Genomic DNA, 57671 nt, shown 5'->3' with positions numbered 1-57671 from the left:
ACATGATCTGGAGCAAACGCATGTTCAATAAATCCTGCCGCAACCGCAAACCCTGGGCTCATCATGGCATGCATGCGATGCGCTCCAGCGGCAACAGCGCCTTTGACGCCTACAAGGCCGACACCCTGCGCCGCCTGGAACAGGAACAGGACGACTTCAACGCCTTCCTGGAGCGCCTGCGCGAAGCCAAGGACAAGGCCGAGTTCGACCAGTTCATGGCGCAACGTGCAGCTGCGGCGGCCGAGGAAGCGAGCGACGGCGACGAGAAAACCGCCTGATCCCTGCCACACCGCCAAAGCCCCGCCTGTCTAGGGCGGGGCATTCCTGCTACACCGCCCGCTCAACACCACAGGATCCCGAGATGCCCGCCCTGCCCGACCCCGACTACCAGGCCGAGTTCTACGAAATGGTCACCGCCAAGCGCCTCTTTGCCTGGCTGATCGACAGCGTCATCATTATGGGTCTTGCCGCCGTGGCGGTTGTGCTGACAGCCTTTGTCGGACTGTTTATCTGGCCGCTGCTCTATCTGACCATCGGCTTTGCCTATCGCACCCTCACCATTGCAAGTGGCTCCGCAACCCTTGGCATGCGCTTTGCCGGGATCGAGCTGCGCGACCTGTCCGGGCACCGCCTGGATCTGCAGATGGCGGCCCTGCACTCGGGCGCCTATACGGTTGCGCTGATCGTTCCCATCCTGCAGATCGTCTCGATCCTGATGATGCTGACATCCGCACGCGGCCAGGGCCTGGGCGATGCCTTTCTCGGCACGGTCATGTTGAACAGGCGCCACCGCAGCGGCTGAACGCGGTGCTCCGGCCGCAAAGAAACCAGTGTGAAACCATTTTGCCCATCCACCCTTGGCGCGCGGGTTGGTCGTTGTTATCCTGATAGGTAACACTTTGCCGTTTCGTACATCCGTTCTGGACCTTATCCCGCCCCCATGCGTCACACCCTCCCGATAGCACCGCAGTTCTATGTGACGGCGCCTCAGCCCTGCCCCTATCTGGACGGGCTGATGGAGCGCAAGCTCTTCACGGCCTTGCAAGGCGACGGGGTGGAGCAGTTGAACAACAGCCTGTCGCAACAGGGGTTCCGGCGTTCTCAGAACGTGCTTTATCGCCCGTCCTGCTCGGACTGTTCCGCCTGCCTGTCGGCCCGGATCAACGTGGCGGAGTTCACGCCCAGCCGCGGTCAGAAGCGGACGATGCGGCGCAACCAGCATCTGATGCGGCGTGCGACCTCCCCCTGGGCGACCGAAGATCAATACCAGCTGTTCCGCCACTATCTGGACAGCCGTCATTCCGATGGCGGCATGGCCGATATGGATGTCTTCGAATATGCCGCCATGATCGAGGAAACGCCGATCCGCAGCCGGGTTGTCGAATATACCGACCGCGGCAGCAACGCCCTGACCGCCGTGTCCCTGACCGATGTTCTGGAAGACGGGTTGAGCATGGTCTACTCCTTCTATGATCCGGATCAGCCGCAGAACTCCATCGGCACCTACATGATCCTGGATCACATCGAGATCGCCCGCGAGGCCGGGCTGCCCTATGTGTATCTGGGCTATTGGGTCAAAGGCAGCCCGAAGATGGGATACAAGATGAAGTTCTCCGGGCTGGAGCTTTATCACGGCGGCGCCTGGAAGCCGCTGCGGGAAATCGAGGAGGAGAGCGAGGCGGCCACCGGCCCGGCGCCCCGCACGATTTCCGAACAGGTCGCCAATATCCAGCTGCCGCAGCAACCGGCGCACAAGCCCGGCTGAACCAGGCGCGCGCCCGGTGACGGGCCTTGCTTGAGCGCCCCCTTTCGCTTTGACGCAGCGTCCCGGCTTCATGCGGTGCTTTCGTTTGTCCCCGCGCGCCGCATAGGCTTGGGACAAAGGGAGACCATGAGACATGATACCGGACGCTTCACAGACGCAGACCTTCGAAGTCTGCAAGACCGACCTGGCGCAGCATCGCCTCACCGCTTGCGCGACAGCCACGCCCGCAGCTGGAGAGATCACCGTACGCATTGAGCGATTTGGCCTGACCGCCAACAATATCACCTATGGCGTGGTCGGGGAGCGGATCGGATATTGGAAATTCTTCCCCACAAAAGACAGCAATTGGGGCGTTCTTCCGGTCTGGGGCATCGGCATCGTCGAAGACAGTTCGGTAACGGGCATCACCGCCGGGGAAAGGCTGTTTGGCTACTGGCCCATGGCGTCGCAGGTGACCCTGCAACCGCAGAAGGTCACCGCAGAGCGCTTCTTCGATGGCGCGGCGCACCGGCAGGAGCTGCCCGCCGTCTACAATTGCTATCTTCGCCTGTCCAACGACCCGGCCTATGACCCGGATCTCGACGATCTGCGCATGGTCCTGTGGCCGCTCTATGCGACCTCCTACTGCCTGTATGATTTTGCCAAGGACAATGACTGGTTCGGCGCCCAGCAGGTGCTGATCGTCTCCGCCTCCTCCAAGACCGGGATCGGCACCGCCTATGCCCTTAAGGAAGACCCGGAGGCCCCGCCGGTGCTGGCGCTGACCTCGGCCGGAAATGCAGACAAGGTTCGCGCGCTCGACCTATATGATCAGGTCATGACCTATGACGACATCGAAACGGCCCTCTCGGCGGAGCGCCCGACCCTGATCATCGACATGTCCGGATCCGGCCCGGTGATCAACCGCCTGCACCGGCACCTGGGGGCGGCGATGCGCTACACCAGCCACGTGGGGCTGACCCATTACGACGATGCCGGGATGGGGGCCGATTACATCCGCGACCGCAGCGCCATGTTCTTTGCTCCCGGCCATATTGCGAAACGTGGAAAGGACTGGGGAGCAGGCGAATTCGATCGCCGCTCGGCGGCCTTCTGGGAACGGGCCGCCAAAGCCAGCACCCAGTGGTTGACCCTCTCCCACGGCAGCGGAGCCGAGGCTGTCACCTCTGCCTATCAAGAGGTCCTGGAGGGACGCACCCCTGCCGACAGGGCCTGGACCCTGTCGATGGGCTGAAGGCCAGCGCAACGAACGGAACAAAAAAGGGGCCCACGCAGGGCCCCTTCGTTTTCTCGCAGGCTGATCTGATCAGCTTGGCATCAGGGCCGGTACGATGGTCACGATCGAGGGGAACAGCCACAGGATCGCCAGACCCGCCACCTGGATCAGCACGAAGGGCAGAACCCCGCGATAGATATGACCCGTTGTCACCTCTTTCGGTGCAACCCCGCGCAGGTAGAACAGCGCAAAGCCGAAGGGCGGTGTCAGGAACGAGGTCTGCAGGTTCACCGCAACCATGATGGTCACCCATTTCGGATCGAAGGACCCGCCATAGATCACCGGTCCGACGATCGGGATCACGATGTAGATGATCTCGAGGAAGTCCAGAACGAAGCCCAGGAAGAACAGCACCAGCATCACGATCAGGAAGACCGTCATCTCGTTGTCAAAGCTCTTCAGGAACTGCTGGATATAGTGTTCCCCGCCAAAGGAGATCACCACCAGGTTCAGGAGCTGCGAGCCGATCAGGATGGTGAAGACCATCGAGGTCACCTTGGCCGTCTCCCGCACGATGGGTGTCAGCACCCCGCCACGGAACAGGACCCAGCAGCCGAACAACAGGCCAAACAGCGCATAGAGATAGGCCGCATAGGCAAAGAAGAAGGCCACCCAGCTTTCGAAGGAAACATTGTCCTGGTTGATCCGCAGGTCGAAGTTCACCCCGATCAGGATGCAGATGATCACCGCGAAGGTAGACCCGATGATGATCTTGCCCGAGCGTCCCTCGTCCTGCAGACGGCGATAGGCCGCCAGCATGATGGCACCACCGGCCCCCAGCGCCGCCGCCGGCGTCGGGTTGGTGATCCCGCCCAGGATCGACCCCAGCACTGCCACGATCAGAACCAGCGGCGGGAAGACCACCCGGATCAGATCGTTGCGCGCGCAGCGGATCGCCGCCTCCTTGCAGCCATAAAGCGCAATCGCCAAAGGCAGCAGGATCAGCAGCACGGTCGCCCCGGCAGAGGTCGTCGGTGCAATCAGCAGGATGTCGACGAGCGCCAGCAGCAACAGGCCAATGGCCCCCAGGATCAGCGGCTTGCCATCGCGCGACGGGGCAACCCCGCGACCAACGGCCAGAACCAGACCCAGAAGCACCATGATCACGGTGATGCCGGTGCCGATCGGCGCCGCATTGGCGATCTTGGCAGCCTTGGCTTCGGCGATCTGCTCTTCGGTCAGACGCTCGGCCGAAGCAACACCACCTGCGGCATCAATGGCTTCCTGTTCCGCCACCGCGGCATCCCAGGCCTCCTGACCGTGCAGGTCGATCATCGACGCCTTGCACTCTTCTCCGACCGAGGTGCGCAGCGATGCGGTCTGACCGGCATCGGAGAAGCTGGAGACGCTGATGTTCTGCGACCCGATGATGCCAAGGGATCCCAGCAGCAGCGCACCACCGATGATGGCCGCGGGCGCGCCCAGGAACCAGGTCAGGGCCTCGTTGCGGGTGATCGGCTCATCGCTGGCACTGCCCATTTCCACGGCAGGCGCCTTTTCCGGGTTCAGCAGGGCAAAGCCGAAGGCATAAAGCGCATAGAGCAACGCCAGCATGATGCCCGGCAACAGGGCGGCCTGGAACAGGGTGCCAACCGACACCACGGCAGGTTCACCGAGGAAGGTCAGCGCATCGGTACAGCCTGCTTCCTGCGCACGGGTTTCCTGTGCGGTGGAGTAGAGGTCGCCCGCCAGGGTGCCCAGCAGAACGATCACGATGGAGGGCGGAATGATCTGCCCCAGCGTGCCCGAGGCCGCGATCACACCGGTGGCCAGTTCCGGGCTGTAGTTGTTGCGCAGCATGGTCGGCAGGGCCAGCAGGCCCATGGTCACCACGGTTGCGCCCACGATCCCGGTGGAGGCCGCCAGGAAGGCGCCCACAACCACGATGGAGACCGCAAGACCGCCCGGCAGCGGGCCAAAGACGCGCGCCATGGTGGTCAGCAGATCGTTGGCGATCTTCGAACGCTCCAGCGTGATGCCCATCAGGACGAACATCAGCACCGCCAGCAGCGTCTCGATCGACGCCCCGGCCAGAACCCGCTCGTTCATACGGTTCACGATGAAGGAGACGTTGCGATCGAGCGCGGTTTCCCAGCCCTGCACGAACACATGTTCGGCAACGCGTGGAAGATCCGGATATCGGAAGATCGAGATCGTATCGGGTTTGACGCCCGAGTTCACCAGATCCCGATAGACCTGCGACGAGGTATCGATCGCCTGGTGGACAAGAAGGCCGGCACTGTCGAGTGCGGCGATGATCCCGAAGGAGATGATGCCGGCACCGCCGATGGCAAAGGCCACCGGGAAGCCGGAGAGAATGCCTCCGAAAAGGCAGAGAAATACGATGATCAGGCCGATTTCGACGCCATCAAGACCGAATAGCATGTCAGCTGTCCCTTAGGTTAATGCGCGCCTTCATAGGCTTCTTCACCCTCTCCAAGGCTATCCTTGTCGAGGTATTTGTTTTCACTTGCCGGGCCTTCGATGAACTCCAGCAGGGAGCGGTAGAAGAAGGCAATGGCATGCAGGAAGACGATGCCGGCAAAGGTGACCAGCAGGATCTTGAACAGGAAGTACCCGTTGAACCCGTTGGGGCTGAAGCCGATGGTTTCCACGTTCCAGCGCAGGGCACGGGCTTTCATCACCAGGCGATCCAGCGCGTCCGACGCCGAGGGTTTCGGGACGATCAGGTGGCGCCACAGGAAGAACCAGCCATACATCCAGGTCAGCACGGCGGCGGGCATCATGAAGATCAGCGATCCGACCATATCGACCACGCGCTTGGCCCGGAAGCTGATGCCGGAATAGATCAGGTCGACGCGCACGTGACCGCCCTGCACGAATGTGTAGGCAACGCACATGCAGACGACGAGCGCATTATAGAGCTTCAGCTCCTCGGCGAACCAGGAGATGTCCATCTGCAATTCGATCCCAAGGCCGAAGCTCATGTCCGGACGGGCAAAAACCCGCTGCATGAACACGATGATGATCTGCTGGATCACCATCAACAAGCCTGCCCAGGCGAACAGACGCCCGGTGCCATTGGCAAAGCCTTCAAGACCACGCACCACGGCCCACATCACCTGACGCCGGTACAGACCGACCCCGGTCAGCACCAGGAAGGCGGTGAACACCACGAAGAAGAACTCGACCGAGCCGCCGTAGTAGACAAAGCGCATCAGCGACTGCTTGTCCTCGACGGAGTTCAGCCCATCGGTCCAGGCCAGCCAGCTGTTGGTATTGGAGAGCGCATAGCCGAGATTGTAAAAGGCGCCGGCGATGTTCTGGCCTAGCCAGAGCAGACCACCCCCTATGGCGCCGAAAGCGGAAATGCCAGTTTCTTCCTGCATTTTTCCCCCGGGATCATTGATTGCCACGGGTCAGACGGCATCACGCGTTCCTTACAGCGTTTTGCTCTTCACCCGGATGCAACGGAAAAGGGATCCCCCGCACGGGTGGCGGAGGATCCGATGAATGCGATTGAGGCGCTTTAGCCCAGAACGCGATCGCGCTGCGCGGTGTAGGAACCCGAAGACAGGTTCAGCCACGCCGAGGAGGACTTCATGGAAGCCATTGCGCTGTCGTGGATCTTCTTGAACAGGTCGTCGCCCATGTTCTCTTCCATGACCTCTTTGGAGGCCTGGCCGAAGGCATCCCAGACGCTGTCGGGGAATTCCATGACCTTGACGCCGCCGGCCTGCAGACGCTGCAGAGCTGCACCGTTGTTGGCCAGGAACTGGCTCAGGTTCCACTGGTGGCATTCACCCGAGGCGATTTCGATGATCTTCTGATGCGCGGGGCTCAGGCTCTCGAAGACGTCACGGTTGGTTGCGACCGACAGACCTGCGCCCGGCTCGTGGAAACCAGCGGTGTAGTAGGTCTTGGTGATTTCCTGGAAGCCGGCTTTTTCGTCCGCCCAGGGACCGATCCACTCGGTGCCATCGATGGCGCCGGAGGACAGGGCCTGATACACTTCGGAGCCCGGAATGTTCTGGACGGAAGCGCCCAGTTTGCCCAGAGCCTTGCCGCCCAGGCCCGGCATACGGAACTTCAGACCGTTGAAGTCGTCGGGGCTGTTGATCTCTTTGGAGAACCAGCCGCCTGCCTGTGCACCGGTGTTACCGGCCAGGAAGGATTTCAGACCGAAGATCTGACCCAGCTCGTCATGCAGCTCCATACCGCCGTCCTGGTAGTACCAGTTGGCCAGTTCCTGCGCGGTCATGCCGAAGGGAACCGCGGTGAAGAAGGCATAGCCCGGGTGCTGACCCACGAAGTAGTAGTCGGCACCGTGGTACATGTCGGCCTGACCCGAGGAAACGGCGTCAAACACTTCAAAGGCGCCAACCAGTTCGCCGGCCGCTTTGATGTCGACGGTCAGGTTGCCGTCGGACATTGCGGTGATGTTGTCGGCAACGCGCTGTGCAGCGTCAAACACGCCAGCCAGGCCACGACCCCAGGTGGTCACCATGGTCAGGGTGCGCTTGCCCTGGGCATAGGCCGGGGCTGCCAGGGTGGATGCTGCAGCGGCGGTACCGCCCAGCGCAGAGGTTTTCAGAAAGGAACGACGATCCATGTTTTTTTCCTCCCAAAGTATATGGATTGCCCACGGACATGCCGCAGGCGGATCGGTTCGAGTGGAGCTACCCTAGCCAGACCACCGGCCTTGTGAATACCTAGTACTGCGTAGTTCCGGACCTTTTTTGGTGTTTTCAGATCCATATGTTGCACAAAATTCCGGCTGAGACTTCTTTTGTTACGCAAGCAAGCGCGTTTTCCGGCACTCTCTGCCCTTGCTTTCGGTTTTTGATTGCATAACGATTCGCATCTCATCACGTTGCAACGCCCGGACAGCCTCATGCCCCTGCTTCACCGCCTCTTTCGGCCAAACTACGCGCAAAAACTGTCCCTGCTGGCCGCGATACCGCTGGTTCTCGCCGTGGCGGCGATCGCCCTGCTGGTCGCCCATCAGTCGCGGGCCCTGGCCGAGCGGGAGATCAAGGCGCTGGAACAGCAGTTGATCGAGGCCAAGAAAGCCGAGTTGCGCAACTATGTGACCCAGGCGCGCAACGGCTTTTCCTATATCTACGGTCTGGCCAGCCCGGACGACGAAGAGGCCAAGGAACAGGTGACCCAGATCCTCAGCGCGATGATCTACGGGCAGGACGGGTTCTTCTTTGTCTATGACTACGACGGCAACAACCTGGTCAGCCCGCGCCAGACCGATTTCATCAACCAGAACTGGCGCGGATTGACCGACAGCCAGGGCACGCCGGTGGTGGATACTTTCATTGATCAGGCCCGCCAGGGCGCCGGGTGGCACAGTTTCATGTGGGAAAAACCCTCGACCGGCAAAGAGGCGCAGATGATCACCTATGTGGTCGGCCTGCAGGACTGGCAATGGGCCGTGGGCACCGGCGTCTTCATCGACGATATCCTCGCTTCGGTCGCCGCCGCCCGTGCCGAGGTGGAAAGCAGGGTCCAGCGCACCTTCCTCTATATCGGCGGCATTACCCTGGTGGCGCTGCTCTTTGTCTTTGCCTCCGGCATGGGGCTGAACATTCGCGAGCGCCGCCTGGCAGATGCCAAGCTGAAGGAACTCACCCAGCGGGTCTTTGACGCCCAGGAAGAAGAGCGCGGCCGCGTCGCGCGAGAACTCCATGACGGGATCAGCCAGATCCTGGTCGGCGTGCGCTATGCGCTGGACAACGCCCGCCGCCGCCTGATGCGCGGCGATCACGATGGCGCCTCCGATCCGCTGGACAAGGGGATCGAACACCTTGGCACCGCCATCGCCGAGGTGCGACGGATCAGCCGCGATCTGCGCCCCGGCGTGCTGGATGATCTCGGCCTTGGCCCGGCGCTGAAGGCGCTCACGGATGATTTTGCAACCCGGACCGGGATAGAAACCGAATTCACCACCGTGGTCTTCCGCAACCGGCTGGATCAGGACGCCAAGATCGCCCTTTATCGCATCGCGCAGGAAGCGCTGACCAATATCGAACGCCATGCCGAGGCCACCCGGGTCAGCATTGACCTGCGCGGCCATGCCCGCGGCGCCACCATGCGGATCAGCGACAATGGCCGTGGCCTGCCCCTCAAGAAACCGTCATCGGGGCCGGGAATCGGGCTCCGCAACATGCAGGAACGGATCGATCAGCTTGACGGCAGCTTGCGGATTCTGTCATCAGGGGGAACCCAAAGCGGCACGGTGATCGAGGCCACACTGCCTTTGAGCCACCTGCTGCCGCCGGGCAACGAGGCATCGTCGAAACGGGTATCGTAACGGTGTCGCGGGGGATCCGATCCGTCGGGCGTCTCTGATCGACAAACAGGCTGTTAGGGGATGGCTTTTGCTGCAAGACATGCATGACAAACCGGTCCGGGTGCTGATCGTCGATGACCACCCGATGGTCGCCGAAGGCATTCAGTCGATCCTGGAAAGCTATGACGACATCCAGGTGGTTGGCTCCCTGACCGACGGCGAAGAGGCCGTCGCCCGTATCACCGATCTGACACCGGATGTGATCCTGATGGATCTGAACATGCCGCGCCTGGGCGGGCTCAGCGCCACCGAGATCATTCTGGAACGCAGCCCCGGCACCCGCATCCTGATCCTGTCGATGCATGACAGCCCCGAGTATATCTCGACCGCGCTCAGCCATGGGGCCATGGGCTATGTGCTGAAAGATGTCCCCACCGAAGCCATCAAGGACGCCATCGATGCGGTGATGCGCGGGGAGCGCTATCTCTGCACCGGCGCCGAAGGCTCGCTTAAACCCAAGGACAACGAGGCCCGCGAGGCACTGACCGGGCGCGAACAGACCATCCTGCTGGAACTTGCCCAGGGCAAATCCAACAAGGAGGTCGCCCTGACGCTGGATATCTCGGTGCGCACGGTTGAAACCCACCGCAAGAACATCAAGCGCAAGCTGGGGATCTCCAGCACCGCCGGGCTGACCCGCTACGCCCTGCAACATGGCGTTCTTCAGGGTACTGGGGTGGGGCTCTGACCCACTGGCCCTAAGCGCCTGTGCCTGCCCGCCCCCCTGCCCGCCATCTGCGCCGCTGTTGCACTGCAGCATGGCTATCCGCCCTGCCACCCGCCCCGATGTTTACGGAAATGTCGCCACTCCCCCGGTTTGGCGCAAGAAAATGTCTCCGGATGGGCATTTTTGATGGGTTTGCCTGTTGACGCCCCGTACTGCCGGTCCTAGTCTGCGCTGCAACGCAAAAGAGGAGCCTCACGGCAAATGACTTCCCTAGTCGTCATTGTAGGAACCAAGCGCATGGGCCGGTAACGGTAGACCATAATCTGACCCATGCGCCTCCGACCAGAAAATCGGGGGCTTTTTTTATGCGGAATGGACGTTGCCGCCAACTGGAGCAAAAGCAGATGAAACGTGAAATGACCGGCGCAAAAATGGTTGTCCAGGCTCTGAAGGATCAGGGTGTGGACACGGTATTCGGATACCCCGGTGGCGCCGTGCTTCCGATCTATGACGAAATCTTCCTGCAGAACGATATTCGGCACATTCTGGTCCGCCACGAGCAAGGCGCGGTACATGCCGCCGAAGGCTATGCGCGTTCGACCGGGAAGCCCGGCGTTGTGCTGGTGACCTCGGGCCCCGGCGCCACCAATGCGGTGACCGGCCTGACGGATGCGCTGCTCGATTCCATTCCGCTGGTGGTTCTGACCGGCCAGGTACCCACCTTCATGATCGGCTCGGACGCCTTTCAGGAGGCAGATACCGTCGGCATCACCCGCCCCTGCACCAAGCATAACTGGCTGGTGAAAGACACCGACAAGCTCGCGGGGACCCTGCATGAAGCCTTCCACGTGGCAACCTCCGGCCGCCCCGGCCCGGTTCTGATCGACATCCCCAAGGACGTGCAGTTTGCAACCGGCCCCTATAGCGGGCCGAAGCCTGCCGCCTCGCACTACCAGCCGCCCGTGAAGGGCGACATGGAGGAGATCACCGAGCTGGTCGCCGCCATGGAAACCGCCAAACGCCCGGTGTTTTATACTGGTGGCGGCGTCATCAACTCCGGCCCCGGCGCCAGCCAGCTGCTGCGCGAACTCGTGGATGCAACCGGCTTCCCGGTGACCTCCACCTTGATGGGGCTGGGCGCCTATCCGGCCTCGGGCGAAAACTGGCTGGGCATGCTGGGCATGCATGGTCTTTACGAGGCCAATATGGCGATGCACGACTGCGATCTGATGATCAACATCGGCGCGCGGTTCGATGACCGGATCACCGGCCGCATCGATGCCTTCAGCCCCAAATCCCTGAAGGCGCACATCGATATCGACCCCTCCTCGATCAACAAGGTGATCCGCGTGGACATCCCGATCGTGGGTGATGTGGGCCATGTGCTGGAAGACCTTCTGAAGGTCTGGAAGGCGCGCGGCCGCAAGACCAACAAGGAAGCGCTGGCCAAATGGCAGGCCAAGATCGCCGATTGGCGCAAGGTGAACTGCCTTGCCTACAAACCCTCCGAAGGCACCATCAAGCCGCAATATGCCCTGCAGCGCCTCGAAGAGCTGACCAAGGGCCACGACCGCTATGTCTGCACCGAGGTGGGCCAGCACCAGATGTGGGCCGCGCAGTTCCTCGGCTTTGAGGATCCCAACCGCTGGATGACCTCGGGCGGGCTTGGCACCATGGGCTATGGCTTCCCGGCCTCCATCGGCGTTCAGATGGCACATCCGGATGCGCTGGTGATCAACGTCGCCGGCGAGGCGTCATGGCTGATGAACATGCAGGAGCTGGGCACCGCAGCACAATACCGCCTGCCGGTGAAACAGTTCATCCTCAACAACGAACGCCTGGGCATGGTACGCCAGTGGCAGGAGCTGCTGCATGGCGAACGCTACAGTCATTCGTGGTCCGAAGCGCTGCCCGATTTCGTGAAGCTCGCCGAGGCCTTTGGCGCCAAGGGCATCCTCTGCACCGATCCCAAGGATCTGGACGATGCCATCATGGAGATGATCAACCACGACGGTCCGGTGGTCTTTGACTGCCTGGTTGAGAAGCACGAGAACTGCTTCCCGATGATCCCCTCGGGCAAACCCCATAACGAAATGCTGCTGGGCGACGCCGAGACCCAGGGCGCCATTCAGGCTGGTGGCGCGGTGCTGGTCTGATCCACACTGCCCCCTTTCACGAAATTGACGGGTTCGACGACTGAGCCGCGGACCGATAGGAAAAAGGACAATCCCATGTCTGCCCTACACATCAAAAAAGGCGCCTCCAAACATTCGGCGTATAACCTGCGCCCCACGTTTTCCGACGTGCAGGAACGCCACACCCTGGCGCTACTGGTTGAAAACGAACCGGGCGTTCTGGCCCGTGTCATCGGCCTGTTCTCGGGGCGTGGCTACAATATCGAAAGCCTGACCGTGGCCGAGGTGGATCACACCGGTCACCTCAGCCGCATCACCGTTGTCACCACCGGCACGCCACAGGTGATCGAACAGATCAAGGCGCAGCTGGGCCGTATCATTTCCGTGCGCGAGGTCCACGATCTGACCGTCGAAGGCCCCTCGGTCGAACGCGAACTGGCCATCCTCAAGGTGGTGAGCGACGGCGACAAGCGGGTCGAGGCGCTGCGCCTGGCGGATATCTTCCGCGCCAATGTGGTGGATAGCACCCTGGAAAGCTTCATCTTCGAGATCACCGGCGCGCCGGAAAAAATCGATGCCTTTGCCGAGCTGATGCGTCCGCTTGGGCTGGCAGAGATTGCACGCACGGGCGTTGCAGCTCTGCTGCGGGGCAGCTGACCGCCGGTCCCATGCAGCCTGCAGTGCTGAGCGGGCAAGCAAAACAGACAAGAACACAAAAAGGGCCGCCCACCCGGGTCGGCCCTTTTTCTAGACTGCATCACCCGTGGCCTGGTATCACCCCTGCCTCAGTGTCACTCCGGGTGCGACGCCCCCCGGGCCAAACACGCCATAGACCCCAGTGCGCGGCCCATCAGCCGTAACGGATCGTCTTGCTCCTGTTTGCCGGAAGGGGGAAGGGAATCACATTGCTGCCCATGGCAGTACTGCCCGTACCATCGACCTGCCGCGCCCCCGACGACACCGCCTTGATCAACTCCTCGGCAAGATCCGGGACGCCTTCGCCATCCAGCACACGCGCATTGGCCGCCAGGCGCATGTTTCCCTTTTGGGTCAGATCGAACTGGATCCAGTCTCCCTTGCAGACAGCAGCCTGCGAAGCTTCAGGTTTTCCATGAAAATAAGCGAGATCGCCCTGATCTTCGCACCAGATGATGGCCTTGTCTCCACTGACATCGCTCCAAAGTACATATCCAATCATCGTGCAGGCCTCGTTCGTTTATCGCTCAATTTTGCGGCAATTGACGGTGTGCCAACATGGCAAATACTGCGTCGACCTCTTGCAATTTGTGTCAGTTAGCGTGATCATCTGACGTCATATCGAACCACACTTGACGCGAAACAGCAGCAAGCATCCAAAAGCTATTTAGAAGACAGGTCATTTCTGTCGTCAGAGGATCGAGCAATGGCAACATCTGCCACCGGAAACACGCGGAACGGGACACGACAATCCCGGTCACCCGCCGAATTGCGCGATATGTTTGGCGCCAACCTGCGTCATCTGGCGCTGCAATACCCCTCGATCTCGGAACTGTCGCGGCGCCTTGGCATCAATCGGACGCAGTTCAATCGCTACATGTCCGGCGAAAGTTTCCCGCGTCCGGACGTCCTGGATCGGATCTGCTGCTTCTTTGACGTGGATGCGCGCATTCTGCTGGAGCCTGTCGACACACTTGGCAAGCAAGGCAAGATCCTCACCGGACCGTTTCTGGCAGACTTCCTCGGCCATGGGTTCCAGAACCTCAGCGAACAGCTTTTTGCCTCCGGCTTCTATCGGTTCACCCGCCGCAGCTTTATCAATGCCGACAGTTTCGTGGTCGGTCTGGTGCAGGTCTTCCGCGGGGAAAGCGGCGAAACCTATATCAAGGGGTTCGAAGCCAAGGAGGCCATGCGCCATCAGGGGCTGCCGGAAGATCCCGCCTCGCGCGAGTTCCGCGGTGTCGTCAGCTGCCACGAGGATGGCGTCGCCTTCCTGATTTCGCGGCGCCGGTCGATGGCCTACTCCTTCAACTACCTGGCCCGGGTGGCCTCGTTGGAGAACAATTTCTGGGTCGGCTACGTCGCCCGCACCGTGCGCGAAGGCGGCGACGAACGCGTCACCCGCATGGTCTATGAATACCTTGGGCGGGATCTGGCTCCGGCCATCTCAGCGGCACGCGGCACCGGCTTTGTGAGCGAAGACCAGCTGCTGCCCTATCACCGCAGGCTGTTGCGGACCAAGGAGCGGTTCAACTGATCGCCCGAGAACCTGCCCCGTTAATGATGGGCGATCAAGCGGTAGATATGCCAGGTCGCATGTCCCAATAGCGGCAGCACCAGCAGCAGCCCGAGGAAACCGGGCAGCATCGCCGCAAAGGTGAGAATGGCGATCACCGCCGCCCAGATCATCATCGCAACGAAGTTCTGCTGCACATAGGTGAAGCTGGTGATCATCGCGGTGACAAAATCCACCTCGCGATCCAGCAGCAGGGGCAGCGCAATCACGGTGATCATGTAAAGAAGCAGCGCAAACAGCGCCCCCACCACGGTGCCGACACCCAGCATGCTGAGCCCTTGAACCGTCAGGAAGACATCCAGCGAGCTGGAGATATTGGTCATGGTGGAAAGCCCCAGGAACAGGGCAAAGATCATGTGCCCCAGAAAGAACCAGAACAGGAAGACCACGATAATGATGGCGCAGATCGAGGGCAGCTGACGGCGGCTTTGCTGCAGGACCACGCCCAGAATGGCGCGCGCGTCCATCTCCTCGCCCTGCTCGAGCCGATGCGACACCTCGTAAAGACCCACGGCGGCAAAGGGACCGATCAGCGGGAACCCAATGGCGGCCAGAACCATCCAGAAGGTGGTGCCGGTCGCAAGCGTGATCCAGGTCATCGCCCAGCCCGCCACAACGTAAAAGCCGGCAAAGAACAGCCCGTAGCCGGGACGCGCCAGGAAATCCTTCCAGCCGCATTTCAGCGCATCGCGCAGGATCTCTGCGCGCATGGGTTGCAGCTCCGGTACGCCAAAGGCCTTTTCTGTCATGGATCCGTTCCCTCCCCGAAACGTCTCTCCTCCTCCCGGGTCTCTCCTCACCCCGGCGGAGGCGCTTTCTGAGGCCAATGCGTGGCCCCGTGATACTGTTGCCCCAGGGCCAGAAGGGTCTGGTCCTGTCCCTGGGCGCCAAAGATCTGCAGGCCCATGGGCAGGCCCGCCTCCCCGAACCCTGCCGGTACGGCCAGGCAGGGCAGCCCCAACAGGCTGACCGGCAGCACGACCTGCATCCAGCGATGATAGGTATCCATCTGCACCCCTGCGATCTCGCGCGGGTAATCGATCTCGACGGGGAAGGGCCAGCACTGTGCCGTGGGCAGGATCAGCGCGTCATAGTCCGAAAACAGCCGTATCGCCGCGCGCTGCCAGTCCGAGCGCAGATCCGACGCCTCCTGCACCTGCTGCGCGGTCATGGCAAACCCGCGCTCCAGCTCCCAGATGGCGGTGTCCTTCAGATGCTCCTTGCGGCCTTCAAACACGCGCAGGCCCGCAGCCACCGCAAAGGACCGCAGGGTGATCCAGGACTCCCAGATCTTTTCGGCCGGAAACGGCGGCGCCACGGCTTCGACGCTATGGCCGAGATCCGCGAAGGTCTTCAGCGCAGCTTCGCAGGTGTCCAGAATGCCGTCCTCCATCGGGAAAGCGCCGCCCCAATCGCCAAGCCAACCGATCCGCATTGGGTCCGGTTCCGGCAGCGGCATAACCGGCGCCCCGCCCGAGGCCAATGGCTGGCGCGGATCCGGCCCGGCCATCACGTCAAGGAGCAGCCCGATATCCTCGGGGCTGCGCGCCATGGGGCCAAGGGTCGATAGCGGATGCATAAACAGATCGCCCTTGGGGTCAGAGGGCACCCAGCCCCAGGTGGGGCGAAAACCGTAGACATTGTTCCAGCCCGCCGGGTTGCGCAGCGATCCCATCATGTCGGAGCCATCGGCCAGCGCCACCATATCGGCAGCCAGGGCAACGGCCGCCCCGCCAGAAGAGCCGCCACAGGTGCGCCCCCCGTCAAAGGGATTGCGCGTCGCGCCATAGACCGGGTTGAAGGTGTGCGAGCCCAGCCCGAATTCCGGCGTATTGGTCTTGCCGATCAGGATCGCCCCCGCCGCCCGCAGGCGGGAGACGAACAGCTCATCCTCTGTCGGGACAAAATCCTTCATGAGCGGCGAGCCCTGGGTCGAGGCGATGCCTTTCACGTTGGCCAGATCCTTCACCGCCATCGGCAGACCATGCAGCGGGCCCAGCGGCACATGGGCCGCGCGCATGGCATCGGCCTTGCGGGCCTCCTCCATCAGCTCTTCAGCGGGCCTGAGCGCCACGATGGCATTGAGATCCGGGTTCACCGCCGCGATACGCGCCAGGGTGCGCTCCATCAGCGCCTCAGCCGTCAGGCTGCCCTCGCGCAATTGCGCCAGAAGATCACTGGCCGAACAGTATTGAAGGCTGTCTTGGGGCATGGCGGCAAGGCTCCGTTCCTGGTTAGAACAGAGCCTAGCGGCAGAGTTTTGCAAAAGAAAGCCGAGACTTGCCCCGGCCTCATGTCGCCCGCAAGCGCGGCCGCATTACTCGGCTTGCGCGTCCGCGCGGCTCTTGCCGGAGACATCCATGGCCAGGGTCGCCGCCATGAAGCCATCGAGATCCCCGTCCAACACGCCCTTGGTGTCAGAGGTCTCATGGCCGGTGCGCAGATCCTTCACCATCTGATAGGGCTGCAGGACGTAGGAGCGGATCTGGTTGCCCCAGCCCGCGTCGCCCTTGTTCTCATGCGCCTCGTTGATGGCCGCGTTGCGGCGGTCCAGCTCCAGCTGGTAGAGGCGCGATTTCAGCGCTTTCATGGCAATGTCGCGGTTCTGGTGCTGGGACTTCTCCGAGCTGGTCACCACGATACCGGTGGGATGGTGGGTGATTCGCACCGCCGAGTCGGTGGTGTTGACGTGCTGACCGCCCGCGCCCGAGGAGCGATAGGTATCGATACGGATATCCGCCGGGTTCACCTCGATATAGATATTGTCGTCCACCACCGGGTAGACCCAGACCGAACTGAACGAGGTGTGGCGTTTCGCTGCCGAGTCATAGGGCGAGATCCGCACCAGCCGGTGCACGCCGCTTTCGGATTTCAGCCAGCCATAGGCATTGGGACCGGAGATCTTGTAGGAGGCGGATTTGATGCCTGCCTCTTCGCCCGCGCTTTCAGACTGCAGTTCGACCTTGTAGCCCTTCTTTTCCGCCCAGCGCACATACATGCGCGCCAGCATCGACGCCCAGTCGCAGCTTTCGGTGCCGCCCGCACCTGCGTTGATCTCAAGGAAGGTATCGTTGCCGTCCGCCTCGCCATCCAGAAGCGCTTCCAGCTCCTTCTCGGCGGCGGTGACCTTCAGCGCCTTCAGCGCCTCTTCGGCGTCGGCGACGACCTCGGCATCCTCTTCCATCTCGCCAAGTTCGATCAGCTCGATATTGTCGGCCAGATCCTGCTTGATACCCTTGTAGGTATTGATCGCATCAACCAGCATCTGCCGTTCGCGCATCAGCTTCTGCGCCGCTTCGGGATCATCCCAGAGGGTCGGATCCTCCACGCGGGCATTGAATTCCTCCAGGCGGAACTCGGCGGTTTCCCAATTCAGCCGCTGCGCGAGAAGCTCCAGGGACTTCTCGATCTCAGTCACGATATTCTGGGTTTCAGCGCGCATCTTGGGATCATCCTGTCATCACGTTCAGAGCTGGGTGATAGCTCACTGCCAAAGGCAGAACAAGGGCTTGCAGGGCCGCCCCTGCTGGCTGAGGCTGCCCTCTCTGGTCTTGGTCCTGTTGTCAGTAAAGACCACCGGAACTGATGGTGCCGAAACTGGCCTTGGGCCCAAGAACCGCAGTCCCACCGCTGGAGGTGGTCACCTGCCGCCCGGATTGCTGCACCTCTTCCAGCAAAGGCAGGTTCGATCCCATGGCAAAGCCGCCGTCGAAGGTCATGCCGAAGATCGGCTCGGCGCCATCGCGGAAATACTCGGCCACCACATGCGCACCCGAGGCATCATTGGGCAGCGGCGCGCCGGTGTAGCGGTCGATCTTGATGAAATGACCGCCCTCGGGCACGGTGAAGGGCCCGCCGCCGAATTTCTCGACCGCCTTCGTCATGAACTGCTGAAACACAGGCCCGCACATGGTGCCGCCATAGGCACCGCGCCCCATCGGGCGGGGCTGGTCAAAGCCCATGTAACAGCCAGCGACTATATTGGAGGTGAAGCCCACGAACCAGACATCGCGGGAATCATTGGTGGTGCCTGTCTTGCCCGCCGCGGGGACCGGCAGCTTGATCACGCTGGAGGCGGTGCCGCGATCCACCACACCCTTCATCATCGAGGTCAGCTGATAGGCAGTGATCGGATCCATCACCTGATCGCGATCGGCCACGATGCGGGGGCTGCGCCCTTCGGGCAGGTTGGCCACGGAACAATCCACGCAATCGCGGTCATCGTGGCGGTAGATCGTCTTGCCAAAGCGGTCTTGAACCCGGTCCACCAGGGTCGGCTGAACCCGCTGGCCGCCATTGGCGAACATCGCATAGGCCGCGACCATCTTGTAAAGCGTGGTCTCCTCGGCACCCAGGGAGTTTGCCAGGAAGGTGCCCATATTGTCATAGACGCCGAACCGTTCCGCATAGCCCGCCACCACCGGCATCCCCACTTCCTGTGCCAGGCGGATGGTCATCAGGTTCCGGCTCATCTCGATGCCGGTGCGCAGCGGGGTGGGCCCGTAGAACTTATTGGTGGAGTTCTTGGGCCGCCACAGCCCCTGCGGCGTGTCGATCTCGATCGGGGCGTCCACGACGATGGTTGCCGGACTATAGCCGCTGTCCAGCGCCGCGGCATAGACGAAGGGCTTGAAACTAGACCCCGGCTGACGTTGTGCCTGGGTGGCGCGGTTGAACACAGAATGCTGGTAGGAGAAGCCCCCCTGCATGGCCAGAACCCGGCCGGTGTTCACATCCATGGCGACAAACCCGCCCTGTACCTCGGGCACCTGGCGCAAAGACCAGTGGCTGAAGGCGTCATCCTTCATCTCGGCGCGCACCAGAACCACATCGCCGCGGGTCAGGTTGTCCTTGAAGCTGCCCTTCATCCATTTGATGTCGGCGCGCGGCACGCGGCCCAGATCGGCACCCCCCTCGACCCCGACGGTCAGCGACTGATCGGCGATCTCCAACACCACGGCAGGCAGCCATTTGCCGCCAAGGTCGATATCGCGGGGCACCTCGGCATTCTCGAGGGCCGCACGCCAGGCCGCCTCCGAGGCCAGATCCTCTTCGGACAGGGTCACCCCTGTGCCCTGCCAGATCCCGCGCGAACGGTCGTATTTCTCCAGCCCCAGCCGCATGGCGAGGGCCGCTTCGGTCTGCATCTCTTCGTCGATGGTGGCGCGCACGGTGAAACCGCCGGTAAAGAACTCGCCCTCGCCAAAGTCCTGGCTCAGCTGACGGCGGATTTCATCGGTGAAGTAATCGCGCGGCGGCAGAGCGGTGCGGAAACTCTCGAAATCACCGTTCTGCACCGAGCGCAGCGGCTGCGCCTCTTCCAGCTTGTAGACATCCTCCGAGATATAGCCGTTCTCGAACATCTCCCGCAGCACATAGTTACGCCGTGCCAGCAGGCGGTCCTTGCGCCGCACCGGGTGATAATCCGACGGTGCCTTGGGCATGGAGGCCAATGTGGCCGCCTCATGCGGGGCCAATTCACCCAGGGTCTTGTTGAAATAGGTCTGCGCCGCCGCCGTCACCCCATAGGAGTTCTGGCCCAGGAAGATCTCGTTCAGGTACAGCTCCAGGATCTTGTCCTTGGAGAGCGTCTCCTCCAGGCGGGTGGCAAGGATGATCTCCTTGATCTTGCGCGCGGCCTTGCGGTCGCCGGACAGCAGGAAGTTCTTCATCACCTGCTGGGTGATGGTGGAGGCGCCGCGCACGTTGGAGCCGCGCGAGCGCACCGCCTCATAGGCGGCGGCGGCGATACCACGGGCATCATATCCCTTGTGGGAATAGAAATTCTTGTCCTCGGCGGAGATAAACGCCTGTTTCACCAGCACCGGGATTTCATCCGATGGCGTGAACAGGCGGCGCTCCTGGGCGAATTCGTCGATCAGCTGCCCCTCGCCCGAATAGATCCGGCTGATGGTCGGCGGCTGGTACTGCGCCAGCGATTCATGGCTTGGCAGGTCCTGGCCGTAGATCCAGAACACTCCGCCAATCGTCAGCGCCACCATGGCAATACCCAGGGTGATGGTGCTGAAGATGGAGCCAAAGAAGGATAGAATGAACCTGAGCACGGATAGGGCCTCTTTCGCGGGGTTCCGCCTATATAGGCAGCCTTGGCTTCGGGGTCAAAACGGGAAGCGGAAAACCACCACTGCCCCCTTGGCGCAATGATAGCGGATTCGCGATCCGGGAAACAGGCGAACCGAGAGCAGGAGCGCCGATCAGCCCAATCTGGCCGATCCCTTGCTTCCCGGGGTCGCCGTCTCCCTGTTTTTGGCGCCTGTGCAGGCTACTGACGGACCAGCGGCCTTTGTGCCTCATCCCGGATCCGCCATTCGATCAGCCCGGCCAGAATGCCTCGCGCGGCCTTGGTTCGCCAGGCCGGATCCAGCAGGTTCTTCAGATCCCGCTGACTGGACAGAAAGCCGATTTCGACCAGCACGGAGGGGGTATCCGCCGATTTCAGCACCGAAAACCCGGCCGCGCGCAAGGGCCTGCGATTGAGCGGCCCGCCCTGTGCGCGAAGCCCATCGACGATCGAACGGGCCAGCGCCTCGCTGCGCGGCTGGGTTTCCTGGCGCGCCAGGTCCAGCAAGACATCCGTGACCAGATCATCCGCCGCAGTCAGATCGGTGCCCGCCAGCAGATCCGAGCGATCATGACGTTCTGCCAGCTTGGCCGAGGCCGCATCTGAGGCGTCCTTGGAGAGGGTATAGACGGTCGATCCATGGGCGCCGCCTTCCGACAGGGAATCAGCGTGCAACGAGATGAACAGATCCGCCCCCGCCTGATGCGCCAGGGCAATGCGGCGCTCTAGCGAAACAAAATAATCGCCATCCCGAGTAAGCTGCACCGAGAACTGTCCGGATCGGACCAGCATTTCGCCCAACTCAAAAGCGAATTCCAGCATCAGGCTCTTTTCATCGACCCCGCCTTCGACCTGGGCTCCGGGGTCAATGCCGCCATGGCCCGGATCCAGCACCACCACCAGCGGTGCATTGGCATCGCGCGGGGCTGCCGGGTTCAGCGCCTCCGGCGCCGGAAGATCCCAGCGCCGATCCTTCGGCGCTCCGGCCGAGGCGGCAAAGGCCGCGGCATCGCTGCGCTGCAAGTCCAGAGACAGAACCGCAGCGGCGGTCACCGGGTCCACGGCCATCTCGGCCGCTTCCACCTGCATCGGGCGCCCAAGATCCAGAACCATCCGCGACCAGCCGGGCACATAGGCGCCAAAATGCACAGCGCGCAGGTTCTCGCCCTGCAAAAGCCTCTCTTGGTCCAGGCCAGCCCAGTCAACCTCCTGGAAATCCAGCACAAGCCGGGGCGGCCCATCCAGCGTGAAGATCCGGTAGGGCACGCCTTGGCTGAGATGCAACTCGATCCTTGCCCCCTGCCCCGCATCACGGATCAGGCTGCGCTCGGCATCCACCCGCGCCAGCGCCGAAAAGCCTTGTGCAGTGGCGGTGACGGCCAGCAGACTGCCCCAGATCAATGCCACACACAGCGCCAGAATCCTGCCTGTCATTCTACCCCTGCCCCTTTGCCGACCATATCAGCGATCCTCCATGAAACGGCGCAGGCGCAAAAGCCCTTCTTCGATATCGGCGGTCGAGCGCGCATAGGAGAACCGCAAGGTGGTCGCTCCCCGCACCGGATCAAAATCCAGCCCCGGGGTAACCGCGACGCCTGCCTGCTCCAGGATCTCTGCGGCAAAGGCGCGGCTGTCCTGGGTCAGGTCCGACACATCCGCATAGACATAAAAGGCGCCATCCGGCGGTGCGATCTTGGTAAAACCGGCCTTTGGAAGCCCCTCCAGCATCAACTGGCGGTTCTTGGCATAGACCGCGAGGTTGGCCTGAAGTTCGTCTTCGCAATCCATCGCGGCCAATGCGGCGACCTGGCTGGCATGCGGCGCGCAGATGAACATGTTCTGGGCCAGGCGCTCGACCACGCGCACGTGATCCTCGGGCACCACCATCCAGCCCACGCGCCATCCCGTCATCGAGAAATACTTGGAGAAGGAGTTGATTACATAGGCCTGATCGGTCAGCTCCAGCGCGGTGACGGCTTTCGCTTCATATTCGATGCCGTGATAGATCTCATCAGAGATAAAGGCCGCACCGATGTCGTTCGTTGCATCGATCAAGGCGCCCATGGCGGCGCGGTCCAGCATGGTGCCGGTTGGGTTGGCGGGCGAAGCCACCATCAGCCCGGCCAGATCCAGCCCCGCCAGATCGCCGGGCACCGGTTGCAGACGATGTTCGGGCGCGGTCTCGATGTCCACCGGGGTCAGCCCCAGCGCATGCAGGATCTGCCGGTAGGAAGGATAGCCGGGCGCGCCGATGCCGACCCGGTCACCACTGTCAAATAGCGCGGTAAAGGCCAGCAGGAACGCCCCCGAGGACCCAGAGGTCACCACGACGCGCTCGGGGTTCAGATCCACATCGTACCATTCGCCATACATCCGCGCGATACGTTGCCGCAGCGCCGGAATGCCCAGGGCCACGGTATAGCCCAGCGCATCCTGCTCCAATGCGCGCACCAAAGCGGCCTGCGCGGCCTTAGGCGCACCGGTCGAGGGCTGGCCCACCTCCATGTGGATGATGTGGCGTCCGGCCTCTTCAGCCTTGCGGGCTGCCTCCATCACATCCATCACAATGAAGGGATCCACAGCCGAGCGGGTTGAGTTTCGCATGATGTTCTCCCATGGTGCGCGCATGACTTTTGACCGCTTCTCTCGGCTGGCGTCAATCCCGGCTCTGGTGTTTTGCCTGCTGGCCTATGCGGCAACGGCAGTGCAGGCGGCGTCGATCACCCTGTTGCGCGATGCCGATGTGGAACAGGCGCTGAGCCGCCTGTCGGCACCGGTGCTGCAGGCGGCCGGTCTCAACTCGAAACGGGTGAAGGTGCTGGTCGTCAACGATTCCCGATACAACGCCTTCGTCCTGGATAGCCGCACGATCTTCATCCATTACGGGCTGATCCTGAAGGCCGACAGCCCCGAGATGTTGCAGGCGGTGATCGCCCATGAGGCCGCCCATATCGCCAACGGTCACCTGGCGCGCCGGATGCAGAACATGCGTTCGGCCGGAAGTGCCGCCGGCCTTGGCATGGCGCTTGCGGCTTTGGCCGCCGCCGCCGGGGCGGGCAGCGAAGCCGCGACCGGCATTGCCATTGGCACCCAAAGTTCCGCCCTGCGCGGATTTCTCTCCCATACCCGCGCCGAAGAGGCCTCGGCTGATCGCTCGGCGGCGGGCTACCTCAGCCGCGCCGGGGTCGATCCAAAGGGGCTGCTGGACCTGCACCGGATCTTTGCCGGGCAGGAACTTCTGAGCCTGCGTCACCAGGACCCCTACATGCGCTCGCACCCGCTGACCCGCGACCGAATTCGCGCCGCCGAGGCCTATGTGGCCAGCCATGGCGGCAAGGTGAGCCCCGACCCGGAGGCGGAGTATTGGTACGCCCGTCTGCGCGGCAAGCTCTCGGCCTTTATCCGGGCTCCGAAATGGACGCTGCGGCGCGCCGGTGAGGAGAGCCACAAGGACATCCGCCTGATGCGCCAAGCCATCGCCTATCATCGACGCAATGACCAGGCCAAGGCCCTGGCGGCGATCAACGGTGCCATCGCCCTGCGCCCCAAGGATGCCTTCTATGTGGAACTCAAAGGGCAGATCCTGATGGAGAACCGACGCTGGGGAGAGGCGCTGAGCAGTTATCAGCAAGCGGTCTCTCTGGCGCCTCGCGATCCGCTGATCCTGGCAAGCCATGGCCGCGCGCAACTGGCGGCGGGCCAGCCCAAGGCCGCGATCAAGACGCTGGAAGCCTCCCGCGCCATCGATTTTCGAAATGCGCTGCTGTTGCGGGACATGGCCCAGGCCTATGCGCAGACCAAACAGACCGGCATGGCAGCCCTTGTCACGGCCGAACGCTATGCCCTACAGGGTCGTCTGGATGATGCCGGCCTGCACGCAAAACGTGCCACAGCCCTTCTGCCCACCGGATCGCCTGCCTGGCGTCGGGCGCAGGACGTGCTGCTGGCCTATGAGAAAAGAGAGAAGAGGAAGAGATAATGATCCGTCTTACCCGTGCGGCAGCCGCTGCTGCCACCGCGCTGGCACTGCTGGGCGCTCCGGCGCAGGCGCTGGACCTGTCGGCCATGACCCCGGCCGAGCGTGACGCCTTTGGAGAGCAGGTGCGCGCCTACCTTCTGGCCAATCCCGAAGTGATCCTGGAGGCGGTGAACCTTCTGGAGCAGCAACAGGCTGCGGATGAGGCGGCGCGGGATCAGGCGCTGGTCGCCGCGAACCTCGCCGAATTGGAAAACGACGGCTACTCCTTCGTCGGTGGCAACCCCGAGGGCGACATCACCCTGGTGGAATTCATGGACTATCGCTGCGGCTACTGCCGCAAGGCCGCTCCCGAAGTGGCCGAACTCCTGGCCGAGGACGGCAATATCCGCTGGGTGATCAAGGAGTTCCCGATCCTGGGCGATGCCTCGGTGCTGTCGTCCCGTTTCGCGGTGGCCACCAAGCAGATCGCGGGCGGCGACGCCTATGAGGATGTGCACAAGGCGCTGATGGGGCTGAAGGGTGAACCCAATGAAGTGGCCCTGCGCCGACTGGCCGACGGGCTGGGCCTGGACGCGGAGGCGATCCTGGCACGGATGGACAGTGACGAGGTCACCGCCGAGCTGCGCCGCACGCGGGACCTGGCCCAGCAACTGTCGATCTCGGGCACGCCCACCTTCGTGCTGGGGGGCGAATTGCTGCGCGGCTACCTGCCCAAGGATCAGATGGAGATCATCGCCGCCGAGGTGCGCAAGAACCGCAGCTAGGTACAGGCGGCGAACTCTATGCCGATACAAAACGGGGTGCCGATCGGCACCCCGTTTCATTTGTAGCCACTTGTATATGCTGGCCCGTTTGATTTGCGGACCCGCCCGAAAGGGACACGCACTAGGACGCTTGTGCCTCCTCAGCCTCGGAGGCTGCGCGTTCGATCTCGGCGGCCTTGCGTTCGACCTGTTCGACGATGTGTTCGACCATCGCCTCGTTGCTCATCTTGTGGCTGGCCTTGCCCGCCAGATAGACCATTCCAGAGCCTGCCCCGCCGCCGGTGAACCCCACATCGGTCATCAAGGCTTCTCCCGGACCATTCACCACGCAGCCGATGATCGACAGGCTCATGGGCGTATGGATATGGGCCAGGCGCTCTTCCAGTTTTTCCACCGTCTTGATCACGTCGAACCCCTGCCGCGCGCAGGAGGGGCAGGAGATGATATTGACGCCCCGGTGGCGCAGGCCGAGCGATTTCAGGATCTCGAAACCGACCTTCACCTCTTCGACCGGATCGGCCGACAGGCTGACGCGCAGGGTATCGCCAATGCCCATCCACAACAGCTGCCCAAGGCCGATGGCGGACTTGATGGTGCCGGAGACAAATCCGCCCGCCTCGGTGATGCCAAGGTGGATCGGTGCATCGGTGGCCTCGGCCAACTGCTGATAGGCGGCTGCCGACATGAAGACATCCGAGGCCTTCACCGAGATCTTGAACTCGTGGAAATCATGGTCCTGCAGGATACGGATATGATCCAATCCGCTTTCCACCATCGCCTCGGGACAGGGTTCACCGTATTTGTCCAAGAGGTGCTTTTCCAGCGAACCGGCATTGACGCCGATGCGGATCGAACAGTTGTGATCGCGCGCGGCGCGGATCACCTCGGCGACGCGTTTCTCGTCCCCGATATTGCCGGGGTTGATCCGCAGGCAGGCCGCCCCGGCCTCGGCGGCCTCGATCCCGCGTTTGTAGTGGAAATGGATATCGGCCACGATGGGAACCGGGCTTTCGCGCACGATCTCCTTCAGCGCCTTTGACGAAGCCTCATCCGGCACCGAGACCCGCACCAGATCGGCCCCGGCCTCGGCGGCGGCCTGGACCTGTGCCACGGTCGCTGCCACATCGGTGGTCAGCGTATTGGTCATGGTCTGAACCGCGATCGGCGCATCGCCCCCGATCGGTACATTGCCCACATGGATCTGGCGGCTCTTGCGGCGCTCGATATGGCGCCAGGGTCGGATGTGGTTCATAGACATGGGGTCCGTCCGGTCTGCTCCTGCTTAGCCGCTAGATACGGCCTGTGGCGGGCAGCTTCAATGGCGGCCCGTGCAGAGATAACCCGAAATGACCGGCATTCCAGGCGGGATGGGGCTCAATCGACGAAAGTCAGTCCTGAGGTGCGCCTTCCAGACGCAGCTGCGCCACCACCGAGGCCAGGGCCCGGTTGCGGTCATCTTCCAGATCGGCAACCTCAAAGCGCGTGGAAATCGCATCCGGGGAAAGATCGATATTCTTGGTCACCCGGCCCCGCTGGCCCACCGGACCGAAATGCGCACCGTTGACCGCAAAATAGATGCCGCTGCTCTCACCGGTCTTCAGCTGCGGCGGCACCTCGGTCAGAGGAATCTTGAAGCTGTCGCCCGGTTCCATGATGCCTTCGAAGATCACGCTGCCGTCTGCCGATGTGACTTCAACCCAAGCGGGGCGGACCGCCAGGATCTCGGCGCCTTGCGCGACCTGCTCCACCACCTGCGGGACCTCAAGCTGCTGCCCCTTGCTATCGGCAGGCTGGCGCGCCTCGGCCAGTTGCACGCTGGGCAGTTCGGGTTCTGCAAAATTGCCATAGGTGCGCGGATCCAGCGTCGCGATCGGCGCATCGCGGGCTTCGAGGATCGGCACATCCAGCGCCTGCGGACGATATAGCCGGTCCAGGGCCGCCGCCGCCGGATCGCTGGCCGCATCGGCCAGGTTCAGGCGCGCACCGTCCAGCGGATCAACATCGGCCAGCACCAGCGGCGTCTGATCGACCGGCGCGAATTGCACCTGCTGCACCTCCTTGAGGATGCTCCAGCCGCCATAGCCAATGCCGCCGATCAGCGCGCCCAGCACCATCAGGGAGCCGACGGCACGCAGTTCGATATGGCTGAAGATACTGCCCGCGGAGGGCGCAAAAGGCGTGTTCGGAGAGGTGAAGGGATCGCCGCCAAGGCTTGTGCCCATTGACCGCTGCGCCGCTGCGGTCGGCTTGCCGCCAGCCTGCGCCTTGCGCACCGAGGCCTCGGCGGACATGCCATGGGCCACCGTAAAGCCGCTTTCCTTGCAGAAGGTCACAAAGGCCTGTTCGGGGTCCATGTTCAGGTAGCGCGCATAGGAGCGCACATAGCCTGCGATAAAGCCCGGGGTGTCAAAGACGGAGGGATCGGAATTCTCGATGGCGGCAATGTAGGAGGCCTTGATGCGCAGCTCGCGCTGGACGTCGAGAAGCGATTTCCCCATCGTCGCCCGTTCACCGCGCATCATGTCGCCAAGCCGAAGCTCGAAATCATCAAACCCCTTGGGAGCAGAGGGTTCAACCTGCTCTTTGGGTTTGCGCTGAGTGAGGCGCCCAATCATTACTGCCGTCCCATCTGTCCCTGCCGAAACCGAATTTTCGCGTCTGGCGAATCACCCGAACGACTCAACCAGACCAATCCGTTGATGAAACGATAACACACTCAACAGTTTTGAACACAGATCTGTGCGTTAGCCCGCCAATTCGGCACGATTCAGCGCACAATGCGACCACAAACCGTCCATTGCCTGCACCAAACCGTCAATTTCCAGCGGTCCATGCACCGGAGAGGGCGTAAACCGCAGTCTTTCGGTGCCGCGCGGAACGGTGGGGAAGTTGATCGGCTGGACGTAAATTCCGTATTCCGACAGCAGCATGTCGCTCAACTTCTTGGTGTGGACCGGATCGCCCACGATCACGGGCACGATGTGACTGCCGTGATCGATGATCGGCAGACCCAGCCCCTTGAGCCGCAGCTTCAGCACCTTTGCCTGTTCCTGATGCTTTTCGCGCAGCTCGGGCGCGGTTTTCAGATAGGCAACCGAGGCTGCCGCCCCCGCCGCCACCGCAGGTGCCAGGGACGTGGTGAAGATGAAGCCCGGCGCATAAGAGCGGATTGCATCGCACATCTTTTCGGACGCGGCGATATAGCCCCCCATAACGCCATATGCCTTGGCCAGGGTGCCATTGATGATGTCGATCCGATGGGCAAGGTTGTCCCGCTCGGTGACACCACCGCCACGCGCACCATACATGCCGACCGCATGCACCTCGTCGATATAGGTCAGCGCGCCGAATTCATCCGCCAGATCGCAGATCTCCTCGATCGGACCGAAATCGCCATCCATCGAATAGATCGATTCAAAGGCGATCAGCTTGGGCGCCTCGGGATCATCCGCTTGCAGCAGCTCGCGCAGATGCGCCACGTCGTTGTGACGGAAGACGCGCTTGGCACCGCCATTGCGGCGCACGCCTTCGATCATCGAGGCGTGGTTCAGCTCATCCGAATAGATGATCAGACCGGGAAACAGCTTGGGCAGCGTCGAAAGCGTCGCGTCATTGGCGATATAGGCCGAGGTGAACAGCAGTGCCGCCTCCTTGCGGTGCAGATCCGCCAGCTCCGCCTCAAGCCGCTTGTGATAGACCGTGGTCCCCGAGATATTGCGGGTGCCGCCAGAGCCCGCACCCGTAGCATCAATCGCCTCATGCATCGCATTCAGGACAACCGGATGCTGCCCCATGCCAAGGTAGTCGTTGCCACACCAGACGGTGATATCCTGTTGCTCCCCATCGGGACGGGTCCAGACCGCATGGGGAAACTGGCCGTTCTTGCGCTCGATGTCGATGAAGGTGCGGTAGCGTCCCTCTTCGTGGAGGCGTTCAATCGCTGCGTCGAGTTTCGCGGTATAATCCACCGGCATCTCCATAGCTTAGGTCTGGCGCAAAGGCGCTGGCGCGGGAGGCTCCCACATTCACGTTCGTGAATAACTACCTCACACGCCGGTTTCGATCAACTGCTTACGCAACAGGCGACCTGCGCAACATTGATGCAGGTCAAATAAACCTAAGGATCTCTAGGGGCAACCGAGGGAGCCTTGCTTTTTTCCATCCAATTGCCACCACTTGGACATCAAAGGCGCAAGCGGCACATCATCGGAAACCTCTTCAATTCTCGGTGAGCGATGGCCACTGGTGCGCCTTGCTGGGCGCTGCTACGGTCCCAAAAAACGAAGAAACCTCTGGAGTGAAAGATGTCTTTGAACGAAGTGCTTGACCGTATCGATGCGGATGTCTCGGCCGCCACCGACCGGCTGCTGGAGCTGTTGCGCATCCAGTCGATCTCGACCGATCCTGCCTATAAGGCAGAGTGCGAGAAGGCCGCCGATTGGCTGGTGGCGGATCTCAACTCCATCGGTATTGCCGCCGAAAAACGCGCGACTCCGGGTCATCCGATGGTGGTGGGCCATGTGGGTCAGGAAAACCAGGACGCGCCCCATGTTCTGTTCTACGGTCACTACGACGTGCAGCCCGTCGATCCCCTGAACCTGTGGAAGACGCCGCCGTTTGAGCCGCAATTGGAAGACACCGATAACGGCACCGTGATCCGCGGCCGTGGCGCATCGGACGACAAGGGCCAGCTGATGACCTTTGTCGAGGCCTGTCGTGCCTGGAAGGCCATCCACGGCTCCCTGCCCTGCCGCATCACCTTCTTCTTCGAGGGCGAAGAGGAATCAGGCTCACCTTCGCTTGTGCCCTTCATGAAGGCGCACGCCGAGGAGCTGAAAGCGGAGATCGCCCTGATCTGCGACACCTCCATGGTATCGCGCGGCGTGCCGTCTATCGCATCGCAGCTGCGCGGCATGTTGAAGGATGAGTTCACCCTGGTGGGGCCGCGCATCGATCTGCATTCAGGCCACTACGGCGGTCCGGGCCTCAACCCCCTGCGCGAGATCAGCCGGATCGTTGCCTCCTTCTACGACGAGGAGAGCGGCAAGATCGCCGTCGAGGGCTTCTATGAGGGCGTCAACGAGGTGCCCGAAGATCAGCTGCGCCAGTGGGACGGCTGCGGTTTCGACCCGGAAGACTACCTTGGCAATGCAGGCTACACGCAGGCCCATGGCGAAAAGGACCGCAGCATCCTGGAGCAGCAATGGGCACGCCCCACGCTGGAGGTAAACGGCTTGTGGGGCGGCTACAACGGCGCCGGATCGAAAACCGTGATCCCCTCCGAGGCGCATTGCAAGATCACCTGCCGCCTGGTGGGCGACATGGACCCCGATGCGCTGCGGCTCAAGATCCGCAAACACGTGGAAGAGCGCCTGAAGCCCGACTGCAAGGTGATCTGGGACAACGATCTGGAAGGCTCGCGCGCCTCGGTGATGGATATCTCGCGCCCTGAATTCACCGCGGCGCGCGGCGCCCTCAGCGATGAATGGAACCGCGAGGCGGTGTTCTGCGGCATGGGCGGGTCGATCCCGATCGCGGGCTTCTTCAAGTCGATCCTGGGCATGGAATCCATGCTGATCGGCTTTGCCAATGAGGATGACGCAATCCATTCCCCGAACGAGAAATACGACCTCAAGAGCTTCCACAAGGGGATCCGCTCCTGGGCGCGGGTGCTGGACGCCCTGACCAAGGCCTGACGGGAGAGACCTCCCGCCCCGCCCTGGGCCTTCGGCCCGGGCGCGTTGGGCCCGGCAGCGCGCCTGCGGCGCGCTGCCGACGCGTCAAATCGCCACCGCTACGGTGCAAACGGCCAACCGGCCAGCTCGGGAGACACGCCAATGACCGCCAAGATCGAAACCGGCCAGGCACAGGTCAATGGTCAGACCATTGCCTATTCACGCCAGGGAAGCGGACCTGCCGTCCTGCTGTTACACGGTTTCCCGCAAACACAGGCCATGTGGCAGGAGGTGGCGCCGAGGCTGGCCGACCGTTTCACCGTGGTCACCGCCGATCTGCGCGGCTACGGGGCGAGCAGCAAGCCTGACGGAATGGAGGCCATGGGTTTTCGCGAGATGGGCAAGGATCAGGTGGCGCTGATGGCTGCGCTGGGTCATAGCCGGTTTCACCTTGTCGGCCACGATCGCGGCGCCCGTACCGCGCATCGCATGACGCTGGACCACCCGGAGGCCATTGCCAGCCTCACCCTGTTGGACATCATTCCCACGCATCTGCTGCTGAACGACCTGCGCCAGGAGGTCGCCCGCGCCTATTATCACTGGTTTTTCCTTTCTCAGCCCGCGCCATTTCCCGAAGAGATGATCGAGGCGGATCCGGACCGCTACTTTGAAAGCTGCCTTCTGGGCTGGGGCGGTGCCAGCCTTCAGGATTTCCCGCCAGAGGCGCTGGAAGCCTACCGCAGAAGCTGGCGTGACAAGGCCACGATCCACAGCATGTGCAACGACTACCGCGCCGCCATCGATGTGGATTTTGCCCTGGATGCCGCAGATCTGGATCGCAGGGTCAACTGCCCCGCCCTGGTGTTATACGGGGCGACGGGCGCCATGGCGAAACACTATGATGTGGAGGCGACCTGGGCGCCACATCTTTCCGATATGCGCTGCGCCGCAATTCCGGGCGGGCATTTCTTTGTCGACCAATACCCGGCTGAAACGACCGAGGCGCTGCTGACCTTCCTGAAGGAGCAACCGGCGTTCTGAAATCTGAAACAGTATTGATCTGGAACAGTGGTGCTCGGGAACTTTGGCGCAGGATCCATGCGGCCTGCCGACCCCTTATCCTTGGCGAAGGCGTAGCGCGCGCACGGCCTTCAAGACCAGCAGCGCAATTGGCGCGCCGTGCATCAACAGGTCGAACCAGTCCAGGGCGCGGTGCAAGTCACCCGCAAACAGCATCTTCAGCTTTTCCCAAAGATGCGGCTCAGGGAAAAAAGGCGCCAGTCCGAGAAGCAGCGCAACGATGATCGCCGTCGGCCAGTCTATTTTATCCAGCAGTGCCATGACAGGATCCCGTTCATCAATGAATGAGGAAAGTGGCGCGGTTGACGGGGCTCGAACCCGCGACCCCCGGCGTGACAGGCCGGTACTCTAACCAGCTGAGCTACAACCGCGCATGGGCCAATACTTGGCTTTCCGAGAAGGTCCCTGTTCAGAGAAACCCGCAGAGAGCGGGGCCAGACAAATGAGTGGCGCGGTTGACGGGGCTCGAACCCGCGACCCCCGGCGTGACAGGCCGGTACTCTAACCAACTGAGCTACAACCGCGCATGGGTCTCATTGTCTGCCGTTCGGCATCTCCCCTCCGGGGCGGGTTCCGATAATGCCCGGAACAGGCAGGCAGCAATGGCGCGGTTGACGGGGCTCGAACCCGCGACCCCCGGCGTGACAGGCCGGTACTCTAACCAACTGAGCTACAACCGCTCGCTGCCCGTTCAGCATCGCTGCCGAACGTTGGGGTGTAATATTCCTAGGCCTCGGGTATCGTCAAGCGGTGTTTTGCCATTTTAACCGCTTTCCACCAAAAAAATTCCCAAGACCATCTATTCCATTGAAAACAATGAAGAACCCGCAGGCATTCCCGATGCTTGCCAAATCATGAACCCCAGCCCAGTGCTGGCGCTTTGGGCGCTGGTTACCCAGGTCTAACTGACCGGTCTATCTGAAGGGGAAACTCGATTGGCGATCCCTGAAGGACTCGAACCCTCAACCTGCTGATTAGAAGTCAGCTGCTCTATCCAGTTGAGCTAAGGGACCGCTGGGACCAGTTACGACACCGGCATCCAGAGGGTCAAGACGCCGCGCGCAGATCCAGGTGCATAAAGGTCGACCAGGGATCCTCGACATAGTCACCAAAGGGCGCGCATTCGACAAACCCATAGGATTCATACAGGTTTCGCGCCGCCTTGAAATACTCTGTGGATCCGGTTTCAAGATAGATATCGGTCGCCCCATCGTGGCGCGCCAGATCCATCAGATGTTCCAGCATGGCACGGCCCGCACCGCTGCCACGCACCTCCACCAAGGTATGCATGGACTTCAGCTCAAAGGCCGCATCGTCCAGCCGCTTGAGCGCCCCCATGGCCACGGCTGCACAGCCATTGCGCAACAGAAAAAACGCGACGGCAGGGCTGTCCAGCCCATTGCCATCCAGCGCATGACAACTCTCCTTCGGAGATTGTGCCGCCATCTGCTCCACATGACTGCGGATCAGGTGAGCCGCATCGGGATCGCCGGGGTGGGCTGGGGAGATCTGGAAATCCTGCATTCCTGTCGCTCGCCGGGGCCGCTTAATGAGTCCAGGGGCCGCGACGATTGGTTGCGAAATTGTCGCCATAGCCACCGGGGCGGATATTGGCCTTGCGCAGCTTGGGTTCGATCACCTCGGCGGTAATACCGTGGTCCCGGGCATAGTCCAGCGCCTCTTCCTTGGTGTCAAAGCGCAGGCGCACCTGGCTTTGGGTGTCCGCAGAGGAGGTCCACCCCATCAGAGGATCCACTTCACGCGCGCTGGCCGGAGCAAATTCCAGAACCCATTTCCGGGTCTTTGCCATGCCAGAGGTCATGGCATTTCTCGCTGGTCGGTAAATACGCGCTTGCATTGTAGTCCCCTACTCAATCGATGCTGCCTATATGCGATGATCCGGGCGCTGCGGCAAGATCGTTTTCGCTTTGGATTAGAGACAAGACGAAATGCCGGGGCGCTGCAGCGCGCCCCAGGGGGTGGTTTTGTGCCACTTCCCCCTTGAAAAAGAACAAAAAGAGATCAAATGTGAGCGCGCCAGAGACAGGAGCGAAAATGCCCTACGCCCATTCCGACAAATCGCAGCCGAAGATGACCGAACGCGCGGCCGAGCAACGGCCCAAACTGGAAGGCGGCAAGAGCTTCGTGATGCAGACCGAATTCGCTCCGGCCGGCGATCAGCCCACCGCGATTGCGGAACTCAGCCAGGGCGTGCTGGAGGGCGAACGCAACCAGGTGCTCTTGGGCGCGACCGGCACCGGCAAGACCTTCACCATGGCCAAGGTGATCGAGGAAACCCAGCGCCCCGCCATCATCCTGGCCCCGAACAAGACGCTGGCGGCCCAGCTCTATGGCGAGTTCAAGGGCTTCTTTCCGCAAAACTCGGTCGAGTATTTCGTGTCCTTCTACGACTACTACCAGCCCGAAGCCTATGTGCCGCGCTCCGACACCTATATCGAGAAGGAAAGCCAGATCAACGAACAGATCGACCGCATGCGCCACTCGGCCACGCGGGCGCTTCTGGAGCGGGACGATGTGATCATCGTCGCTTCGGTCTCCTGCATCTACGGTATCGGCTCGGTCGAAACCTATTCGGCAATGACCCAGGATCTGAAGGTGGGAGAGATGTACGATCAGCGGCAGGTCATGGCGGATCTGGTCGCCCAGCAGTACAAGCGCAACGATCAGGCGTTTCAGCGCGGCTCCTTCCGGGTGCGCGGCGACACGCTGGAGATCTTTCCCGCCCACCTGGAGGACCGCGCCTGGAAGCTGTCGTTCTTTGGCGAGGAACTGGAGGCGATCACCGAGTTCGATCCCCTGACCGGCGAGCGCACCGGCAGTTTCGAGCAGATCCGCGTCTATGCGAATTCCCACTACGTGACGCCAAAACCGACGCTGAACCAGGCGATTATCGAGATCAAGAAAGAGCTGCGGATGCGGCTGGATCAGCTGGTCGGCGATGGCAAGCTGCTGGAGGCGCAGCGGCTGGAACAGCGCACCAATTTCGATATCGAAATGCTGGAGGCGACCGGCCATTGCAACGGCATCGAGAACTATTCGCGCTACCTGACGGGGCGTGCCCCGGGTGAGCCGCCGCCCACATTGTTCGAATTCATCCCCGACAAAGCCATCGTCTTTGCCGATGAAAGCCATGTCTCGGTGCCGCAGATCGGCGGCATGTACAAGGGCGACCACAGGCGCAAGTTCACCCTGGCCGAACATGGCTTCCGCCTGCCCTCCTGCATGGACAACCGGCCGCTCAAGTTCGAGGAATGGGACGCGATGCGCCCGCAGTCGGTCTTTGTCTCGGCCACGCCTGCGGCCTGGGAAATGGAGCAATCCGGCGGGGTCTTTGCCGAACAGGTGATCCGCCCCACGGGGCTACTTGACCCCAAGGTCGAAATCCGCCCCGTCGACATGCAGGTGGACGATCTTCTGGACGAGATCCGCAAGGTTTCGGCGGATGGCTTTCGCACGCTGTGCACCGTGCTGACCAAACGCATGGCCGAGGATCTGACCGAATACCTGCACGAACAGGGCGTCAAGGTGCGCTACATGCACAGTGACATCGACACGCTGGAGCGGATCGAGATCCTGCGCGATCTGCGCCTTGGCGCCTTTGACGTGCTGATCGGCATCAACCTGCTGCGCGAGGGCCTGGACATTCCCGAATGCGGGCTGGTCGCGATCCTGGATGCCGACAAGGAAGGTTTCCTGCGCTCGGAAACCTCGCTGATCCAGACCATCGGCCGCGCCGCGCGTAACGCTGAAGGTCGGGTAATCATGTATGCCGACCGCATCACCGGCTCGATGGAGCGCGCCATCGACGAGACAGAGCGCCGCCGCGCCAAGCAGATCGCCTATAACGAGGAACACGGGATCACGCCCGAGACGGTGAAAAAGAACGTCGAGGACGTGCTGGCGGGGCTTTATCAGGGCGATGTGGACATGAACCGGGTCACCGCCAATATCGACAAGCCGATGCATGGCGCCAACCTGGAGGCGCATCTGAATGGTCTGCGCGAGGACATGCGCAAGGCGGCCGAAAACCTTGAATTCGAGGAAGCCGCCCGCCTGCGCGACGAGATAAAACGGCTCGAAGCCGTGGATCTGGCTGTGTCGGACGATCCCCTGGCCCGGCAATCCGCTGTGGAGGCCGCCGCAGAACAGGCGACCAAGGCGCGGGGGCGCTCAACCGCCGGCAAGGCAGGCACCCGCACCTATCGCGGCAAGTCGCAGAAGAAGTTTTAACCCGCCTCTCCGCCCCGCCTTTTCAAAGGGCGACTTTGATCATCACCGGTGCCGCCCGCCGCAGTGCGATCACACCGATGGCGCTGCGGCTGCCTGGGCATGGTGACATAATACTGGACAGGAAGGGGGCCCATTTCGCATAGAATAGGCATGTATTGATTGCCCACTTGGTTATTATTGGAGAGACCAATGGAAGTTTTCCAGTATCGAAATTACGACAGAAATCCCATTTTTGACCTGATCTTTGCCATTTCTTCGGATGCGGGCTGGACCGACGCGAGCGATGGAGACGGCAGGATCCTCACCAACGGCGAGTTCACACTGGGCGGCACCGGGCTGGAGGTCACTTCAGGTGGCGCCCTTTCCGGGCAGGTGAGCTGGTTTACTTACCGCGTGAACGGCATCAGCACCGCCGAGAGTCAGGATGCAAATTTCTCGCTCTCGCAAGCCTCGCGCCTGGCACAGCGCTACATTGATTCTATTCAAGGGGGCAACCTGCCGCCTGACAGCTTGCTTGCGGCCTTGGGCGACCCTGTCCTGAGTATTGTCGGCACCGTTTGGAATGATACCTTTTCCGATTTTCACGGATACAGGGCCGATATTCAGGGGGACTCTGGAAATGACACTTTCATCATTTCGAACCCCACCAGCCGAATTGATGGCGGCGCGGATCTCAACCGGTTAAAGCTATCCCAGTACTTTCAGGGGGTAGGCGTCGATCTCGATCAGGGTGAGTTTCTGGATGAGAATGGCAACCTGAGCGGCGGCATCGACAATATCCAGCACGTGCGCGGAAATTCGTCGGGGAACACGCTGATCGGCGATGAGCAAAACAACCGTTTCTCTGGCTACGGCGGCAAGGACAGGCTGATCGGCGGCGCCGGAGAGGACAGCCTTTTTGGTGGAGATAGTAACGACACCCTGGATGGGGGCGTGGACAAAGACACCCTGCGCGGGGGCGAGGGTGACGACGACCTACAAGGCGGCGGCGGGCGTGACCGGCTATATGGGGATGCGGGCAATGATCGTCTGGACGGTGGCGCTGGAAACGACAAGATCTTTGGCGGCAAAGGCAACGACACGATCACCAATAGCCTGGGCAATGACACGATTGTCAGCGGTAGCGGACGCGATGTTTTTGAGTTCACCTTTAGCCGCATCGAACGAACTGGGTTCGATCATATCGATGATTTCAACCTTTTCAGTGACGATTTGAACATTACCGCCTACCAGACGACCCGTTTCAACATCGTCGACAATCCGGACGGCGTCGTGTTCAACTCAAATGGGGGCTCGGTCGCTCTTGATGGAGTGGATCGTGCTGCTTTCCTGGATCGGGCAGACTTTGTCATCCGTCTTGCAGAGAACGCAGATATCCTAGGGGGCGCGCGGGTAAGGGGAAACGCTGGGGATGATGTTCTCTATTCAGGCCGATACATGCACGGCGGCGTCGGCGACGATGAGTTGCATTTTAGGTCAACACCGCAGCGTCGGGATGGTGACATTATTGGCGAAGGCGGCCAGGGTGACGACGATTTTTATGTCCGAAGTTTTGCCTTGATTGTTGACTACCAGGCTGGCGAAGATCTGATCCTCCATGCTGATGGAAACGTCGAAGTCTACTTCTCCCGAGATGAGAGTGGCGACATCGTCGTAACAGCAGATCCATTGGAGCAAGTCGAAGACTATGCATCGGCAACACTGTTTCAAACTGCCGACATGGAGTTTGAGGACGTGAATTACCGCTTTGTCGATTTCGACACGCTTTGATCCCAGCGACAGGGCAGCCATCAGCCCCCGCAGACAATCCGGCTTCGCTTTGAACGCATCGATTTTGCATCGGCGCGCGGAACGCTCGAACAAAGCGTTCCACTGATCTTGAGGGGCGCGGCCTTGCAAGCCTGCGCTCTGCCTCCCAGTCTAATCCGCTACAGATCCTCTGCTGCCCCGCCTCAGCGCACCACGTGGACCGCGCATTTGGCATGGCGCACCACCTGTGCGGCAGTGGAGCCGAGCAGGAGATCTTGCATGCCCGGGCGGTGCGATGCCACGATGATCAGATCGGGGTTGTTCTGTTCAGCATAGTCGAGGATCGAGCGCCCCGAATGGCCTTCGATCACCAGCCCCTTGGCGTTGGGCAGCGTATCCGCCAGCGCCGCCAGCTCGTTTTCGATGGCCTGGCGCGCCTCCGCCATATAGTCGGCGGGCATGTAGGAGATCGCATAGGACGGAATCTGCTCCACCACATGCAACAGGGTGATATTGGCCTCGGGGGTTGCCAGAAGCTTGGCCAATTTCAAGGGCGCGGATACATCGCGATCGGGATCAAAGGAAATCGGAACGAGAATATTGTGGTACATGTTGGTCCTCCAGTCATTCGGGCTTGTCACCATCCTGCAAGGCAGCCGAGTGTTAAGCCTTGATCCATATCAGTTTTTTGAAGTCTCGTCATCAAAGGTCGCCGCGACCTCATACATCACCGGTTCGAAACTGCGGCACAAGGAGCTGATATGGCGGTTGCGCTCGCGCATTTCCGAGGTGCGCAGCATGTTCATGAAATCCTCCCGCTGGCGCCATTGGGAGTAGTTGGCAATCCGGGTCTGCGCATCGTTCACATGCAAGCCCGCCGCGATGAAACCCGGCTGCAGGGAGATGTAGTTCTTATAGGCGTCGGTCAGCGCATCCAGCAGATCCTGGCATGTTCCAGGTGTCGTCTCGAAGGTCGTGAGGACCGTCTGAACCGCGGCCCCTTTGGATATGGTGAGCATTTCTTCCTCCCTGACAGGTTTCACCCAGGATCAGTCTACGACGGTTTCCCGGAAAAATGCACGCCTATCCGTTGGGTTGCTTTTACGAGAGAAACACGCAAGGGTTGTGTGCAATTGTGTCAGTCGGCAAGGCCTGGGATTTTTGCGAGTGCGGTTCCCCTTCCTATTGCGTGCCCTGATCGCCACAGCATCCCCCATGGCTGTGCAGGCAGGTCCATGGATTCAGGACCACAAGGGCATCTTTACATCGGCCAGCGCCACCCTGCGCCAAACGGCGATGGGCGACTGGCGACATGAGCTGAACTACTATGGGGAATACGGCTGGTCCGATCACCTGACGCTCGGACTGGATCTCCACCAGAACCATCGGGATTCGGGCCATGCCATGCTGTTTGCGCGCCTCCCCCTGGGGCGGCGAAACGGCTCTTTTCCGGTTGCGGTGTCACTGTCTGTCGGCGGAGCCCATTGGCAGGGTCGATGGGATGGCATCTATCGGGTGACGCTGTCGGCAGGTCACGGGTTTCCGACCCGAACGGGCAGCGGCTGGGCGACGATTGATGCAACATACGAAAGGCGCGCAGCTGCACCTGATCCGCTGTGGAAACTGGATGCCACGCTGGGCTTTAACCGGCACGGCGCCCTGTCCCCCATGCTGCAGATCGAAACGTCCAAGAGCCCCGGCCAGGCGCTCTCCTATGCGATCATTCCCAGCCTGCGCTACCGGATTACCGCGCAAAAGGAGCTTGTTGTCGGATTGGAGCGCAAACAGGCCGCAAACCGCAGCCTTGGCCTGAGAATTGCCCTGTGGCATAGGTTCTGAAACACCAGACCGACAGAGTATTGCAATGACCAGCCCGATCCGCCCGACCGATGATGAGGCAAGGCATCTTGCCCGGACCCTGATGCGGGAGGCGCGTTTCGCAGCACTTGGGGTGATCGGCGATGACGGCTGCCCCTTGGTGACACGGGTTGCCTTTGGTCTAAGCCCCGAAGGGCAGCCGATCAGCCTGATTTCCACCCTATCCGCCCACACCCGCGCCTTGCAAGGAAACCCGGCCTGTTCGCTGATGGTGGGGGAGCCCGGCATCAAGGGCGATCCCCTGACCCACCCCCGGCTGAGCCTGCAGGGGCGCGTGCGCTTCATCCCGAACACAAGCGACGAGCACCAAGACCTCGCCGCCCATTATCTGCAGAGCCACCCCAAGGCAAAACTCTATATCGGATTTGCAGATTTCGCCTTTATCCGCCTTGATCTGGCCTCCGGTCATCTCAATGGCGGCTTCGGCAAAGCCTTTCACCTGACGCCTGAAGATCTCATGCATTGGCAGTAACGCCCCCTCCCTGCCGCCTATCGGTCGACGCGGACGATCACCTGCACCTCGCCGCGCACCGCCTCCTCCCAGTTGAGCCGGATCTGATCCCGATTGCCGCCCTGTTCGACCTGGACATAGGGCATCGCGTAGCGGCTGCTGCCGCCTCCCGTCCGGATCGGACCCAGCGCCGTCACTGCATCCACATTGCGGGCGCGCCCCTCAAACGGGAGCTGCAGGCCGGTATCCACCGTCCAGGTACTGGCAGCGCTGCCCTGCACATGTTCCACACGCAGGGGACTGGCCGCGCCATGGTCGATATTGTGGTATGTATTGCCCTCGAAGAACACCATGCGGGTCCGGCTGAAATCCAGGTCCGCGAAACTGGTATCGACCCGCTCGGCCCGGTCGATACTGCCATTGATCGAGCGGAACTTGTTGCCGGAGACGGTAATGCCGTTCAGATAGTGATCCGCGCCATAGGGCTTCACCACGATGTAGCTGAACCAGGGCGCGACATCGCCCGACAGAAACACATTGTCAGTGATCGACAGGGCGCTGAAGGAAAAGCCACCGGTATTGTCCGGTGTCGGGTCGTGTTCATTGGTCCATTCCACAAAACAGTTGTCGATGTAGTTATCCGACACGGTGGAGGCATTGTAGTTTTCCGTCAGCACCAGCCCGGCGGTGCGCACGCCGTTGGAGACCTCATCCCCCTGGAAGAAATGGTTTCCCGTCACCGTGTTGTTCCCACCGGCCAATAGGGCAAAGTGGCGGAACTTGGTGGCGCGGTTGTTGCGCAGCTTGGCGTCATTGGCATTGACGTTCAGGGCCACGCTGCTGCGGCTGGGGACATCGACGGCCTCTTCCGAGGATAGAAACTGGCAATGGTCCACCAGGATCCCCTGGCATCCGTTTCCGATCGAGGAAATGCCGCGATCCTTGGGGCGGGAGATGAAACAGTGATCCAGGCTAAACACCGTGCCCGCAGGGGCCAGCCGGATGGCGCTGCAATGGGAATTGCACTGCACCTCGACTTCGGTCATGCCGAATTTGCTGAGCTGGCTGAAGCCCGAGAAATCAAGCATATACTTGAAATCCCGGAAGGTGAAATTCTGCGTGCCGACCGCATCATAAAGCGGCTTGCTCAAGGTTAGCTCCCCTGCACCGGTGTTCTTCTCCCGCACGTAGACCTCGCGCCCCACACCGCTGCCTTCGACCAGCGCCCCCACCGGGATATTGGCCACATTGGCCACATTGGTCAGCGTTCGGGCATCACCGCTGCTGTAGGTTGCCTGCGAATTCACCACATCGGTATCCCAGGCCGATCCGCCAACGGCCGAAAGCTGGCCATTGCGGATCACCCGCCGTGTCGCGAAGGAGTTGCGATTGGGCACCGCCGCCTGCATGTCGATCGGTTCGGTGATGGAAACCATGCGCCCCCTTAGATCCAGGGATTCGTGATCGACATTGTTCAAAAGCGCCTGAAACGCCTTCTTGAACCCCAGTTCCTCGTCACCAAAGGCCGCCGCATAGGAGGGGAAATCGAAATTGCGCCGCAACAAGAGGATCGCCGCCGTCGGCATGGAGAGCGTGCCCTCAAAGACCACCTCGCTGTTCAAGGAGACCGTGCTGGCAATCCGGAAGTCCCCCGCAGGCACCAGAATGCGCCGCCCGTCTGCCGCGGCATCCGCGGCCTCAAAGGCATCGGTGTTGTCCTGCGAGCCATCCCCCACGGCGCCGAAATCCGTGACATCCACCAGGCTGATCATGTCGCGCAGAAAGGCGCTGGTGATATCGATGATCTCGATATCGTCGATCCGAACGATACCGCCATTCGGGCCGATCAGATCCAGCCCCAGATGACCGTATTCCGCCTGCAAGCCCCAGGGCATATCCACCCCCGACCGGCTGCCGGTGCCGACGATGGCGGTGACTTCCACCACCTGACCGTAAGAGCTGAGCGAGGTGCTGCTGCCCACCTCGACCACGCCGCTGACATGGCTGTTGCCGCCATCCCCGGCCCATCCGGCGATCCGCACGGTTGGCAGCGCGCCGCTGATCGCCTTGATCCGGGCCTTCACCTGCAAATAGCAGCCCGGCAGGATCGGCGTGTTCCCCATGTAGCGCAGTTTCTGCGTCGCCTCGACCTTCTGAAGTTCAAGGCAGCCGCCGAAATCCGCATCCGCCGCCACGAAGGCCGCGTTCACCGCCCCGTCATAGGTATCCGAGCCCGGCGTGCCGTCGCCGCTGGACCACTGATCCAGCCCCTCCACGAACGGCGGAGGCATCAGTTGCAGACCGTCGGTGATCACCTTGTTCATGGAAAACCCTTTCCTATGCCGCAGATGCGCACGGGGGCGCAGTTGGACAAAGGGTGTAGGGGATCCGGCTTAACCTCGTCTCAGACGGGCGTGCGCCGCTTCTGCACCCCCAAGGGCAGCGTGCAAACGAAAAGAGGCGCCCCATGGGCGCCTCTGTCGTCTTCTGTTCCGGGTCTGACTTCTGTGCCGGGTCTGACTTAGCCCAGCTCCCCGGCCAATGCCTTGTCAATCAGAGCAACGGTTTCATCGACACCGTAGAGTGCCACGAACCCGCCAAACCGCGGCCCCTGGCTGGCGCCGAGCAGCACCTCATAAAGCGCCTTGAACCAGTCGCGCATGTTCTCCTTGCCGAAATGTTCCCGGCCCACTTCGAAGACCACGCCCTGCAGGGCTTCGCCGGTGTTTTCCCCGTCAAAACCCGCCAGTTTGGAGCGGAAATCCTCGAGTGCGGCGCGCTCGGCATCGGAAGGAGCACGGAAGACTTTCTCCGGCTCGACGAAATCCTCGTAGTATTTCACCGCATAGCCCGCCGCCGCATCCAGATCGGGATGGGTTTCGGGCGTTGCCTCTGGCGCATAGCGGCGGATGAAGCCCCAAAGGGTTTCCTTGTCATGGGCCGAAGCCACCGAAGCCAGATTGAGCAGCATCGAGAAGGGCACCACCATCTTGGATTCCGGCACATCGCCGCCATGGATGTGCCAGACCGGGTTGTTCAGCTGCGCCTTCAGATCCTGCCCGTGGTAGGCGCGCAGCTGCTGGTGATATTCGTCCATCGCCTTGGGGATCACATCGAAATGCATCCGCTTGGCGGTCTTGGGCTTCTGGTACATGAAATAGGCGAGACTCTCGGTCGAGGCATAGGTCAGCCATTCATCGATCGACACGCCATTGCCCGAGGTTTTCGAGATCTTCTGGCCGTTCTCATCCAGGAACAGCTCATAGGTGAAATGCTCGGGCGCGCGCCAACCCAGGATCCGGCAGATACCGTCATAGATCGGCGTGTTGGTGCTATGGTCCTTGCCATACATTTCAAAATCGACCTCCAGCGCCGCCCAGCGCGCGCCAAAGTCCGGTTTCCACTGCAGCTTCACATTGCCGCCGGTGACCGGCAGGGTCCATTCCTTGCCGTCCTCGTCATCAAAGGTGATGGTGTGGTTCTCCGCATCCACCTTCTTCATCGGCACGTAAAGAACCCGCCCCGTTTCCGGGTGGATCGGCAGGAAGATCGAATAGGTCTGGCGCCGTTCCTCGCGCAGGGACTTCAGCATGACCTCCATGATCGCGTCGTATTTCTCGCAAGCGCGCTTCAGGATCTCGTCGAACTGGCCAGTGCCGTAGAATTCGGTGGCCGAATAGAAATCGTATTCAAAGCCGAATGTATCAAGGAACCGGCGCAGCATGGCGTTGTTGTGATCGCCAAAGCTGTCGTGGGTCCCAAAGGGATCCGGCACCGAGGTCAGCGGCTTTTGCAGATGATCCTTCAGGCTGTCGGCATTGGGCACGTTGCCGGGGATCTTGCGCATCCCGTCCAGGTCATCCGAGAAGCAGATCAACCGCGTCGGGATGTCCGAGATCACCTCGAAGGCGCGTTTGATCATGGTGGTGCGGGCGACTTCGCCAAAGGTGCCGATATGAGGCAGGCCTGACGGGCCATAGCCGGTTTCAAACAGCACATAGCCCTTTTCCGGCGCGCCCTTGGCGTAACGTTTGAGAATGCGACGTGCTTCTTCAAACGGCCAGGCTTTGCTCGTCAGAGCGGTTTCGCGCAGTTCAGACATGCTGTTCTCCATCGGAGTAATGTATCGATAACATCAGGCTTTCAGGCGTCCCGACCCGTTCCTCTAAGGCGCCTCAACAAGAGAAGTCAACACGAGCGCCCAAACTGACCGCACCAAATGGCGTTGCACCGTGCGCAATCAACTTAAACGTGATACACTTACCCCATTCGCCCCCATAATTGCTGTGAGAATTGATCCATGTCCCCCATTAAGATGTTCACCTATGGCGCGGTTGGCGGCTGTTGCCCGACCGTCGCCAAACTAGCCGCAACTTATACCACACATCCAGAAACCTCTCCTCCGGCCGTCGGCCTCTACTTTGGATTGGCCCTATTTGCGATACTGGGCGGCATTATCGCACGAGGGTTTTCTACCCCAGAGGTCAAGGCCGCACTGGTTGCCGGTATTGCTGCACCTGCGATCGTGACGAATGCATTGACCGGGGCGACGGATCCGGACAGCCATTCGTCAAGTTTGGTAACCGCATCCATTGAAAGCCAAGATATCCGTGGTTCTTCATGGATAGCGGCTGCTCATGCACAAACTCCTGCCCCATCTCCCATGGACCCGACCACAGTTCTGGGCGCAGAAACAACCGTGGAGGTAACGCCTGTCGTCAGGGGTGGTCAACCAAATCAATCGGGCCTGCCCTTCAGTTGGCACACAGAGAACGACCAGGAAATCCACGGTCAGATTTCCCTTCAAGCACCGCAACAGCTGGCGATCCCACCGGGAGCCAATTCTCTGTCCATCCTTGGTGCAGAGATGACAATCGAACAATTGCAACAGCAGCAAAACCGATTGGATATAGAAATCACAACCTCACCGACCTTGGGAGGTGATCTTTTGTGGGCCTTGGGCGGAAAACGCAGTTATCAGATCGAACAAGTGGATATCAAGTAGGCGCGCCAACCTTCCAAGCAGCCTATGTCGGCAAGACAGGCTTGACCGGGAGTGGATTCCGTATGCGACGTGAACTTGCACCCCTTTGATATCGCAACTATGTTCGATTCTGCTGCACCTTCCGCAGCTCTGAGGTACAGAAATGACAGAGCAGACGCCCCATCCGATGACCCCCCAGGATTGCCTTGTGGCGCTGATGGTGGCGATTTCGGCCTCGGACGAAAACATCCGCACGGCGGAACTGGTGAAGATCCAGTCGGCGGTCAACATGCTGCCGGTCTTTGCCGATTATGACATCGACCGGATCAACACCGTCTCGCAGACCGTCTTTGACCTGTTCGAACAGGAAGACGGGCTGGACGCGCTCTTTGGCCTCATTCGCGACAACCTGCCCGAGCGGCTGTTCGAAACCGCCTATGCGCTGGCCTGTGACGTGGCGGCCGCAGATGGCACCCTCGCGGAATCGGAGCTGCGTCTGCTGGAGGAAATGCGGTACGAGCTGAATATCGACCGCCTGCATGCCGCCGCCATCGAACGCGGCGCCCGCGCCCGGCACATGGTCTGAACCAAATGAGCTGCGGGGGCGCGGGACACTGCGCCCTGCCCACCCCTGCATCGCAAAACAGTCACGGCCTTGTCCTGCCGCCTTGCACCATCGCAGCCCGGCAGGATCGCCCCTTACAACAGTGTGTAATCCGTCAGACCAAAGTCTTCGATATCGCCATAGGTGGCAAGCAGCACGCTGTTGCGCCCCCATTCCACCAGATAGCCACGGTCAAAGTACTCCCCCTGCCAGGGCCCTGAGGAGAACTCACCTTCCTGATTGATGAAGGTGACGGTGATCTCCCGGTTGGTGCGAATGATCAGATCAGCGCCGTCATTGTCGGTGTCATGCACCCAATCGTGCCCCGATCTGTTGTTGAAAATAAAGGTATCGCGGCCAACGGAATCATACATGCGATCATTGCCGCGTCCCCCGATGACACGGTCATTGCCGGCGCCGGCCTCGATGTAGTCATCCCCGCCCCCACCAAAGATGGTGTCGGCATGCCCGTCCCAATATCCGACGTCACCGTAGATTTCATCATCGCCGCCGCCGCCCTTCAGGGTGTCGCGACCAAGCCCGCCCCGAATGAAGTCATTCCCCGCCCCGCCGTTCACGAAGTCATTTCCATCAACGGATAGGATCCGGTCATTGCCGGCGCCGCCGATCACCCGATCCGCGCCATTCATGTCAAAGGCGGTGCCATAGCCAAAAAACATCTCGGCCGGATCAACGATATCGACCGAGGGCACCCCTATATAGTTCCAGCCATCACCGTACAGGAGTTCCTCCACGGTGCCATCAAAGCCACCGTTGTCTTCGAATTCCATCGCCTCGGAAAGATCGGTCGCATCGATCCGCAATCTGGAGATGGTGAAGATTCTGGCGATCCCCCCGCTATCGGTGATTTGTTCCACCTTGATGCTGCGGATCTGCCCCCCGGTCAGCTCATCGCCCTGATAGGTGAAGTTCACACCAGAGACCGTCATCCGCAGCTCAAGCGGATAGCCCGCAAATCCCATTTGCCCTTCCAGCAAAAAGGAGCGGCTTGTCTCTGAGGAGAGAAGGAAATCGTCATTCCCAACTATTCCGTTGAAAATGTTGAAAATGTTATGCGGCTGAGCAAAACCCATCTGGTCTGCACTCGCCCCCCAGGACACCTTTGGACGCATGGTCTTTCCCCCGACTTGGCACGAATAGGGTGAATTCAATACATCTTTACAGCTATCATATCGGTGCTGTCCCTCCAAGGGTTCCCGCCACCAATGGCGTGAAAGCGCGGACCATGTCCCCACGCGCAACTGTTGCGATCACTGCGCCCGAAATCCTTGTCGCAAAAGTGGAAAACGCGCCGCAATGCGACGCGTTTTCTCTGAGTTCTCTGAACAGAAACCTCAGCTTTTGGCGTAGCCGATGCTTTGCAGGGCGTCCTTGATCTCGTCCAGGATAGCTGGGTCATCGATGGTCGCGGGCATCTTGAACGGAGTACCGTCAGCGATATTGACCATGGTGCCGCGCAGGATCTTGCCCGAGCGCGTCTTGGGCAGGCGATCCACCACCAAGGCCAGCTTGAAGGCCGCCACCGGGCCGATCTTTTCACGCACCAGCTTGACCACTTCCGCCACGATCTCTTCGCCCGGACGGTTGGTCCCCGCATTCAGGCAAAGGAAACCGACCGGAAGCTGCCCCTTGAGCTGGTCGCTTACACCGATCACCGCACATTCGGCCACATCGGGGTGCGATGCCAGCACTTCCTCCATACCGCCCGTCGACAATCGGTGACCGGCCACGTTTATCACATCGTCGGTGCGCGCCATGATATAGAGGTAGCCGTCCTCGTCCTTCATCCCCGCATCGCCGGTTTCATAATAGCCCGGAAAGGTGGTCAGGTAGCTTTTCTTGAACCGTTCCTCGGCGTTCCAGAGGTTCGGCAGGGTACCCGGCGGCAGCGGCAATTTCACCGCGATGGCGCCCAGCTCACCAGCAGGCATCGGGTTGCCGCCCTCATCCAGGATATCGACTTCGTAGCCCGGCATCGGCACGGCAGGCGAGCCAAGCTTCGTGGGCAGTTCCTCGATCCCCAGCGGGTTGGCGGCGATGGACCAGCCGGTCTCGGTCTGCCACCAGTGGTCCACGACCGGCACCTTCAGCTGATCCTGAGCCCAGGTGATGGTGTCGGGATCGGCGCGTTCCCCGGCCAGATAGACCTGCTTCAGGCAGGAGAGATCATATTTACCGACAAACTCGCCCTTGGGATCTTCGCGCTTCACGGCGCGAAAGGCGGTCGGCGCGGTGAAGAAGCTCTTGACCTTATGTTCGGAGATCACCCGCCAGAAGGTGCCCGCATCGGGCGTGCCGACAGGTTTGCCTTCGAACACGATGGTGGTGTTGCCATGGATCAGCGGCCCATAGCAGATATAGCTGTGCCCCACCACCCAGCCCACATCGGAGGCTGCCCAGAACACGTCGCCCGGATCGACATTGTAGATGTTCTTCATCGACCAGTTGAGCGCCACCAGCTGACCCGCGGTGTGACGGATCACCCCCTTAGGCTGCCCCGTGGTGCCGGAGGTATAGAGGATATAGGCCGGGTGGTTGCCCTCGACCGGTACGCATTCGGCAGGCTCAACCCCGTACTGGAAGCCGTGCCAGTTGACATCGCGCCCTTCGATCAGCTCGGCAACCTCTTGTTCGCGCTGGAAGATCACGCAGAAGTCGGGCTTGTGCGCGGCCAGATCGATGGCACCATCCAACAGCGGCTTGTAATGAACGACCCGGCCCGGCTCCAGCCCGCAGGAGGCGGCGATGATCGCCTTGGGCTTGGCATCGTCAATGCGCACGGCCAGTTCATTGGCGGCAAATCCGCCGAAGACCACCGAATGCACCGCGCCCAGACGCGCACAGGCCAGCATCGCCTCCAGCGCCTCGGGGATCATCGGCATGTAGATGATGACGCGATCGCCCTTCTCGACGCCCTTGGCCCGCAAGGCCCCGGCCAGGGTCGCAACCCGGTTGCGCAGCTCCACATAGGAGATCTCGCGTTTGGTGTGGGTGATGGGGCTGTCGTAGATGATCGCGGTCTGCTCACCACGGCCGTTTTCCACGTGGCGATCTACCGCGTTGTAGCAGGTGTTGACCTTGGCATCGGCAAACCATTCGTACAGCCCATCGCCGAGGTCGCTCAGCGCCTTGGTCGGGGCCTGATCCCAGGTGATCGCCTTGGCGGCCTCCATCCAGAAAGCTTCGGGGTCCGATTTCCAGCGGGCATATACGTCCTGATACGACATGGCATCCTCCTCACTACCTTGGTGAAGAAGAGTTACGCTCATCCGGGCCACCCGGGCAAGCCGCCAGGTTGGCGCTGCGTCATCCAGCGGCAAGAATTTGCAATCTCGTGGCGGTGCACCTTGCAAATTTTTGCAAACCGGCAATTCCGCAAGGATTTCCGGCAATATTTGGTGCCCCCTGCAAATCTGCAAACTCAGGTTGGCTAAGATCGCAGGCCGCCTGTCGAATCACGCCGTCAGAAGAATGACCCGCGCAGCATCGCCCATGCCCCAAGCAGAGCCCCTTTTACGCTGGGACCGCTTGCATGCTTTCTCTTGCAACCGGCAGCTTGACCTCTAACCTGCCAGCCAGGAGATTTGACATGACCAGACACGATATATGGCGCCTCAGCGCCACCGAATTGACCGCCCTGACCAGAACCGGTGAGATTTCCGCCGAGGCTGCGGTACAGTCGTCACTCGACCGCATGAAGGCGAGCAACCCAAGCCTCAATGCCGTGGTGGAGGATCTGAGCAGCGAAGCCCTGGAACGCGCGCGCGGATTGGACAAGGCCCGTGCCGCAGGCGCCGCCCCCGGCCCGCTGCAGGGCGTGCCCGTGACCATCAAGGTCAACGTCGATCAGACCGGCCATGCGACCACCAATGGCGTCACCGCACTGAAGGACCTGATCGCCCCGGCCGACGCCCCGGTTGTGGAGAACCTGCACAAGGCCGGCGCCGTGGTGATCGGGCGCACCAATACGCCGGAGTTCTCCTTCCGGGCCGATACCGACAACCCCTTGCACGGGCGCACCCATAATCCATGGGGCAAACATATCTCCCCGGGCGGATCCTCGGGTGGTGCTGGGGCCGCGGTGATGGCCGGGATCGGCGCCTTGGGCCATGGCAACGACATCGGCGGCTCCCTGCGCTTTCCGGCGGCGGCCAATGGCGCTGTGACCGTGAAGCCGGGCCTGGGCCGCGTCCCTGCCTGGAACCCCAGCCAGAAGGCCGAGCGCGGCATGCTGGCGCAATCGATGTCGGTGCAGGGGCTGATCACCCGCTCTGCCGCCGATCTGCATCTGGCGATGCCTGCGATGATTGCCCCCGATCCGCGCGATCCCTTCCATGTGCCCCTGCCCTGGCGTGGCGAGGATCTGGAGGAGCCGATCAAGGTGGCCTTTACCCGCAACACCCACGGATATGACCTCCACCCCGAGGTCGAGGCCGCCCTTCTGACCGCTCGCGATGCGCTGAGCGACGCGGGATATGTGGTCGAAGAGGTGGAGCCGCCCAATGTCTTTGACGCGGGCCGCACCGGTTACCGCGCCCTGATGGGCGAGGTCTACGCGATGATGAAACAGGATGTGGATGCAGCCGGGTCACAAACCGTGCGCGACATCTTCGAGGTCTACTTCCAGGAGTTCCCCCCCTTCGCGGGCACCGAGCTGTTGCAGATGATGGCCAAGCGCAGCCACTACGCGCGGGAATGGTCGCTGTTCCTGGAAGACTACCCGCTGGTGCTGACGCCCTTCCTGCCGCAACCCTTCTTCAAGCCCGACCGCGACACCGAAGGCGCCGAGGGGGTGCACGAGGTCCTGGGCTGCGCGGTCTATTCCTACGCAATGAACTTCATCGGCCTTCCAGCAGCCTGCGTGCCGTCGCACCTTGCCCAGCTGGAGAAGGGACCGCAGCCGATCAACGTGCAGATCGTCTCCCGCCGCTGGCGCGAGGATCTGGCGGTGGACGCCGCGGCCGCGATCGAAACCCGCGTGGGCCCGATGCACCAGGCCCTGTGGGAGTTGATGGAGGCGAGAGACTAAGCCCAGCCCGGCAAAGGGGGGGCAGACCTGCCCCCTTTCCTGATCAGGTGAACTGCTCCGAGATCAGCCGTTCCTCCAGCCCGTGGCCGGGATCGAACAGGATCTTGTGACGGATGCGCGTGTCGGTCTGGATCTCGACCCAATCGATATCCTGGAACGATATGGAATCGGCTTCGGCCATCACCGGGCGCTTGTCCGCTTCCAGCACGTCAAAGCGAACCGTCGCATTGCTGGGCAAAAGGGCGCCACGCCAACGGCGCGGTCGAAAGGCGGCCACTGCCGTCAGCGCCAGAACGTCGGCACCGATGGGCAGGATCGGCCCGTGGGCGGAATAGTTGTAGGCCGTCGAACCGGCAGGTGTTGAGACCAGCGCACCATCACAGACCAGCTCGGCCAGCCGTTGGCGCCCATCCACGGAGATCTTCAGCCGCGCCGCCTGTGGTCCTGCCCGCAAGAGGGAGACCTCGTTGATGGCCAGCGCCTTGTGGATCTTGCCGCTGTGGTCCATCGCCGTCATAGACAGGGGGTTGATGATCTCCTGCTCGGCCTCGCGCAGCCGCGCGATCAGCCCGTCTTCCTGGTATTCGTTCATCAGAAAGCCCACCGTGCCACGGTTCATGCCGTAGACCGGCGCGCTCAGGTCGATGGTGTCATGCAGGGTGTGCAGCATGAAGCCATCGCCACCGAGAGCGACGATCACCTCTGCCTGCTCGGGCGTGCAGTTGCCGTAGCGGTCTGTCAGGGCCTTCAGCGCGCGCTGTGCAACCTCTGCCGTGCTGGCCAGAAAGGCGATTCTCATGACGCTGTTCTCATTCGGCTCACTTCGCGCATTTGTCCCGTTCAATGCCAGCCCCCCTGTTTCCGGTGCTGCGCATTCGGTTCCGAAACAAGCACAGCTTTCCCTCAAACACCAGAGTGGCCGTTCTGCCGCAGCTATTCGTCGCTTTACGGGCTTTCAGATCCGCAACGTTTCCTATAGGAAATCGCGCAATCCAACCTCCAACCCGACGGAGCCAGCATGACCGAGACCACCCGTGACCCCGGTTTTTTCACCCAGTCCCTTGCCGAGCGCGATCCCGAACTGTTTGGATCCATCACCGACGAGCTGGGCCGCCAGCGCGATGAGATCGAGCTGATCGCATCGGAGAACATCGTTTCCGCCGCCGTGATGGAAGCCCAGGGCTCCGTACTGACCAACAAATATGCCGAAGGCTACCCCGGCCGCCGCTACTATGGTGGCTGCCAATATGTGGACGTGGCCGAGAACCTGGCGATCGAGCGCGCCAAGGAACTGTTCGGCTGCGGCTTTGCCAATGTGCAGCCGAACTCCGGCAGCCAGGCCAACCAGGGCGTCTTCCAGGCGCTGATCAAGCCGGGCGACACCATCCTCGGCATGGATCTGGCCTCGGGCGGTCACCTGACCCATGGCGCCGCCCCCAACCAATCGGGCAAGTGGTTCAATGCCGTGCATTATGGCGTGCGCCGCGACGACAACCTGATCGACTACGATCAGGTCGAGGCCCTGGCGCTGGAACACCAGCCCAAGCTGATCATCGCCGGCGGTTCTGCCATCCCGCGCGTCATCGATTTTGCCCGCTTCCGCTCGATCGCCGACAAGGTTGGCGCCTACCTGCACGTGGATATGGCGCATTTCGCCGGTCTGGTTGCGGCCGGTGAGCACCCCTCGCCCTTCCCGCATGCCCATGTGGTGACCACCACCACCCACAAGACCCTACGTGGCCCGCGCGGCGGCATGATCCTGACCAACGATGCCGATATCGCCAAGAAGGTGAATTCGGCCATCTTCCCCGGCATCCAGGGCGGCCCGCTGATGCATGTGATCGCGGCCAAGGCGGTGGCCTTTGGCGAGGCGCTGCGCCCCGAGTTCAAAACCTACCAGAAACAGGTCCGCGCCAATGCGGTGGCCCTGGCCGATCAGCTGATCAAGGGCGGTCTGGACATCGTGACCGGCGGCACCGACACCCATGTGATGCTGGTGGACCTGCGCCCCAAGGGCGTCACTGGCAATATCGTGGACAAGGCTCTGGGCCGCGCCCATATCACCACCAACAAGAACGGCATCCCGTTTGACCCGGAAAAGCCGATGGTGACCTCGGGCATCCGCCTTGGCACCCCGGCCGGCACCACCCGCGGCTTTGGAGAGGAGGAATTCCGCCACATCGCCGATCTGATCGTCGAGGTGATCGACGGTCTGGCCGCCAATGGTGAAGACGGCAATGGCGCCGTCGAGGAAGCCGTGCGCGGCAAGGTGGCAGCGCTCTGCGCTCGCTTCCCGCTCTATCCGAACCTCTGATCGGCGCGCATTCAGCCAGATCTCAGGGCCCAGCCGGTTTCCGTGCTGGGCCTTTTCTTTACGACCCATCTTTTTCTGACATCATTTCTGACAGATAGCGCCAGGATCAGGACCCGGCCGGGCACCTTGGCCAATCCGAAAATCAGTTTTTATTGAGGCCTTTTACATGTCCGGTTTACCCAGTTCCTCCAATCGTACCCGCCGCCTGGAACGTCGCCTTGGCGATGCGATGAGGGCGCGTTTGCCCTTTGCCCTGGCTGAGTTCGTCATGTTCGGCCTCAAGCAGGCCTGGGCCGCCATTTTCGGAGCCTTGCTGCTGATTGGCATGCTGGTCACGGATCACATCTGGCAAGCGGATTGGGCCCTGGCGCGCTACGACGCGCTTCTGCTTTATGCCCTTGCACTGCAAGTGCTGCTGTTCCTGAGCGGCATGGAAAGCTGGCGTGAAGTGCGCGTTATCTTCCTGTTCCACCTGACCGGCACGGCCATGGAAATCTTCAAGATCCAGATGGGCAGTTGGAGCTACCCGGGCGACGGCATCTTCAAACTATGGCACGTACCGCTGTTTTCCGGCTTCATGTATGCGTCGGTCGGCTCCTACATGGCCCGTGTCATCCGGCTGTTCGACATGCGGTTCACCCCCTACCCGCCGTATTGGCTGACCCTGGTTCTGGCGGGGGGCAATCTATGGTAATTTCTTCTCTCACCATTTCATCCCCGACATCCGGATCGGGCTCTTTGCGGCGACGGTCATCCTGTTCTGGCGCACGCGCATCTGGTTTACGATCGGGCACAACCGCTACTGGATGCCGTTGCCGCTGGCCGCCTTTCTGTCCAGCTTCTTTCTGTGGCTGGCCGAGAATATCGGCACGGGGACACGGACCTGGCTCTATCACGGGCAGGCCGTCACGGATTGGGTCAGCCTTGCCAAGATGGGCTCCTGGTACTTGCTGCTCTACGTGAGCTTTGCCACGGTGACCCTTGTTTTCCGAGAAGCCTTGGGGGCAGCCCCCGCGCAGGCGCCAGCCCCATCAGCTGCGCAGGATTGAGGATGCCTGCGCCTAGACGAACCCGCGCCAGCGCAGGACCAGGATAAACAGCGCAACAACGACCAATAGCGAGAACGCCATGCTCCCCAGCAGGCCAAGCAGGCGATCCTTGCGCCGCTCTGCCAGGTCGATGGTTTTCAGATGGGCGGACACCTCGCGCGCGGCCCCTTTCAGGGCCTCTTCATCCAGTGTCAGCCGCAGCTTTGGATGCTGCAGCAGCGGCAGGGCCGTAGCCAGCTTTTGCCCCTGCGCGAAGATCCTGCGCGGCAGGCGGCGGCGCGCCTTTCGCAGTGCCGTGAACAGGTCGCCCGAGGCCTGCTCCTTTTCGACCAGGAGGGCGCGGATCTCTTCTATGTCATCGATGAGCGTCTGGGACACGGTCAGGGAGTCCGATCTGATTTGGGCCGTCGCATGCGGCGCAGACTAACCTTTCCGCCCCTGCATCTCAATGGGATCTCAATGGGACTGGCAAATTCCGCAGCGCCGCTTTAACACCTAGTTCCATGCTGAATACGATCCTGCACGGTGCCCCGACCGACAAGCCGCCCCTTCTGATTGCCCATGGGCTATATGGCTCTGCCCGCAACTGGGGGGTCATTGCAAAACGCCTGTCTGACGAACGCCAGGTGATTGCGGTGGACATGCGCAACCACGGCACCAGCCCCTGGGGGGACAGCCACAGCTATCCGGAAATGGCGGATGACCTGGCCGAGGTCATCGCGGCCCATGGCGGGCAGATGGATGTGCTTGGCCATTCCATGGGCGGCAAGACCGCGATGATGCTGGCGCTGCGACACGGGGCTGCGGTGCGGCGCCTTCTGGTGGCCGACATCGCCCCGGTCAGCTATGGCCACAGCCAGATCCAATACATCGAGGCCATGCGTAAGGTCGACCTGAGCAAGGTGACGCGCCGATCCGACGCCCAGGCGCAATTGGCGGCTCTCGGGGTGGACCCACAGCTGCAGAGCTTCTTCACGCAGTCGCTTGACCTGCAGGAGAAACGCTGGCTGTTGAACCTCGACACCCTTGCCCGTGAGATGCCGAAGATCCTGTCCTTCCCGAAGACTGACGCCCAGTGGGACGGCGTCGCCCTGTTCCTGTCCGGCGCCAATTCCGACTACGTGCGCCCTGAGCATCGCCCAGAGATCCTGGCGCGTTTTCCGGGCGCACGCTTTGCCAAGATCCCGAATGCCGGACATTGGCTTCACGCCGAAAACCCGCGCGCCTTCGAAGCCACCGCGCGGGCCTTTTTCAACGGCTGACCTGCAGGATCCGCCGGACCTCCAGCGGGACTTGCAGATCCAGCGGCCTGCAGCGCCCGTCACATGCCGCGGTCCACCGGTTCCTCGATGGCCGCGCCTGCAGCCGCCCAATCGGCCAGACCGCCGGTGTTGTAGACCGCCTGATAGCCCATGTCCTTCAGCAACTTACTGGCCAGGGCGGCACGACCACCGCTGGCGCAATGCAGCAGGATCACCCGGTCCATTTTCATTTCACCGTCGTGAAAGGGGCTGGCCGGGTCGGCCCGAAATTCCAACATGCCGCGGGGGATATGATGCGATCCCATGACACGCCCGTTAGCGGACAGCTCCGGCGCATCGCGAATGTCCAGGAGCAAAGCTCCCTCCTCGCGCAGCTTCTGTGCTTGGTCGACCGAAATCCGCTCCACCACGGCATTTGCGTCTTCCATCATCTGTTGCAGGGTCAGGGGCATTTGGAGATCCTCTTTTCTTTCATCCCGCTCCAAAAAGGCGCGGCTCATTCAACCCGCCAAAGGGCACAACAGCAAACCATCTGCGGCCAGGCGACCAGATCACCTAAACCTGCAGCCCCAAAAACAGCAACCCCGCGCAGCCCAAACATCACTTCGACGTGATCCTGCAGTTCGATCAAAAAGGCGCACACGGGAAATTACTCACATACCCCTGAGAAATAGGCCCTTTCAAAACACCCACGACAAAACGGCATTGAAAATCGCCCAAATGACATCCGTCCCGAGTTAACCCGATTGTCACCAATTTTATAAAAATTGCCGACTGAGACAACACGCCAACCTCAAACCTACAGGGCATTTCATGAACGATTGGACCTCCGGCTACGTGGCCGAACTCGACTACACCCACGATTTCTACCGCGAGCTTGCTCCATCTCATCTTGCCTTTTGCGCAACGTCCCAAGGACAGAAACACGGGCTCAACCAGCCGTCGCTGAACTACTGTGAACTTGGATGCGGTCAGGGGTTTTCGGCCAACCTGCTGGCAGCGGCCAACCCCCATATCGAGGTCCACGCGATGGACTTCAATCCGGCCCATATCCATGGCGCCCGCGAGTTGGCGGAACTGGCGCAGTCCCCCAACATGCATTTTTACGAGAATTCCTTCGAGGACTTCGCGACCGCGCCCGGCCTGCCGGAAACCTTTGACGTGATCGCCCTGCACGGGGTCTACAGCTGGGTCTCACGAGAAAATCAGAACTATATCCTCGATTTCCTGGCCAAGCGACTGAAGCCGGGCGGCCTGGTCTATGTCAGCTACAACACCATGCCCGGCTGGGCCGCAGCCCTGCCCTTGCGCCGCATTCTGACCGATCAGGTCTCCCAGGGCGAAGGCCCGCTGGCCCCTCGGATCCAGGACGCCCTTGACCATGTGACAGAGCTGCAGACCATCGGCACCGGGTATTTTAACTCGAACCCGTCGTTGGACGCATGGCTTTCCAAAGTCAAAACCATGTCGCCGAACTATCTGGCCCATGAGTACCTCAACAAGGACTGGACCCCATTCCATTTCGCCGACCTCGCCGAGGACATGTCGCATGCAAAGCTGTCCTTTCTGGCCTCGGCGGATCCGTCGGACCATGTCGAAGATCTGCTGTTCACACCGGAGCAGATCGCCGTACTGCAGGCCGAGGCCAATCCGGTGCGACGCCAAGCCCTGCGGGACGTGATCCTGAATGAACAGTTTCGCACCGATATCTTTGTCAAGGGCAGGTTGCGCCATAGCGAACGCGGCACGATCGGCGCCTGGTTCGAAACGCCGCTCGCACTCACCCGCCGCTATGCTGGCGGAAGCATTAAATTGACCTGTCGAAACCGTGAAATTCCTTTGGAGCAAACACAGTATGAGCCGATCCTCAACGCGCTGAAGGACGGCCCCCAAACCGTGCGCGCCCTGCTCGATCGCGGTGTTTTTGGCACTGGCACATGGGCGGACATCTCCCGCACCCTGACCATTCTCGTCGGCACCGGTCACCTAGGGTCAGGACCCATTGATTTCCGTCCAGCGGCGTGATTCACGGTTCGAAAATCGAGCGGTAACATGTCTGATC

Annotated in this window: 49 protein-coding genes, 4 tRNA genes and 1 pseudogene (1 of these 54 running past the window's edge); 25 read left to right on the top strand and 29 right to left on the bottom strand. The window is 61.4% G+C overall.

What is annotated here, in order from left to right:
- From PXK07_RS15485 to PXK07_RS15470, 4 genes are all read left to right on the top strand, one after another.
- Window positions 1-278 carry the 3' portion of a DUF2852 domain-containing protein gene (locus tag PXK07_RS15485; RefSeq protein WP_274849248.1) on the top strand. 169 nt of this gene lie to the left of the window's left edge, so 278 of the gene's 447 nt are visible here — the last part of the coding sequence; the start codon falls outside the window, past its left edge; it ends in the stop codon at window positions 276-278.
- Between the two features lie 83 nt (window positions 279-361).
- A complete protein-coding gene (locus tag PXK07_RS15480; protein ID WP_274849247.1) occupies window positions 362-802 on the top strand; it encodes an RDD family protein in 441 nt (146 codons plus the stop codon).
- 138 nt (window positions 803-940) lie between these two features.
- Window positions 941-1765 carry an arginyltransferase gene (locus PXK07_RS15475; RefSeq protein ID WP_274849246.1) on the top strand — a complete coding sequence of 275 codons (825 nt, stop codon included), beginning with the start codon at window positions 941-943 and terminating at the stop codon, window positions 1763-1765.
- 133 nt (window positions 1766-1898) lie between these two features.
- Entirely contained in the window at window positions 1899-2999 is a 1101-nt protein-coding gene (locus PXK07_RS15470) for a DUF2855 family protein (RefSeq protein ID WP_274849245.1), read from the top strand.
- Window positions 3000-3071: 72 nt separating this feature from the next.
- Here PXK07_RS15470 and PXK07_RS15465 read toward each other — a convergent pair whose 3' ends face one another.
- The 3 genes from PXK07_RS15465 to PXK07_RS15455 form a co-directional block, all read right to left on the bottom strand.
- Window positions 3072-5426, bottom strand: a complete 2355-nt coding sequence (locus PXK07_RS15465; RefSeq protein WP_274849244.1) for a TRAP transporter large permease — start codon at window positions 5424-5426, stop codon at window positions 3072-3074.
- 17 nt (window positions 5427-5443) lie between these two features.
- Window positions 5444-6391 (bottom strand): TRAP transporter small permease subunit, encoded by a 948-nt coding sequence (locus PXK07_RS15460; RefSeq protein ID WP_274849243.1) that lies wholly within the window; start codon window positions 6389-6391, stop codon window positions 5444-5446.
- Between the two features lie 140 nt (window positions 6392-6531).
- Window positions 6532-7614 carry a TRAP transporter substrate-binding protein gene (locus PXK07_RS15455; protein WP_274849241.1) on the bottom strand — a complete coding sequence of 361 codons (1083 nt, stop codon included), beginning with the start codon at window positions 7612-7614 and terminating at the stop codon, window positions 6532-6534.
- Between the two features lie 282 nt (window positions 7615-7896).
- Here PXK07_RS15455 and PXK07_RS15450 point away from each other — a divergent pair, with 282 nt between their 5' ends.
- The 4 genes from PXK07_RS15450 (at window position 7897) to ilvN (ending at window position 12822) form a co-directional block, all read left to right on the top strand.
- Window positions 7897-9324: a cache domain-containing protein gene (locus PXK07_RS15450; RefSeq protein ID WP_274849240.1), complete on the top strand. Its 1428-nt coding sequence runs from the start codon at window positions 7897-7899 to the stop codon at window positions 9322-9324.
- 79 nt (window positions 9325-9403) lie between these two features.
- Window positions 9404-10051: a response regulator transcription factor gene (locus PXK07_RS15445; protein ID WP_274849254.1), complete on the top strand. Its 648-nt coding sequence runs from the start codon at window positions 9404-9406 to the stop codon at window positions 10049-10051.
- Between the two features lie 383 nt (window positions 10052-10434).
- On the top strand, window positions 10435-12186 hold the full coding sequence (locus PXK07_RS15440) for an acetolactate synthase 3 large subunit (protein ID WP_274849238.1): 1752 nt from the start codon (window positions 10435-10437) through the stop codon (window positions 12184-12186).
- A 75-nt stretch (window positions 12187-12261) separates the two neighbouring features.
- Window positions 12262-12822: an acetolactate synthase small subunit gene (gene ilvN / locus PXK07_RS15435; RefSeq protein WP_274849237.1), complete on the top strand. Its 561-nt coding sequence runs from the start codon at window positions 12262-12264 to the stop codon at window positions 12820-12822.
- A 193-nt stretch (window positions 12823-13015) separates the two neighbouring features.
- On the opposite strand, the gene PXK07_RS15430 is transcribed toward ilvN, so the two are convergent.
- Window positions 13016-13363, bottom strand: coding sequence for a hypothetical protein (locus PXK07_RS15430; RefSeq protein ID WP_274849236.1), 348 nt, complete (start codon window positions 13361-13363; stop codon window positions 13016-13018).
- A gap of 276 nt (window positions 13364-13639) precedes the next feature.
- On the opposite strand from PXK07_RS15430, the gene PXK07_RS15425 reads away from it, so the two are divergent.
- The gene (locus PXK07_RS15425) at window positions 13640-14398 is read left to right on the top strand and encodes a helix-turn-helix domain-containing protein (RefSeq protein ID WP_274849253.1); all 759 of its coding nucleotides are present in this window, start codon (window positions 13640-13642) and stop codon (window positions 14396-14398) included.
- A gap of 20 nt (window positions 14399-14418) precedes the next feature.
- On the opposite strand, the gene PXK07_RS15420 is transcribed toward PXK07_RS15425, so the two are convergent.
- The 6 genes from PXK07_RS15420 to PXK07_RS15395 form a co-directional block, all read right to left on the bottom strand.
- Entirely contained in the window at window positions 14419-15186 is a 768-nt protein-coding gene (locus PXK07_RS15420; RefSeq protein ID WP_274849234.1) for a DUF2189 domain-containing protein, read from the bottom strand.
- A 47-nt stretch (window positions 15187-15233) separates the two neighbouring features.
- Window positions 15234-16649: an amidase gene (locus PXK07_RS15415; protein ID WP_274849233.1), complete on the bottom strand. Its 1416-nt coding sequence runs from the start codon at window positions 16647-16649 to the stop codon at window positions 15234-15236.
- A gap of 105 nt (window positions 16650-16754) precedes the next feature.
- On the bottom strand, window positions 16755-17879 hold the full coding sequence (gene prfB, locus PXK07_RS15410) for a peptide chain release factor 2 (RefSeq protein WP_274849232.1): 1125 nt from the start codon (window positions 17877-17879) through the stop codon (window positions 16755-16757).
- Window positions 17880-18000: 121 nt separating this feature from the next.
- A complete protein-coding gene (locus PXK07_RS15405; RefSeq protein WP_274849231.1) occupies window positions 18001-20502 on the bottom strand; it encodes a penicillin-binding protein 1A in 2502 nt (833 codons plus the stop codon).
- Window positions 20503-20720: 218 nt separating this feature from the next.
- Entirely contained in the window at window positions 20721-21953 is a 1233-nt protein-coding gene (locus PXK07_RS15400) for an N-acetylmuramoyl-L-alanine amidase (protein ID WP_274849230.1), read from the bottom strand.
- A 27-nt stretch (window positions 21954-21980) separates the two neighbouring features.
- On the bottom strand, window positions 21981-23123 hold the full coding sequence (locus PXK07_RS15395; protein ID WP_274849229.1) for a pyridoxal phosphate-dependent aminotransferase: 1143 nt from the start codon (window positions 23121-23123) through the stop codon (window positions 21981-21983).
- Here PXK07_RS15395 and PXK07_RS15390 point away from each other — a divergent pair.
- Both PXK07_RS15390 and PXK07_RS15385 read left to right on the top strand, forming a co-directional pair.
- A complete protein-coding gene (locus PXK07_RS15390) occupies window positions 23122-24498 on the top strand; it encodes a M48 family metalloprotease (protein ID WP_274849228.1) in 1377 nt (458 codons plus the stop codon). The genes PXK07_RS15395 and PXK07_RS15390 overlap by 2 nt on opposite strands.
- Complete coding sequence (locus PXK07_RS15385) at window positions 24498-25262, top strand: DsbA family protein (RefSeq protein ID WP_274849227.1); 765 nt, start codon at window positions 24498-24500, stop codon at window positions 25260-25262. Before PXK07_RS15390 ends, PXK07_RS15385 begins: the two co-directional genes overlap by 1 nt.
- Before the next feature lie 121 nt (window positions 25263-25383).
- On the opposite strand, the gene ispG is transcribed toward PXK07_RS15385, so the two are convergent.
- The 3 genes from ispG to hemA all read right to left on the bottom strand — a co-directional run bounded on the left by ispG (window position 25384) and on the right by hemA (window position 29230).
- The gene (gene ispG / locus PXK07_RS15380) at window positions 25384-26520 is read right to left on the bottom strand and encodes a flavodoxin-dependent (E)-4-hydroxy-3-methylbut-2-enyl-diphosphate synthase (RefSeq protein WP_274849226.1); all 1137 of its coding nucleotides are present in this window, start codon (window positions 26518-26520) and stop codon (window positions 25384-25386) included.
- 130 nt (window positions 26521-26650) lie between these two features.
- Entirely contained in the window at window positions 26651-27877 is a 1227-nt protein-coding gene (locus tag PXK07_RS15375; protein ID WP_274849225.1) for a helix-turn-helix domain-containing protein, read from the bottom strand.
- Between the two features lie 129 nt (window positions 27878-28006).
- On the bottom strand, window positions 28007-29230 hold the full coding sequence (gene hemA, locus PXK07_RS15370) for a 5-aminolevulinate synthase (RefSeq protein ID WP_274849224.1): 1224 nt from the start codon (window positions 29228-29230) through the stop codon (window positions 28007-28009).
- Between the two features lie 336 nt (window positions 29231-29566).
- Here hemA and PXK07_RS15365 point away from each other — a divergent pair, with 336 nt between their 5' ends.
- Window positions 29567-30958, top strand: coding sequence for a M20/M25/M40 family metallo-hydrolase (locus PXK07_RS15365; protein ID WP_274849223.1), 1392 nt, complete (start codon window positions 29567-29569; stop codon window positions 30956-30958).
- A gap of 141 nt (window positions 30959-31099) precedes the next feature.
- Complete coding sequence (locus PXK07_RS15360; protein ID WP_274849222.1) at window positions 31100-31978, top strand: alpha/beta fold hydrolase; 879 nt, start codon at window positions 31100-31102, stop codon at window positions 31976-31978.
- A gap of 75 nt (window positions 31979-32053) precedes the next feature.
- Here the strand turns inward: PXK07_RS15360 and PXK07_RS15355 are convergent, their stop codons facing one another.
- The 7 genes from PXK07_RS15355 to PXK07_RS15325 form a co-directional block, all read right to left on the bottom strand.
- The gene (locus tag PXK07_RS15355) at window positions 32054-32278 is read right to left on the bottom strand and encodes an RND transporter (protein WP_274849221.1); all 225 of its coding nucleotides are present in this window, start codon (window positions 32276-32278) and stop codon (window positions 32054-32056) included.
- 33 nt (window positions 32279-32311) lie between these two features.
- Window positions 32312-32388, bottom strand: a tRNA-Asp gene (locus PXK07_RS15350).
- Window positions 32389-32464: 76 nt separating this feature from the next.
- A tRNA-Asp gene (locus PXK07_RS15345) sits at window positions 32465-32541 on the bottom strand.
- A gap of 79 nt (window positions 32542-32620) precedes the next feature.
- Window positions 32621-32697, bottom strand: a tRNA-Asp gene (locus tag PXK07_RS15340).
- Window positions 32698-32953: 256 nt separating this feature from the next.
- Window positions 32954-33030 (bottom strand) — tRNA-Arg (locus tag PXK07_RS15335).
- Window positions 33031-33064: 34 nt separating this feature from the next.
- On the bottom strand, window positions 33065-33541 hold the full coding sequence (locus PXK07_RS15330) for a GNAT family N-acetyltransferase (protein ID WP_274849220.1): 477 nt from the start codon (window positions 33539-33541) through the stop codon (window positions 33065-33067).
- Window positions 33542-33563: 22 nt separating this feature from the next.
- Complete coding sequence (locus tag PXK07_RS15325; protein ID WP_274849219.1) at window positions 33564-33875, bottom strand: ETC complex I subunit; 312 nt, start codon at window positions 33873-33875, stop codon at window positions 33564-33566.
- Window positions 33876-34072: 197 nt separating this feature from the next.
- Between PXK07_RS15325 and uvrB the strand changes: the two genes are divergently transcribed.
- Together uvrB and PXK07_RS15315 are read left to right on the top strand one after the other, a co-directional pair.
- On the top strand, window positions 34073-36268 hold the full coding sequence (gene uvrB / locus PXK07_RS15320; protein WP_274849218.1) for an excinuclease ABC subunit UvrB: 2196 nt from the start codon (window positions 34073-34075) through the stop codon (window positions 36266-36268).
- A gap of 189 nt (window positions 36269-36457) precedes the next feature.
- Window positions 36458-38038, top strand: a complete 1581-nt coding sequence (locus PXK07_RS15315; RefSeq protein WP_274849217.1) for a calcium-binding protein — start codon at window positions 36458-36460, stop codon at window positions 38036-38038.
- 182 nt (window positions 38039-38220) lie between these two features.
- Here PXK07_RS15315 and PXK07_RS15310 read toward each other — a convergent pair whose 3' ends face one another.
- Both PXK07_RS15310 and PXK07_RS15305 read right to left on the bottom strand, forming a co-directional pair.
- Entirely contained in the window at window positions 38221-38628 is a 408-nt protein-coding gene (locus PXK07_RS15310) for a universal stress protein (RefSeq protein WP_274849216.1), read from the bottom strand.
- Between the two features lie 69 nt (window positions 38629-38697).
- Window positions 38698-39036, bottom strand: coding sequence for an antibiotic biosynthesis monooxygenase family protein (locus PXK07_RS15305; RefSeq protein ID WP_274849215.1), 339 nt, complete (start codon window positions 39034-39036; stop codon window positions 38698-38700).
- Between the two features lie 196 nt (window positions 39037-39232).
- Here PXK07_RS15305 and PXK07_RS15300 point away from each other — a divergent pair, with 196 nt between their 5' ends.
- Together PXK07_RS15300 and PXK07_RS15295 are read left to right on the top strand one after the other, a co-directional pair.
- The gene (locus PXK07_RS15300; RefSeq protein ID WP_274849213.1) at window positions 39233-39856 is read left to right on the top strand and encodes a hypothetical protein; all 624 of its coding nucleotides are present in this window, start codon (window positions 39233-39235) and stop codon (window positions 39854-39856) included.
- A gap of 25 nt (window positions 39857-39881) precedes the next feature.
- On the top strand, window positions 39882-40367 hold the full coding sequence (locus PXK07_RS15295) for a HugZ family pyridoxamine 5'-phosphate oxidase (RefSeq protein ID WP_274849212.1): 486 nt from the start codon (window positions 39882-39884) through the stop codon (window positions 40365-40367).
- A 17-nt stretch (window positions 40368-40384) separates the two neighbouring features.
- On the opposite strand, the gene PXK07_RS15290 is transcribed toward PXK07_RS15295, so the two are convergent.
- Both PXK07_RS15290 and PXK07_RS15285 read right to left on the bottom strand, forming a co-directional pair.
- Entirely contained in the window at window positions 40385-42670 is a 2286-nt protein-coding gene (locus PXK07_RS15290) for a glycosyl hydrolase family 28-related protein (RefSeq protein ID WP_274849211.1), read from the bottom strand.
- 197 nt (window positions 42671-42867) lie between these two features.
- A complete protein-coding gene (locus PXK07_RS15285; protein ID WP_274849210.1) occupies window positions 42868-44448 on the bottom strand; it encodes a lysine--tRNA ligase in 1581 nt (526 codons plus the stop codon).
- Window positions 44449-44646: 198 nt separating this feature from the next.
- On the opposite strand from PXK07_RS15285, the gene PXK07_RS15280 reads away from it, so the two are divergent.
- On the top strand, window positions 44647-45351 hold the full coding sequence (locus tag PXK07_RS15280) for a hypothetical protein (protein ID WP_274849209.1): 705 nt from the start codon (window positions 44647-44649) through the stop codon (window positions 45349-45351).
- 142 nt (window positions 45352-45493) lie between these two features.
- A complete protein-coding gene (locus PXK07_RS15275; protein ID WP_274849208.1) occupies window positions 45494-45916 on the top strand; it encodes a tellurite resistance TerB family protein in 423 nt (140 codons plus the stop codon).
- A 113-nt stretch (window positions 45917-46029) separates the two neighbouring features.
- Here the strand turns inward: PXK07_RS15275 and PXK07_RS15270 are convergent, their stop codons facing one another.
- Together PXK07_RS15270 and prpE are read right to left on the bottom strand one after the other, a co-directional pair.
- Window positions 46030-46917 (bottom strand): calcium-binding protein, encoded by an 888-nt coding sequence (locus PXK07_RS15270; RefSeq protein ID WP_274849207.1) that lies wholly within the window; start codon window positions 46915-46917, stop codon window positions 46030-46032.
- Between the two features lie 372 nt (window positions 46918-47289).
- Window positions 47290-49182 (bottom strand): propionate-CoA ligase PrpE, encoded by a 1893-nt coding sequence (gene prpE, locus PXK07_RS15265; protein ID WP_274849206.1) that lies wholly within the window; start codon window positions 49180-49182, stop codon window positions 47290-47292.
- Between the two features lie 362 nt (window positions 49183-49544).
- On the opposite strand from prpE, the gene PXK07_RS15260 reads away from it, so the two are divergent.
- Window positions 49545-50984, top strand: a complete 1440-nt coding sequence (locus PXK07_RS15260) for an amidase family protein (RefSeq protein WP_274849205.1) — start codon at window positions 49545-49547, stop codon at window positions 50982-50984.
- 43 nt (window positions 50985-51027) lie between these two features.
- Here the strand turns inward: PXK07_RS15260 and PXK07_RS15255 are convergent, their stop codons facing one another.
- Window positions 51028-51783 (bottom strand): NAD kinase, encoded by a 756-nt coding sequence (locus tag PXK07_RS15255; RefSeq protein ID WP_274849204.1) that lies wholly within the window; start codon window positions 51781-51783, stop codon window positions 51028-51030.
- Between PXK07_RS15255 and PXK07_RS15250 the strand changes: the two genes are divergently transcribed.
- The 3 genes and pseudogenes from PXK07_RS15250 (at window position 51782) to PXK07_RS18610 (ending at window position 54347) form a co-directional block, all read left to right on the top strand.
- Complete coding sequence (locus PXK07_RS15250; RefSeq protein ID WP_274849203.1) at window positions 51782-52006, top strand: hypothetical protein; 225 nt, start codon at window positions 51782-51784, stop codon at window positions 52004-52006. The genes PXK07_RS15255 and PXK07_RS15250 overlap by 2 nt on opposite strands.
- Window positions 52003-53298, top strand: a complete 1296-nt coding sequence (glyA, locus tag PXK07_RS15245) for a serine hydroxymethyltransferase (RefSeq protein ID WP_274849202.1) — start codon at window positions 52003-52005, stop codon at window positions 53296-53298. The genes PXK07_RS15250 and glyA overlap by 4 nt, the downstream gene beginning before the upstream one ends.
- Before the next feature lie 229 nt (window positions 53299-53527).
- A pseudogene (locus PXK07_RS18610) lies at window positions 53528-54347 on the top strand (DUF817 domain-containing protein).
- Between the two features lie 12 nt (window positions 54348-54359).
- On the opposite strand, the gene PXK07_RS15235 reads toward PXK07_RS18610, so the two are convergent.
- Complete coding sequence (locus PXK07_RS15235; protein WP_274849201.1) at window positions 54360-54725, bottom strand: hypothetical protein; 366 nt, start codon at window positions 54723-54725, stop codon at window positions 54360-54362.
- 125 nt (window positions 54726-54850) lie between these two features.
- Here PXK07_RS15235 and PXK07_RS15230 point away from each other — a divergent pair, with 125 nt between their 5' ends.
- Entirely contained in the window at window positions 54851-55609 is a 759-nt protein-coding gene (locus tag PXK07_RS15230; RefSeq protein ID WP_274849200.1) for an alpha/beta fold hydrolase, read from the top strand.
- 59 nt (window positions 55610-55668) lie between these two features.
- Here PXK07_RS15230 and PXK07_RS15225 read toward each other — a convergent pair whose 3' ends face one another.
- Entirely contained in the window at window positions 55669-56061 is a 393-nt protein-coding gene (locus PXK07_RS15225; RefSeq protein ID WP_274849199.1) for a rhodanese-like domain-containing protein, read from the bottom strand.
- 361 nt (window positions 56062-56422) lie between these two features.
- Between PXK07_RS15225 and PXK07_RS15220 the strand changes: the two genes are divergently transcribed.
- Window positions 56423-57634, top strand: a complete 1212-nt coding sequence (locus PXK07_RS15220; protein ID WP_274849198.1) for a class I SAM-dependent methyltransferase — start codon at window positions 56423-56425, stop codon at window positions 57632-57634.
- Window positions 57635-57671 lie beyond the last annotated feature (37 nt).

This window comes from Phaeobacter sp. QD34_24, assembly GCF_028890115.1.
Taxonomy (GTDB): domain Bacteria; phylum Pseudomonadota; class Alphaproteobacteria; order Rhodobacterales; family Rhodobacteraceae; genus Phycobacter.
The sequence above is the reverse complement of the archived record's forward strand: the minus strand, read 5'-3'. Positions and strand labels throughout refer to the sequence as shown.

Excerpts from the sequence above, each read along its gene's own strand:
- PXK07_RS15460 (WP_274849243.1), bottom strand. The coding sequence starts at position 6,391 with ATGCAGGAAGAAACTGGCATTTCCGCTTTCGGCGCCATAGGGGGTGGT.
- ilvN (WP_274849237.1), top strand. The coding sequence starts at position 12,262 with ATGTCTGCCCTACACATCAAAAAAGGCGCCTCCAAACATTCGGCGTAT.
- PXK07_RS15430 (WP_274849236.1), bottom strand. The coding sequence starts at position 13,363 with ATGATTGGATATGTACTTTGGAGCGATGTCAGTGGAGACAAGGCCATC.
- PXK07_RS15260 (WP_274849205.1), top strand. The coding sequence starts at position 49,545 with ATGACCAGACACGATATATGGCGCCTCAGCGCCACCGAATTGACCGCC.
- PXK07_RS15470 (WP_274849245.1), top strand. The coding sequence starts at position 1,899 with ATGATACCGGACGCTTCACAGACGCAGACCTTCGAAGTCTGCAAGACC.
- PXK07_RS15400 (WP_274849230.1), bottom strand. The coding sequence starts at position 21,953 with ATGACAGGCAGGATTCTGGCGCTGTGTGTGGCATTGATCTGGGGCAGT.
- PXK07_RS15310 (WP_274849216.1), bottom strand. The coding sequence starts at position 38,628 with ATGTACCACAATATTCTCGTTCCGATTTCCTTTGATCCCGATCGCGAT.
- PXK07_RS15450 (WP_274849240.1), top strand. The coding sequence starts at position 7,897 with ATGCCCCTGCTTCACCGCCTCTTTCGGCCAAACTACGCGCAAAAACTG.
- PXK07_RS15225 (WP_274849199.1), bottom strand. The coding sequence starts at position 56,061 with ATGCCCCTGACCCTGCAACAGATGATGGAAGACGCAAATGCCGTGGTG.
- PXK07_RS15480 (WP_274849247.1), top strand. The coding sequence starts at position 362 with ATGCCCGCCCTGCCCGACCCCGACTACCAGGCCGAGTTCTACGAAATG.
- PXK07_RS15220 (WP_274849198.1), top strand. The coding sequence starts at position 56,423 with ATGAACGATTGGACCTCCGGCTACGTGGCCGAACTCGACTACACCCAC.
- PXK07_RS15315 (WP_274849217.1), top strand. The coding sequence starts at position 36,458 with ATGGAAGTTTTCCAGTATCGAAATTACGACAGAAATCCCATTTTTGAC.
- PXK07_RS15455 (WP_274849241.1), bottom strand. The coding sequence starts at position 7,614 with ATGGATCGTCGTTCCTTTCTGAAAACCTCTGCGCTGGGCGGTACCGCC.
- PXK07_RS15275 (WP_274849208.1), top strand. The coding sequence starts at position 45,494 with ATGACAGAGCAGACGCCCCATCCGATGACCCCCCAGGATTGCCTTGTG.
- PXK07_RS15305 (WP_274849215.1), bottom strand. The coding sequence starts at position 39,036 with ATGCTCACCATATCCAAAGGGGCCGCGGTTCAGACGGTCCTCACGACC.
- PXK07_RS15230 (WP_274849200.1), top strand. The coding sequence starts at position 54,851 with ATGCTGAATACGATCCTGCACGGTGCCCCGACCGACAAGCCGCCCCTT.
- uvrB (WP_274849218.1), top strand. The coding sequence starts at position 34,073 with ATGCCCTACGCCCATTCCGACAAATCGCAGCCGAAGATGACCGAACGC.
- PXK07_RS15390 (WP_274849228.1), top strand. The coding sequence starts at position 23,122 with ATGATGTTCTCCCATGGTGCGCGCATGACTTTTGACCGCTTCTCTCGG.
- PXK07_RS15425 (WP_274849253.1), top strand. The coding sequence starts at position 13,640 with ATGTTTGGCGCCAACCTGCGTCATCTGGCGCTGCAATACCCCTCGATC.
- PXK07_RS15285 (WP_274849210.1), bottom strand. The coding sequence starts at position 44,448 with ATGTCTGAACTGCGCGAAACCGCTCTGACGAGCAAAGCCTGGCCGTTT.
- PXK07_RS15445 (WP_274849254.1), top strand. The coding sequence starts at position 9,404 with ATGCATGACAAACCGGTCCGGGTGCTGATCGTCGATGACCACCCGATG.
- PXK07_RS15330 (WP_274849220.1), bottom strand. The coding sequence starts at position 33,541 with ATGCAGGATTTCCAGATCTCCCCAGCCCACCCCGGCGATCCCGATGCG.
- PXK07_RS15325 (WP_274849219.1), bottom strand. The coding sequence starts at position 33,875 with ATGCAAGCGCGTATTTACCGACCAGCGAGAAATGCCATGACCTCTGGC.
- PXK07_RS15420 (WP_274849234.1), bottom strand. The coding sequence starts at position 15,186 with ATGACAGAAAAGGCCTTTGGCGTACCGGAGCTGCAACCCATGCGCGCA.
- PXK07_RS15300 (WP_274849213.1), top strand. The coding sequence starts at position 39,233 with ATGGCTGTGCAGGCAGGTCCATGGATTCAGGACCACAAGGGCATCTTT.
- PXK07_RS15360 (WP_274849222.1), top strand. The coding sequence starts at position 31,100 with ATGACCGCCAAGATCGAAACCGGCCAGGCACAGGTCAATGGTCAGACC.
- PXK07_RS15255 (WP_274849204.1), bottom strand. The coding sequence starts at position 51,783 with ATGAGAATCGCCTTTCTGGCCAGCACGGCAGAGGTTGCACAGCGCGCG.
- PXK07_RS15375 (WP_274849225.1), bottom strand. The coding sequence starts at position 27,877 with ATGATTGGGCGCCTCACTCAGCGCAAACCCAAAGAGCAGGTTGAACCC.
- PXK07_RS15280 (WP_274849209.1), top strand. The coding sequence starts at position 44,647 with ATGTCCCCCATTAAGATGTTCACCTATGGCGCGGTTGGCGGCTGTTGC.
- ispG (WP_274849226.1), bottom strand. The coding sequence starts at position 26,520 with ATGTCTATGAACCACATCCGACCCTGGCGCCATATCGAGCGCCGCAAG.
- prpE (WP_274849206.1), bottom strand. The coding sequence starts at position 49,182 with ATGTCGTATCAGGACGTATATGCCCGCTGGAAATCGGACCCCGAAGCT.
- PXK07_RS15440 (WP_274849238.1), top strand. The coding sequence starts at position 10,435 with ATGAAACGTGAAATGACCGGCGCAAAAATGGTTGTCCAGGCTCTGAAG.
- PXK07_RS15290 (WP_274849211.1), bottom strand. The coding sequence starts at position 42,670 with ATGAACAAGGTGATCACCGACGGTCTGCAACTGATGCCTCCGCCGTTC.
- PXK07_RS15295 (WP_274849212.1), top strand. The coding sequence starts at position 39,882 with ATGACCAGCCCGATCCGCCCGACCGATGATGAGGCAAGGCATCTTGCC.
- prfB (WP_274849232.1), bottom strand. The coding sequence starts at position 17,879 with ATGCGCGCTGAAACCCAGAATATCGTGACTGAGATCGAGAAGTCCCTG.
- PXK07_RS15250 (WP_274849203.1), top strand. The coding sequence starts at position 51,782 with ATGACGCTGTTCTCATTCGGCTCACTTCGCGCATTTGTCCCGTTCAAT.
- PXK07_RS15270 (WP_274849207.1), bottom strand. The coding sequence starts at position 46,917 with ATGGGATTTGCGGGCTATCCGCTTGAGCTGCGGATGACGGTCTCTGGT.
- PXK07_RS15415 (WP_274849233.1), bottom strand. The coding sequence starts at position 16,649 with ATGCCCCAAGACAGCCTTCAATACTGTTCGGCCAGTGATCTTCTGGCG.
- PXK07_RS15355 (WP_274849221.1), bottom strand. The coding sequence starts at position 32,278 with ATGGCACTGCTGGATAAAATAGACTGGCCGACGGCGATCATCGTTGCG.
- PXK07_RS15385 (WP_274849227.1), top strand. The coding sequence starts at position 24,498 with ATGATCCGTCTTACCCGTGCGGCAGCCGCTGCTGCCACCGCGCTGGCA.
- glyA (WP_274849202.1), top strand. The coding sequence starts at position 52,003 with ATGACCGAGACCACCCGTGACCCCGGTTTTTTCACCCAGTCCCTTGCC.
- PXK07_RS15465 (WP_274849244.1), bottom strand. The coding sequence starts at position 5,426 with ATGCTATTCGGTCTTGATGGCGTCGAAATCGGCCTGATCATCGTATTT.
- PXK07_RS15365 (WP_274849223.1), top strand. The coding sequence starts at position 29,567 with ATGTCTTTGAACGAAGTGCTTGACCGTATCGATGCGGATGTCTCGGCC.
- PXK07_RS15475 (WP_274849246.1), top strand. The coding sequence starts at position 941 with ATGCGTCACACCCTCCCGATAGCACCGCAGTTCTATGTGACGGCGCCT.
- PXK07_RS15395 (WP_274849229.1), bottom strand. The coding sequence starts at position 23,123 with ATGCGAAACTCAACCCGCTCGGCTGTGGATCCCTTCATTGTGATGGAT.